The organism is Agrobacterium sp. V1, from assembly GCF_030518355.1.
In the GTDB taxonomy this organism is placed as follows: domain Bacteria; phylum Pseudomonadota; class Alphaproteobacteria; order Rhizobiales; family Rhizobiaceae; genus Agrobacterium; species Agrobacterium cucumeris.
Genome location: NZ_JAULSF010000002.1, coordinates 918,683 through 976,353, shown reverse-complemented (window position 1 = coordinate 976,353; position 57,671 = coordinate 918,683). Strand labels below are relative to the sequence as shown.

Annotated in this window: 49 protein-coding genes (2 of these 49 running past the window's edge); 26 read left to right on the top strand and 23 right to left on the bottom strand. The window is 59.6% G+C overall.

The features are described from left to right. The 9 genes from QSV77_RS18530 to QSV77_RS18490 form a co-directional block, all read left to right on the top strand. Nucleotides 1-345 carry the final stretch of a thioesterase II family protein gene (locus QSV77_RS18530; RefSeq protein ID WP_302734600.1) on the top strand. Its footprint begins 399 nt before the window's first position, so only the last 345 of its 744 coding nucleotides appear in the window; its start codon lies beyond the left edge, outside the window; the stop codon is at nucleotides 343-345. A 39-nt stretch (nucleotides 346-384) separates the two neighbouring features. Further along, nucleotides 385-1,269, top strand: coding sequence for a ferric iron reductase (locus tag QSV77_RS18525; protein ID WP_302734598.1), 885 nt, complete (start codon nucleotides 385-387; stop codon nucleotides 1,267-1,269). A 194-nt stretch (nucleotides 1,270-1,463) separates the two neighbouring features. Further along, nucleotides 1,464-3,836, top strand: a complete 2,373-nt coding sequence (locus tag QSV77_RS18520; RefSeq protein ID WP_302734597.1) for a TonB-dependent receptor — start codon at nucleotides 1,464-1,466, stop codon at nucleotides 3,834-3,836. 54 nt (nucleotides 3,837-3,890) lie between these two features. Continuing rightward, nucleotides 3,891-4,811 carry an iron-siderophore ABC transporter substrate-binding protein gene (locus tag QSV77_RS18515; RefSeq protein ID WP_302734596.1) on the top strand — a complete coding sequence of 307 codons (921 nt, stop codon included), beginning with the start codon at nucleotides 3,891-3,893 and terminating at the stop codon, nucleotides 4,809-4,811. Continuing rightward, nucleotides 4,808-5,860 carry an iron ABC transporter permease gene (locus QSV77_RS18510; protein ID WP_302734595.1) on the top strand — a complete coding sequence of 351 codons (1,053 nt, stop codon included), beginning with the start codon at nucleotides 4,808-4,810 and terminating at the stop codon, nucleotides 5,858-5,860. The genes QSV77_RS18515 and QSV77_RS18510 overlap by 4 nt, the downstream gene beginning before the upstream one ends. Beyond that, nucleotides 5,857-6,831 (top strand): iron ABC transporter permease, encoded by a 975-nt coding sequence (locus QSV77_RS18505; protein ID WP_302734594.1) that lies wholly within the window; start codon nucleotides 5,857-5,859, stop codon nucleotides 6,829-6,831. Before QSV77_RS18510 ends, QSV77_RS18505 begins: the two co-directional genes overlap by 4 nt. Continuing rightward, nucleotides 6,824-7,618 (top strand): ABC transporter ATP-binding protein, encoded by a 795-nt coding sequence (locus QSV77_RS18500; protein WP_302734593.1) that lies wholly within the window; start codon nucleotides 6,824-6,826, stop codon nucleotides 7,616-7,618. Before QSV77_RS18505 ends, QSV77_RS18500 begins: the two co-directional genes overlap by 8 nt. Nucleotides 7,619-7,983: 365 nt before the next feature. After that, complete coding sequence (locus QSV77_RS18495; RefSeq protein WP_110760087.1) at nucleotides 7,984-8,526, top strand: RNA polymerase sigma factor; 543 nt, start codon at nucleotides 7,984-7,986, stop codon at nucleotides 8,524-8,526. A gap of 59 nt (nucleotides 8,527-8,585) precedes the next feature. Beyond that, complete coding sequence (locus QSV77_RS18490; RefSeq protein ID WP_302734592.1) at nucleotides 8,586-9,545, top strand: FecR family protein; 960 nt, start codon at nucleotides 8,586-8,588, stop codon at nucleotides 9,543-9,545. Between the two features lie 135 nt (nucleotides 9,546-9,680). Here the strand turns inward: QSV77_RS18490 and QSV77_RS18485 are convergent, their stop codons facing one another. Beyond that, nucleotides 9,681-11,015 carry an aspartate aminotransferase family protein gene (locus tag QSV77_RS18485; RefSeq protein WP_302734591.1) on the bottom strand — a complete coding sequence of 445 codons (1,335 nt, stop codon included), beginning with the start codon at nucleotides 11,013-11,015 and terminating at the stop codon, nucleotides 9,681-9,683. 104 nt (nucleotides 11,016-11,119) lie between these two features. On the opposite strand from QSV77_RS18485, the gene QSV77_RS18480 reads away from it, so the two are divergent. Further along, the gene (locus QSV77_RS18480) at nucleotides 11,120-11,968 is read left to right on the top strand and encodes a LysR family transcriptional regulator (protein WP_302734590.1); all 849 of its coding nucleotides are present in this window, start codon (nucleotides 11,120-11,122) and stop codon (nucleotides 11,966-11,968) included. Here the strand turns inward: QSV77_RS18480 and QSV77_RS18475 are convergent. From QSV77_RS18475 to ampC, 4 genes are all read right to left on the bottom strand, one after another. Then, a complete protein-coding gene (locus QSV77_RS18475) occupies nucleotides 11,965-13,293 on the bottom strand; it encodes a solute carrier family 23 protein (protein WP_302734589.1) in 1,329 nt (442 codons plus the stop codon). The two genes, QSV77_RS18480 and QSV77_RS18475, sit on opposite strands and share 4 nt — an antisense overlap. Before the next feature lie 196 nt (nucleotides 13,294-13,489). Continuing rightward, the gene (locus QSV77_RS18470; protein WP_302734588.1) at nucleotides 13,490-14,899 is read right to left on the bottom strand and encodes a diguanylate cyclase; all 1,410 of its coding nucleotides are present in this window, start codon (nucleotides 14,897-14,899) and stop codon (nucleotides 13,490-13,492) included. A 185-nt stretch (nucleotides 14,900-15,084) separates the two neighbouring features. Then, entirely contained in the window at nucleotides 15,085-16,248 is a 1,164-nt protein-coding gene (locus QSV77_RS18465) for an MFS transporter (protein WP_302734586.1), read from the bottom strand. 120 nt (nucleotides 16,249-16,368) lie between these two features. Beyond that, on the bottom strand, nucleotides 16,369-17,526 hold the full coding sequence (gene ampC / locus QSV77_RS18460) for a class C beta-lactamase (protein ID WP_302734585.1): 1,158 nt from the start codon (nucleotides 17,524-17,526) through the stop codon (nucleotides 16,369-16,371). A gap of 133 nt (nucleotides 17,527-17,659) precedes the next feature. On the opposite strand from ampC, the gene QSV77_RS18455 reads away from it, so the two are divergent. Next, a complete protein-coding gene (locus QSV77_RS18455) occupies nucleotides 17,660-18,538 on the top strand; it encodes a LysR substrate-binding domain-containing protein (protein ID WP_302734584.1) in 879 nt (292 codons plus the stop codon). Nucleotides 18,539-18,544: 6 nt separating this feature from the next. Here the strand turns inward: QSV77_RS18455 and chrA are convergent, their stop codons facing one another. The 5 genes from chrA to QSV77_RS18430 all read right to left on the bottom strand — a co-directional run bounded on the left by chrA (nucleotide 18,545) and on the right by QSV77_RS18430 (nucleotide 24,157). Further along, nucleotides 18,545-19,753: a chromate efflux transporter gene (gene chrA, locus QSV77_RS18450; RefSeq protein ID WP_302735268.1), complete on the bottom strand. Its 1,209-nt coding sequence runs from the start codon at nucleotides 19,751-19,753 to the stop codon at nucleotides 18,545-18,547. A gap of 185 nt (nucleotides 19,754-19,938) precedes the next feature. Continuing rightward, nucleotides 19,939-20,409 carry a hypothetical protein gene (locus QSV77_RS18445; RefSeq protein ID WP_269702799.1) on the bottom strand — a complete coding sequence of 157 codons (471 nt, stop codon included), beginning with the start codon at nucleotides 20,407-20,409 and terminating at the stop codon, nucleotides 19,939-19,941. Between the two features lie 159 nt (nucleotides 20,410-20,568). Further along, entirely contained in the window at nucleotides 20,569-21,111 is a 543-nt protein-coding gene (locus tag QSV77_RS18440) for a hypothetical protein (RefSeq protein WP_142843171.1), read from the bottom strand. A 227-nt stretch (nucleotides 21,112-21,338) separates the two neighbouring features. Next, nucleotides 21,339-23,207: a tyrosyl-tRNA deacylase gene (locus tag QSV77_RS18435; protein ID WP_302734583.1), complete on the bottom strand. Its 1,869-nt coding sequence runs from the start codon at nucleotides 23,205-23,207 to the stop codon at nucleotides 21,339-21,341. A 50-nt stretch (nucleotides 23,208-23,257) separates the two neighbouring features. Beyond that, nucleotides 23,258-24,157, bottom strand: a complete 900-nt coding sequence (locus tag QSV77_RS18430; RefSeq protein WP_302734582.1) for a hypothetical protein — start codon at nucleotides 24,155-24,157, stop codon at nucleotides 23,258-23,260. 566 nt (nucleotides 24,158-24,723) lie between these two features. On the opposite strand from QSV77_RS18430, the gene QSV77_RS18425 reads away from it, so the two are divergent. Next, nucleotides 24,724-25,554: a hypothetical protein gene (locus tag QSV77_RS18425; protein ID WP_302734580.1), complete on the top strand. Its 831-nt coding sequence runs from the start codon at nucleotides 24,724-24,726 to the stop codon at nucleotides 25,552-25,554. 84 nt (nucleotides 25,555-25,638) lie between these two features. Then, complete coding sequence (locus tag QSV77_RS18420) at nucleotides 25,639-26,358, top strand: GntR family transcriptional regulator (protein ID WP_302734579.1); 720 nt, start codon at nucleotides 25,639-25,641, stop codon at nucleotides 26,356-26,358. Between the two features lie 52 nt (nucleotides 26,359-26,410). On the opposite strand, the gene QSV77_RS18415 is transcribed toward QSV77_RS18420, so the two are convergent. Then, the gene (locus QSV77_RS18415; RefSeq protein ID WP_302734578.1) at nucleotides 26,411-27,391 is read right to left on the bottom strand and encodes a 3'-5' exonuclease; all 981 of its coding nucleotides are present in this window, start codon (nucleotides 27,389-27,391) and stop codon (nucleotides 26,411-26,413) included. A gap of 218 nt (nucleotides 27,392-27,609) precedes the next feature. Between QSV77_RS18415 and QSV77_RS18410 the strand changes: the two genes are divergently transcribed. The 3 genes from QSV77_RS18410 to QSV77_RS18400 all read left to right on the top strand — a co-directional run bounded on the left by QSV77_RS18410 (nucleotide 27,610) and on the right by QSV77_RS18400 (nucleotide 32,867). Continuing rightward, nucleotides 27,610-28,119, top strand: a complete 510-nt coding sequence (locus QSV77_RS18410; RefSeq protein WP_065116490.1) for an RNA polymerase sigma factor — start codon at nucleotides 27,610-27,612, stop codon at nucleotides 28,117-28,119. 86 nt (nucleotides 28,120-28,205) lie between these two features. Then, the gene (locus QSV77_RS18405) at nucleotides 28,206-29,132 is read left to right on the top strand and encodes a FecR domain-containing protein (protein ID WP_302734577.1); all 927 of its coding nucleotides are present in this window, start codon (nucleotides 28,206-28,208) and stop codon (nucleotides 29,130-29,132) included. Between the two features lie 156 nt (nucleotides 29,133-29,288). Continuing rightward, nucleotides 29,289-32,867, top strand: a complete 3,579-nt coding sequence (locus QSV77_RS18400) for a TonB-dependent receptor (RefSeq protein WP_302734576.1) — start codon at nucleotides 29,289-29,291, stop codon at nucleotides 32,865-32,867. 68 nt (nucleotides 32,868-32,935) lie between these two features. On the opposite strand, the gene QSV77_RS18395 is transcribed toward QSV77_RS18400, so the two are convergent. From QSV77_RS18395 to QSV77_RS18385, 3 genes are all read right to left on the bottom strand, one after another. After that, entirely contained in the window at nucleotides 32,936-33,349 is a 414-nt protein-coding gene (locus QSV77_RS18395) for a hypothetical protein (RefSeq protein WP_368045860.1), read from the bottom strand. A 147-nt stretch (nucleotides 33,350-33,496) separates the two neighbouring features. Then, nucleotides 33,497-34,426 (bottom strand): lytic transglycosylase domain-containing protein, encoded by a 930-nt coding sequence (locus QSV77_RS18390; protein ID WP_302734574.1) that lies wholly within the window; start codon nucleotides 34,424-34,426, stop codon nucleotides 33,497-33,499. A 211-nt stretch (nucleotides 34,427-34,637) separates the two neighbouring features. After that, nucleotides 34,638-36,422, bottom strand: coding sequence for a PAS domain-containing methyl-accepting chemotaxis protein (locus tag QSV77_RS18385; RefSeq protein ID WP_302734573.1), 1,785 nt, complete (start codon nucleotides 36,420-36,422; stop codon nucleotides 34,638-34,640). Nucleotides 36,423-36,721: 299 nt separating this feature from the next. Between QSV77_RS18385 and QSV77_RS18380 the strand changes: the two genes are divergently transcribed. The 6 genes from QSV77_RS18380 (at nucleotide 36,722) to QSV77_RS18355 (ending at nucleotide 42,579) form a co-directional block, all read left to right on the top strand. Beyond that, nucleotides 36,722-37,312 (top strand): isoprenylcysteine carboxylmethyltransferase family protein, encoded by a 591-nt coding sequence (locus tag QSV77_RS18380; RefSeq protein WP_302734572.1) that lies wholly within the window; start codon nucleotides 36,722-36,724, stop codon nucleotides 37,310-37,312. Nucleotides 37,313-37,471: 159 nt separating this feature from the next. After that, a complete protein-coding gene (locus QSV77_RS18375) occupies nucleotides 37,472-37,945 on the top strand; it encodes a VOC family protein (protein ID WP_302734571.1) in 474 nt (157 codons plus the stop codon). Nucleotides 37,946-38,205: 260 nt separating this feature from the next. Beyond that, nucleotides 38,206-39,549: an extracellular solute-binding protein gene (locus tag QSV77_RS18370; protein WP_142843191.1), complete on the top strand. Its 1,344-nt coding sequence runs from the start codon at nucleotides 38,206-38,208 to the stop codon at nucleotides 39,547-39,549. Nucleotides 39,550-39,637: 88 nt separating this feature from the next. Further along, nucleotides 39,638-40,528, top strand: a complete 891-nt coding sequence (locus QSV77_RS18365; protein WP_302734570.1) for a carbohydrate ABC transporter permease — start codon at nucleotides 39,638-39,640, stop codon at nucleotides 40,526-40,528. 7 nt (nucleotides 40,529-40,535) lie between these two features. Then, on the top strand, nucleotides 40,536-41,420 hold the full coding sequence (locus QSV77_RS18360) for an ABC transporter permease subunit (protein WP_142843193.1): 885 nt from the start codon (nucleotides 40,536-40,538) through the stop codon (nucleotides 41,418-41,420). 34 nt (nucleotides 41,421-41,454) lie between these two features. After that, nucleotides 41,455-42,579: a sn-glycerol-3-phosphate import ATP-binding protein UgpC gene (locus QSV77_RS18355; protein ID WP_302734568.1), complete on the top strand. Its 1,125-nt coding sequence runs from the start codon at nucleotides 41,455-41,457 to the stop codon at nucleotides 42,577-42,579. A gap of 18 nt (nucleotides 42,580-42,597) precedes the next feature. On the opposite strand, the gene QSV77_RS18350 is transcribed toward QSV77_RS18355, so the two are convergent. From QSV77_RS18350 to QSV77_RS18320, 7 genes are all read right to left on the bottom strand, one after another. Beyond that, complete coding sequence (locus QSV77_RS18350) at nucleotides 42,598-43,425, bottom strand: carbohydrate ABC transporter permease (protein WP_302734567.1); 828 nt, start codon at nucleotides 43,423-43,425, stop codon at nucleotides 42,598-42,600. Continuing rightward, nucleotides 43,422-44,306, bottom strand: coding sequence for a carbohydrate ABC transporter permease (locus QSV77_RS18345; protein WP_302734566.1), 885 nt, complete (start codon nucleotides 44,304-44,306; stop codon nucleotides 43,422-43,424). Before QSV77_RS18345 ends, QSV77_RS18350 begins: the two co-directional genes overlap by 4 nt. Nucleotides 44,307-44,375: 69 nt before the next feature. Continuing rightward, a complete protein-coding gene (locus QSV77_RS18340; RefSeq protein ID WP_302734565.1) occupies nucleotides 44,376-45,650 on the bottom strand; it encodes an extracellular solute-binding protein in 1,275 nt (424 codons plus the stop codon). A gap of 72 nt (nucleotides 45,651-45,722) precedes the next feature. Next, nucleotides 45,723-46,796 carry an ABC transporter ATP-binding protein gene (locus tag QSV77_RS18335; RefSeq protein WP_302734564.1) on the bottom strand — a complete coding sequence of 358 codons (1,074 nt, stop codon included), beginning with the start codon at nucleotides 46,794-46,796 and terminating at the stop codon, nucleotides 45,723-45,725. A 7-nt stretch (nucleotides 46,797-46,803) separates the two neighbouring features. After that, entirely contained in the window at nucleotides 46,804-48,315 is a 1,512-nt protein-coding gene (locus QSV77_RS18330; RefSeq protein WP_302734563.1) for an alpha-N-arabinofuranosidase, read from the bottom strand. Between the two features lie 120 nt (nucleotides 48,316-48,435). Next, nucleotides 48,436-49,365 carry a transcriptional regulator gene (locus QSV77_RS18325; RefSeq protein WP_142859464.1) on the bottom strand — a complete coding sequence of 310 codons (930 nt, stop codon included), beginning with the start codon at nucleotides 49,363-49,365 and terminating at the stop codon, nucleotides 48,436-48,438. Nucleotides 49,366-49,522: 157 nt separating this feature from the next. Beyond that, nucleotides 49,523-50,815: an ABC transporter substrate-binding protein gene (locus QSV77_RS18320; RefSeq protein WP_142843205.1), complete on the bottom strand. Its 1,293-nt coding sequence runs from the start codon at nucleotides 50,813-50,815 to the stop codon at nucleotides 49,523-49,525. 111 nt (nucleotides 50,816-50,926) lie between these two features. Here QSV77_RS18320 and QSV77_RS18315 point away from each other — a divergent pair, with 111 nt between their 5' ends. Genes QSV77_RS18315 through QSV77_RS18300 form a run of 4 tightly spaced genes read left to right on the top strand, consistent with a single transcriptional unit; the run spans nucleotide 50,927 to nucleotide 55,653 of the window. Continuing rightward, nucleotides 50,927-51,991: a LacI family DNA-binding transcriptional regulator gene (locus QSV77_RS18315; protein ID WP_302734562.1), complete on the top strand. Its 1,065-nt coding sequence runs from the start codon at nucleotides 50,927-50,929 to the stop codon at nucleotides 51,989-51,991. Continuing rightward, complete coding sequence (locus QSV77_RS18310) at nucleotides 51,984-53,861, top strand: DUF2264 domain-containing protein (RefSeq protein ID WP_302734561.1); 1,878 nt, start codon at nucleotides 51,984-51,986, stop codon at nucleotides 53,859-53,861. The genes QSV77_RS18315 and QSV77_RS18310 overlap by 8 nt, the downstream gene beginning before the upstream one ends. Then, nucleotides 53,858-54,874, top strand: a complete 1,017-nt coding sequence (locus QSV77_RS18305; protein WP_302734559.1) for a hydroxyacid dehydrogenase — start codon at nucleotides 53,858-53,860, stop codon at nucleotides 54,872-54,874. Before QSV77_RS18310 ends, QSV77_RS18305 begins: the two co-directional genes overlap by 4 nt. Then, complete coding sequence (locus QSV77_RS18300) at nucleotides 54,871-55,653, top strand: sugar phosphate isomerase/epimerase (protein WP_302734558.1); 783 nt, start codon at nucleotides 54,871-54,873, stop codon at nucleotides 55,651-55,653. Before QSV77_RS18305 ends, QSV77_RS18300 begins: the two co-directional genes overlap by 4 nt. 172 nt (nucleotides 55,654-55,825) lie before the next feature. Here the strand turns inward: QSV77_RS18300 and QSV77_RS18295 are convergent, their stop codons facing one another. Continuing rightward, a complete protein-coding gene (locus QSV77_RS18295; RefSeq protein WP_302734557.1) occupies nucleotides 55,826-56,899 on the bottom strand; it encodes an ABC transporter ATP-binding protein in 1,074 nt (357 codons plus the stop codon). A 77-nt stretch (nucleotides 56,900-56,976) separates the two neighbouring features. After that, nucleotides 56,977-57,671 carry the 3' portion of a carbohydrate ABC transporter permease gene (locus tag QSV77_RS18290; RefSeq protein ID WP_065116512.1) on the bottom strand. 181 nt of this gene lie beyond the right edge of the window, so the window shows 695 of its 876 coding nt (coding positions 182-876); its start codon lies off the right edge, out of view — the gene reads right to left on this strand; the stop codon is at nucleotides 56,977-56,979.

Genomic DNA, 57,671 nt, shown 5'->3' with positions numbered 1-57,671 from the left:
ATCGGCGGTACGCCGGACGAGATATTACGCGACACCGAGGCGATGGCTCTGTTCGAACCCGTTCTGCGCAACGATTTTCGTATTTGCGAGACTTATGAATTTACGCCCCCGCATGTCCCTGTTACGCTTCCGGTACATGTATTCGTGGCCGATGCCGACCATCTGGTCAGCTGGAATGCGGCGCGTGCGTGGGAAAGCTGTATCGGTCAGGATGTCACCATGCATCGGATCGAAGGGTCGCATATGCTTGCTCCGCAAGCGTTTGCGCACTTAATCGGCAGACTGGGCCAGCTGTGGCAAACCGATGCGATGCAGGCAGGGGCTGTTTCAGCGAGAGAGGCATGAACCTGATTTGAGATGCGAATCTGACGGATGCGGCAGACAATGAGACATCATGAAACTGCCGGCATCCCCGAAGCCAGCGATATTCTGACGGAAGCGACCGTTCTCCAGCAGTCCATGTGGCCCGAAGTGCCGTGCAGCACCGGCGCAATGCTTCCCGGCTGGACAACCGCTGCCGAATTGTTTTCCAGCCCTTCGGCATTGCAGGAATTCCTGGATTATGAGGGGTCGTTCGATCCCGGCGTTGACCTCAAAAGCCGCGCCGCATTTCTGATGAGCGACTATTGCTACATCTTCTTCATGGCCACAGTTCCGTTGCTGGTTGGCCGCGGCATCGTGCCTGATATGTCGCCTGATGCCTTTTCGCTGCAGTTCTATACCCATCATGGCGAGCATGATGGAGAGCCGATGACGGTGCGGCGGGCCCGCGTGAGGCTGTTGTCACCGCAGATCTTTGCGGATCGGGATGACGGGCCGCATTCGACAGTCACGGACCACGCAGGCCTCTGCGAGCATTTCAGAATGGGCGTCGAGCAACATTTCCATCCGCTGGTGGAAGCATTGGCAAAAAGAACCGGCTTTTCGAAGAATGCGCAGTGGCGGCTGGTGGGAGACGCCATCGCCGGCAGATTTCTTGACGTCGGAAGACGGTTCGGCTGTCTCGCCGATGCTCTGTCGACGGCAATGGCGATCGTCAAGGTACAGGGATCGCCGCTGAACAACCGTCAGCTGGGGTATTTTGACCTTACCCTGCATGACAGCGCATTGAAGGAACCATTCACCTACACGTTTCGCGCGCGGGGCGGATGCTGCCGGTACTATACCGTTGAGGGTGCGGAAAAGTGCCCGACCTGCGTATTGAAGTCCAGCGATGAACGGGACGCCTGTCTGCTACAGGAAATGCGCGCCCATTTCTGCCTGAAGTAGAATTATTATTTTCATAAATTTATTTCGACTTGAGAGTCCCATAGCCCCTTCCCTGTTCGTCTTCAGCATGAGTGGGCGGATTTTACCGCCTTTTGTCTGAATAGCTTATCGAGCGCGCGGGAGCGGGGGCTTCAATGGAATGCAAGGGAATTAACGCCAGAACGGCTCGAACCGGTCTGGCTGGATGGGTGGCAATGCTGCTCGCAACTTCGGTTTCTGCTCTGGCCATGCATGCGCCGGCCGCAGCGCAGGGCACCGGCCAGACAAGCGCGTCACCGCGACAGATTTCGATTGCCGCCGGGCCGCTCACCTCCGCCCTCAATCAGCTCGCCACACAAACCGGCCTGCAGATCATGTTTGACGGATCGGTTGCCAATGGCAAAAGGTCCCGTGGCGCCTCCGGCAATCTGACGCCGTCCCAGGCGCTTGACGCAGTGCTTGCCGGCACCGGCGTCCAGTCGCGTTTCGCGGGTCAAAATCAGATCGTCCTCAGCGTTGCCGCAAATAATACCGATGCTGTCGGCAGCGACGGCACGACGGTGCTGCAGGCGATCACGATTTACGGCGCCCGCAATGCCACGACGCTGGCCAGCACGTCTTCGAGCATCGGTATCGTCACCGCGCAGGAAATTGCCGATGGACAAATACACAGTTTTCGCGACAGCTTCCGGCGCATGGCGAACGTGATGGATGCCGACTGGGTGGATGGCGGCTTCATCATTCGTGGTGTCAATTCGGAAGGCCTGGTTCCCGGCGGAGCGCCGCTGGCATCGCTTTACGTCGATGGCGTTCAGCAGACGGTGCGCGGCGCACGGCGTGGCGCGCGCGGATTGTTCGACGTCGAGCAGGTCGAGATCTATCGTGGCCCGCAGTCGACCCTTTCGGGACGCGCCGCCATGGCCGGTGCAGTCTACATCAAGACCAAGGATCCGACCTTCGAGAAGGAAGCAGAGGTTTCGGCCACGATCGGCACCGGCAATCTCTACGGCACCGCATTCATGGTCAATACGCCGCTGATGGACGACCAGCTTGCCGTTCGCATCTCCGGCGAAATCCAGAGAAGCGAAAACGACATCAACTATCCGACCTTCGTGGGTTACGATCGATATAACGATTTCACGCACGATCTCTATTACCAGATCCGCGGCAAGGTGCTGTTCGAACCGGCGGAAATGCCGGAAACACGCGCCCTCTTCAGTTACTCATTCTCCCATGACGACCCCTATGTCCGCGACATTGGCGGCCCGGCAGGCGCCTCGCGCTTCCGTTTCGATGAGAAACGCGGCGATTATCAAATCCCTGCCTACATAGAATATCGCCCGACCGAAGTGCATAATGTCGGACTGGAAATCACGCATGATTTTTCAGACGAGTTGAAGCTGACCTCCCTCTCAACCTTCAGCTATTCCGACACCGACCGCTTCTCGCCCAACTATGGGACCGCGGGCGAAATCAACACCTATCATGGATACTACAAGGAATTTATCGCCTCACAGGAGCTGCGCCTCAACTATGAAGGCGACAGATGGGACTGGGTCGGCGGCGTCTATTTCTCCTATGAAGACGAGAAGAATTTCTACGACCGTACCATTCCGCTAAGCGCCACCGTCAACCGCAACCAGTTCCAGCGCAACACGCAGAAATCGTTCAATGCCGCCCTGTTCGGAGAGGCGACATATGAATTCGTTCCGACGTGGAAAATCACCCTTGGCGGACGCCTCGACTATACGGATCAGGACATAACGCAGTATCTTCTGCGGACGCAGCCGCTTGGCGGCACCCGGACGGTTCTGACGGACTATGCGGCATCCTTCCACGAAACCAACTTCGTGCCGAAAATCGGTCTGTCGAAGGAACTGACCGACACCCAGACTGTCGGGGTTACCTATTCCCAGGGGTTCCGGACAGGTGGCGCGAGCTACGATTCCTTCCGGCGCACCTCCTATACCTACGAACCCGAAACGGCCTCCACCTATGAACTCTTCTACAAGGGAACATTCCTGGACGACCGGCTGACCCTGAACTCCAACATCTTCTACACCAAATATTCGGACCAGCAGGTCCAGATGCAGCTCGATCCCACGGATGCAACGACCCGCCGCATCATCAATGCGGCATCGTCGGAAGCATGGGGCTTCGAGTTCGAGCCATCGTTCAAGGTAACCGACAATCTCGAGACCTTCGCCTCGCTCGGTTATGTCCATACCGAGTTCAAGGACTTCAACGACCTTGCCTACGGCAATCTGTCCGGCCTGCCTTTCCCGGAAGCGCCTGAGTGGTCACTCGGCCTTGGCGCCCGCTACACCTTCGATAATGGCGTCTATATCGGCGCGGACGCGAAATATACGTCGAGCTATCTGGCACGGCTGGGCAGCCTGCCGCACGACTATCTCGACAGCCGCTGGATCGTGAACCTGCAGGCCGGCTACAAGACCGAGCGGTGGGAACTCAACGCCTTCGCACAAAACCTTCTGGACGAGGAATATTTTGTCTACAACGACAATGATGTCGCCGCCACGCTCGGCGAGCGCCGCAGCGTCGGTCTGAACCTGAAGGTCAAATTCTGATCCATTTCCTGCGCGGCTTCCACGCCGCGCAGGTTTCCATTTCTGGAGTAAAGAATGATCCTGCGATCGTTTGTCATCTTGCTGATCGGGCTTTTTGCCTCCGGTGCCTCGGCGCAATGTCCGGGCAAGTCGGTTACATCAGGGGTTTATGACGCCCCCCTCTGTGTGCCGGATGCACCACGCAGGATCGTCGCGCTTGATCCGTTCTACAATCTGGGAATGGCGCTAGAGCTGGGCCTGCCGCTGGTCGGCGCGCCGCTTTTGACCGTTCAGGACCGCGATCTGAAGAAAAAGGCCGAGGAAGCCTCCGTTTCCGATATAGGCGACGCGCGTCAGCCGAGCCTGGAACGCATCGTCGCCCTGAAACCCGATCTCATCATCGGCGACGCAACGCTGCATGGCCAATCCTACCAGAACTTCGCCAAGATCGCGCCGACCGCCCTCATCGACGCAAAGGACTGGAAGGAACATTTCAGCATCCTGGCGATGATTACCGGAAAAAGCGCCGATGCGACCCGAATGCTGGCGGGCTACGAACAACGGGTCGCCGCCATCAGAACTAAGACAGGCTCCCGCACGATGTCGGTTCTGCGGGTAACGCCGAGCGGCTTTCATCTCTATCTCGACGGCCCGGCCGCCTATGCGCCCTATGCGGTTCTGCGTGATGCCGGCGTCAAGCGAAGCGCCTACGAAACGACGCAGGATAATACCGTCTTCAAGCGGCCCGAATGGGAAGACCTTGCCCTTCTCGACGGCGACATCCTCCTTTACGTCGTTGCCGCCGGATATGACGCGAACCAGGACGATGCGCTTGCCGCACGCACGACCAGCAACCCGTTCTGGCAAATGTTGCCGGCGGTCGCCTCTGGAAACGCTCACCGGGTCACACGCGAAACATGGATGGGCTTCAACGGCATCGGCTCCGCAAACCGGGTTCTCGATGACATCGAGCAATATCTGCCGGGCAAACCGTGATACCGTTTCGCAGACCGTCAGGAGCAGACACACCGATTCATTTCCGCCGTGCAGAGTTTTCCTGTGCGGCACTGCTCATTCTTGCAATCGCATGCCTACTGGTTTCTGCGGTCGTGGCCATAACGGCCGGGCCAAACCCCATGTCGCCGTCAACGGTGCTGTCTGCAATCTTCCGCTTTGACGGCTCGCGCGATCATCTCGTCGTGACATTGCTGCGCCTGCCCCGCGTTGCAGCGGCGATGATCGCCGGAGCCGGCCTTGCGGTATCAGGCGCAATCATGCAGGCGGTAACAAGAAACCCTCTCGCGTCGCCGGGTCTTCTTGGCATCAATGCCGGTGCAGCCTTCGCGGTCGTCGCCAGCCTGACGATCCTTGGCGCTTCGGGTGGCAATGCGCAGGTCTGGTATGCTTTTGCCGGTGCGGCACTCGCAGCACTGTGTGTTTTCTTCATCGGTTCCGTCGGCCGCATCGGCGCGACCCCGCTGGCGATGGTGCTGGCCGGGGCGGTGGTCGCAACATTCCTCACCTCGCTTACCACGGCAATTCTGATCTTCGACCAGACGACACTCGATGCGGTACGCCTGTGGACCGTCGGTTCCTTGAGCGGCCGGACGATGGATCAGGTCTTCACCGTCATGCCTTATTCGCTTGCCGGACTGTTCGGATCACTTGTCCTTGCCCGACATCTGACGACCTTGAGCCTTGGAACCGATGTCGCCACTGCGCTTGGCCAGAACCCGGCCCTCTGGCGCAGCCTGTCGGTCGTCATCGTCATTCTCCTGTCCGGCAGCGCCGTCGCACTTGCCGGACCGGTCGGCTTCGTCGGTCTCGTTGTGCCGCACATCGTGCGCCTGGCAATCAGCGTCGATTACCGCTGGGTCGTTCCCTTCAGCGCCGTCATCGGAGCGACCATGGTGGTCGTCGCCGATCTCGCCGGACGGATCATCCTCGCCAACCAGAGTTTTCCTGTTGGCGTCACGATGGCGCTGATTGGAGCGCCGTTTTTCCTCTGGCTGGCACGTTATCGCACGGGGGCAGATAAGCCGTGACACGCGCGATAACTGTTCTGATCATTCTCAACCTGCTGGCCGTGGTTGCTGCAATGATGTGGGGTGACCAATCGATTGCCTGGCGTGACGTTGCCAATGCGGTCATCGGCGGGGCTTCACCCGACCTGCAGATGATCGTCATCGAATTCCGGCTATCGAGGGCGATCCTGGCCCTGCTCGCGGGCGCAGGCCTTGCCGTTGCGGGGACGATTTCGCAAACCGTCATGCGCAATCCCCTGGCGGAACCCGGCGTTCTCGGCATCAATGCCGGCGCAGCGCTTTTCGCAAGCGTGGTGATCATCGTTTTTGCCGATGTTTCACCAGCCGTTCTGCCGTGGGCGGGTTTTGCGGGGGCCGTCACCATGGCGGCAGCGGTTTACGCCCTGTCCTGGAAACGCGGAACTTCCTCTCTGCGGATCATCCTTGTCGGGATCGGCCTAAGCGCGCTTGCCGGCGCGGGAACCAGCTTTCTGACCGCATTCGGCAATGTCGTTGATGTTCAGCGCGCGATGATCTGGCTTTCGGGCAGTGTCTACGGCGCCGACTGGAGCAAGGTCCAAAGTCTCCTGATCTGGCTCGCCGCTCCGCTCGCCCTGAGCTGGTTCTCCTGCCGGCAACTGGATCTAATCCGTTTCGGCGACGATGTGGCGACAGGCTTGGGACAGAGGGTCAATCTCATGCGGGCATTCCTGATATTGCTCTGCACGTTGATATCGGGAGCGACCGTCGCCATGGTCGGGCTGGTGGGTTTTGTCGGACTGATCGCCCCGCATATTGCAAGGCGGATCGCCGGCCATTCCCATCGAACCCTCATTCCCGTTGCCGCGCTGACAGGCGGTCTTCTGCTGTTGATTGCCGATATTGTCGGCCGCACCATCATCGCACCGGCGCAGCTGCCGGCCGGTATCGTCACGGCCCTGCTGGGTGCTCCATTTTTTGCCTATCTTCTGAAGGGTCGCAGGCATGTCTGAACACTATCACCTCGCGACACGAGCGCTTTCCCTTGGATATAACGGCTCCGTCATCGTTGACGACCTGAACCTCGAAATCCCGTCCGGGCGCTTCACCGTTCTCGTCGGCCAAAACGGCTGCGGCAAATCCACGATATTGCGCGCGCTTGCCGGGCTTCTCGCCCCGATGAAGGGAGAGATATTTCTCGACGAGAGGCCGACACGGAAAATGCCGTCACGGGAACGGGCAAAACAGATCGGCGTCCTCACGCAAGGGCCCCAGGCCCCGGAAGGGTTGACGGTCGCCGAGCTGGTCCGTCAGGGGCGTTATCCGCATCGCAGGCTTTTCGAACGATGGTCCAGCCGTGATGAGGATGCCTGCGCCCATGCCCTTGATCTGACCAACATGACGTCGCTCTCCGGCCGACAGGTGGAATCCCTGTCAGGCGGCCAGCGACAACGCGCATGGATCGCCATGGCGCTCGCCCAGGAAACGGACATTCTTCTTCTCGATGAACCGACGACGTTCCTCGATCTCGCCCACCAGATCGAGATACTGGATCTGATCCGGCAGCTTGTTCATGATCGGGGTCGCACCATCGTCGCGGTGCTCCATGATCTCAATCAGGCTGCCCGTTACGCCGATGAGATTGTTCTCATCAGGGATGGCAGGATATTTGACGCCGGAACGCCAAGCGCCGTCATTACCGACAGGAATGTTCTCGATGTCTTCGGCGTCAACGCCGTCATCATGCCGGATCCGCTTTCGGGAACGCCGATGTGTGTCCCCGTCCCGTCCCGCAGCTGAGGCGAGCTGCGACCTGTGGCGGCCTCGCAACATTGGTTAGCTTTTTCGTAAATTACAATCCTGCCTCACGCATCCCCACGCCTTCCTCCGCAAGGCCAAAAGATGTAATGAATCCAGACATAAACATGATAAAAAATATCCTCTTTTGTGCGGCGAAGGATTTTTTCTCGGCACAAACCGTAAATCATTGCACTTGCATCGCTTTTTACCCACCAGTAGAAATTCCTCCACGGCGATGATGGGTCAAAACTCTGCTGCCGGATGATGACTTGGGTCGGACGAAGGCCTTGGAGAGCTGCGGTTTGCGCTCCTTGTTCGCCCCTTCAGTTGTCGCAGATTGCAGCTTGCGGAGGATCAGGAAAGCGATGCGGACGTCGACGGCCAGCCTCAATGAAAGTGACGGAACCGACCTGCTGAACAGGGCGATCGTCGAGCATTACGGCGATATCATCAAGGCAGTGGGCGGACGAAGCCGGTCAGACGGGGCCGCGCGGGAAATCGTCCACGATCTCTATGTAAAACTGGCATTGCAGCCGGACGCGCTCTCCGGCAAACGGTCGATAAAAGCATTTCTGTGCCGCGCCGCATCCAATATGCGGATTGACAGGATCAGACGCGAGCAGTTCGAGTCCCGGCTTTTCTCCGGCTCCGATGAAGATGCAAGGGCAGTCGTCGCGATGGACAGCGCTCCCGATCAGGGACTGGCGGTCGAGGCGCGGCTGGCGATCCTGAAACAGGCCATTGCCGACCTGCCCGAAAAACGGCGGACGGCATTCGTGCTGCACAGGCTGCATCATCTTTCACCGGACCAGATTGCCGCAAAGTTGAAAATTTCGCGCAATATGGTCGACCGGCACCTCAGGCGCGCGCTCAGCCATTGCCTCGACCGCCTTTTCGAAATGGAGTAAACATCCCAATCCACGCAGTTCATTCGTCTACACATTGGAGAGCATAATTGGAGCGTTCCGTGCAACGTAGACGTCTGACGCGCGATCAGCGCAAGCGAAACAGAGATGCGGCCGACTGGGTCTTTCGCAACCGCGACCCCGAACAGCCCGAAACGGAGCGATCTGAGTTCCGTCGCTGGATGGAGCAGGATCCGGAAAACTGTCGGGCCTACACGGCTGCGAAGCGCATTCTCGGCGAAGCGAGAACTGCGATCCGCTCCGATGCCGGGCTTCGTGACATGCCGGTTGAGACCTCACCACGCGGGCGCAACGCGATCATCTCTTCAATCGTGGCAATCATTTCGGCCGGCGCACTCTTCATTGCCCTGGATGGCCCAATGCGTCTGAGCGCGGATGTCATGTCCGGCGCCGGCGAAATGCCGGAAGTCACGCTGGAAGATGGTTCGCGGGTCCAGTTGAACGCATCGTCGGCAATCGCACTCGATTTCACCAGCGGTCGAAGGACGGTTCGGCTCCTGCGCGGGCAGGCCTTCTTCCAGGTGGCTCCGGATGAAAAACGTCCCTTCTCCGTCAGCACCGAGGATACGCTGGTCACAGCCCTCGGCACGGCTTTCGATGTTCGCCAAAGCGCGACGGACACGCGTGTTGCCGTAACGGAACATTCCGTAAGGGTAGAGTTCAAGACTGAGGGAAGTACCCCGGTGAAAATCGCGGAAGGTGAAGAAATGCTTCACCTGAACGAGACAGGCGAAAGCACGATCCGGAAAACCGATGCCGCGACCGCTCTCGCCTGGCGTCGCGGCCAGCTCACCGTGGACAACGTGCCGCTTTCCTATGTTATCGAGGAAATACAGCGGCATTTCCGCGGGCGCATCGTCATAGGAGACGAAGCGACCGCTCGACGGGTCGTCAGCGGCACGCTCTTCGTTACCGATACGGAGGGGGCGCTGAACTTCCTGCGCACCGCACTCAAGGTTCAGACATACAAGATTGGCCCCATCATCGTCGTAACGTCCTGAGCCGATTGGCCGGGCTGCGGACTATCCGCAGCCCCGATTTTTCCGTGGGGATATCGGATGGCGTTCACTTCTGAAAGGAGTGGATCCCGCCCCGCCCGCTCGCCTGAAATCTGACGGTCAGGCGCGCATCACGGCCTATCGCACGGCCTGCGCGGATTTGATGGAATCCGCCAGAATATCCAGCCCAAGATCGATTTCGGCATCCGACACGGTCAGCGCCGGAGCGATGCGGAAAACGCCGCCCATGCCGGGCAGCTTGACGATATTCATGCTCATGCCGCGCAGCATCGCTTCCTGCATGATGCGCGCACCGAGTTCGAAACCCGGGGCCTTCGTATGCCTGTCGGCCACGACTTCCAGCCCCAGCAGCAGCCCGCGACCGCGCACGTCGCCGACGCATTCGAACCGCTGCTGCAAGGATAAAAGCCCGTCCTTCAGGCGCTTTCCGCGGGCAATCGCCTGTTCCACAAGACCGTCACGCGCAACCACGTCAAGGACCGTCACACCCACAGCCGCCGGCAGCGGATCGGACACATGCGTCGTATAGAACAGGAAGCCCCTCTCGAAGGCCTTTTGCTCCACTTCGGCGTTTGTCATCACGGCTGCGAGCGGAAGGCCGGCGCCGAGCGTCTTGGAGAGCGTCATGATGTCGGGCGTCACGCCATCGCGCTGGAAGGCGAACATGTGCCCCGTCCGGCCGACGCCGGTCTGGGCTTCGTCGAGGATGAGCAGCATGCCGCGCTCCTCGCATTTCTTCTTCAGGGCGGCGAGATAACCGAGCGGCAATTCAAGAATACCGCCGCTTGAAAGGATAGGCTCGGCAATGAAGGCGGCGAGATTGCCGGTCGACTGGCGATCGATCAGCTCGAAGGCATCGTCAAGCTCGGCCTGCCAGTCATTCGATCCATCCGGGTTGCGGAAACGTGGGCGGTAGGCATTCGGGGCCGGAATGACCAGCGAACCGGCTGTCGCCGGGCCATAGCCCCTGCGACCGGCACTATAGGTGGCAGATGCCGCAGCGCCGGTCATGCCATGCCAGCTCTGGGCAAACGCCACGACCTCATGGCCTCCGGTGACAAGCTTTGCCATGCGGATCGCCGCTTCATTGGATTCCGCCCCTGTCGTCAGCAATTGCACACGGTCGAGACCAGGCGCCAGCGCCGCTAGCCGTGCCGCAAGTTCGACGACGGGGCGCGACAACATGCCGGAGAAGAGATGCGCAACCGAGGCCATCTGCCGGTTGACGGTGGCGACAATATCCGGGTGGGTGTGGCCGATCAGGGCACTCATCTGGCCGGAGGTGAAATCGAGAATGGCGCGGTCATCCGCATCATAAACGAAACTTCCCGCGGCGCGTTCGACGATGATTTCTTCGAAGGCCGGCCCATAGCGGGTCAGGTGTTTGTTGGCGGCGGCCCAGAAGGCCGGTTCATCGTTCAGCGAAATGGCGTTTTTCGAAATGTTGTCCATGGCACGTTCCCCAAAGAGGTGATCCTGAAGAACGGTAACAGGCCCTTGCGCAGGCAGTCCAATTGATAGTATCTGAAGCAGATATTGATAATTTTGATATCTCCATGCTCGACCTTACGCTTCTCAAGAACTTCGTCATCGTCGCCCGCGCCGGCTCCATCAGCGTTGCCGCCATGCAGGTTGGGCGCACGCAATCGGCCCTCAGTACGCAGATGCAGCGGCTTGAGGAGCAGGTGGGCCACAACCTGCTGCAACGAACGGGTTCCGGGGTGCGGGTGACTGCCGCGGGAGAAAAGCTGCTTGCGCATGCCAATGCGCTGCTTGCCCGGCACGATGAAATCCTTGCGGATATGAGCGAGGCTATCCTTCAGGGGACCGTCAGCCTTGGATGTCCGGAGGATTATTCCATCGCCTTCCTGCCGGAACTGCTGCGGGGCTTCTGCGCAACCTATCCGAAAGTCGACCTGCGGATGGTCTGCGCGCCAACCATAGAGCTGCATCCGCTGCTGCGCCGCCGCCAGATCGACATGGCGCTGGTCTCACAGGCCGATCCCGATCATCCCGAGGTTCTGCGCCGGGAGAGTTTCGTCTGGGTGGCGGACAGGCCGGAACCCGACCTGCTGACCAAGGACGTGTTGCCGCTGGCGCTCTCGGCACCAGCGACATTGGATCATCGCGCGGCCTGCGATGCCATGGAAAGCGCCAATCGCCGCTACCGGGTCGCCTTTGCCAGCACCAGCCTTTCAGGCCTCATCGCCATCGCCCGCTCCGGCCACGCCATCAGCGTGCTGACGAAAACAGCCGTTCCGCCCGACCTTCATATCGTCAGCGATGGCCTGCCGCCGCTGCCGACGATCGGAATAGCCATCGCATTTTCCGATCCCCAGACATCATCGGCGGCCAAGGCGCTTGGCGATCACATTCGAGCGGTTCTTCCGGGCCTCAGTCTTTAGCGTGATTTCCCCTGGGCCGGAGCGCCAAGGCTGAGGAGATGATAAAAGACGATGGCGCCGATCGTCGCCGTGCCGATGCCATCCAGCGTGAAACCGCCGACATTGAGCTTGAAGTTGCCGGCACCCAGCACCAGCGCGATACCCACGGTGATGAGATTGCGCGGCTCGGAAAAATCGACCTTGTTCTCGACCCAGATGCGCCCGGCGGTCGCCGCGATCAGGCCGAACACCACGACGGACAGGCCGCCGATGACGGGCCCCGGTATCGTCTGGATCAGCGCGCCGAATTTTGGCGAGAAACCGAGAATGATGGCAACCAGCGCTGCGACGATGAAAACCAGCGTCGAGAAAATGCGGGTAATCGCCATGACGCCCATGTTTTCGGCATACGTCGTCATTCCGGTTCCGCCAAACGCGCCGGAAAAGATGGTGGCGATGCCATCACCGATGAAGGCGCGGCCGAGATAAGGATCGAGGTTACGGCCGGTCATCGCGCCGATCGCCTTGATATGTCCGAGATTTTCCGCCACCAGAATGACGACGACAGGCGCGATCAGTGCGATTGCCGAGGCGGAAAATACCGGCGTGGTAAATGTCGGCAGCCCAAACCAGGACGCGGCCGCAACGCCTGAAAAATCCACGGACTTGCCGAGACCGAAGCCGTTGGCCAGCACCAGATAGGCGATATAGGCGATGGCGCCACCGAGAAGGATGGGCAGGCGTCGCGCCATGCCGGGCGCATAGACCGCGATTGCACCGACGGATGTGACGGTCAAAATCGCAATCCAGCGCGACAGCTGGTCGCCATCGGGATTGCCGGGGCCGGTGCCGGAGGCGCTGGCTATGGCAATCGGCGCAAGCACCAGACCGATCGCCGCAACGATGGCACCGGTCAGGACCGGCGGCATCAGCCGTTCGATCCAGTTGTGGCCGGCAATCATGACGATAACGCCGATCAGGGCATAAAGCACGCCCGCGGCAATGATGCCGCCAAGCGCAAGCGCGATATTCGGGCTCGCCGCACCGGCTGCGGCACCGGTTGCCACCAGCACGGGACCGATGAAAGCGAAAGACGAACCGAGATAGCTCGGCACGCGGCCACCGACGGCGATGAAGAAGATCAGCGTCGAGATGCCGGAAAACAGGATGGAGACGTTCGGATCGAACCCCATGATCAGCGGCGCAAGCACCGTGGAGCCGAACATGGCGACAACATGCTGCAAACCGAGAACCGCGGTCTGCCCGGCGGGCAACCGCTCATCCGGCATGATGCGCCCTTCGGTTTTCAGTCGCCAGCGCGGAAAATAGCCACCTGTATCGCTCATCGTCGTCTGTCCCCCAGAAAGCGGCCGGCGCGATTTGGCGAACGTCCCCGTTGCAGATCGCAGCCGCATAAAAGATTTGTCTTTATGTGATATGCGACCGTCGTTCCGGGCCGAATCGGTGGCGGCGCATCCTGTCTTCGGTAGCGCGATTGCCGGCTGCTGTCATCGGGCATCAAGGGGTTACCCACCCCTCAGTTCAGCCAAACCGGCGAACGGGTTCAATCTCACAGATCGATGTCATCACCTTGCCGCGCCCTTCACCCTTGGCGCGGTAAAGCGCTTCGTCAGCGCAGCGGAAGGCCTCGTCGCAGGACGTTTCCGCCCCGATGACGCTGCTCAACCCGAAGGACGCACCGATAATCATCATGCTGTCATCGACAACATAGGGCTCGGAGAGAAGCAGGCACAGCTGCCGGCAGCGCATCTCGGCTTCGGCAAGGGAAATGGCGGGCATCAGCACGGCAAACTCGTCCCCGCCCAAGCGGAACACCACGTCGCGGTCCTGACAGGCAGCGCGAAGGCGGGTGGCAACCGCCTTGAGCAAGGCATCCCCGGCAGCGTGTCCGTGGCTGTCATTGATCGCCTTGAAACCGTCGAGATCAAGACAGGCGACAGTCAGGTCTCCCTGCTGCGACAACCTTGAGAATTCGGATGCGACGAGCGACCTGTTGGCCAGCCCGGTGAGAAAATCATGGGTGGCAGCGTGCCGCATCTGTTTTTCGGTCTCGACAAGCGAATGAACCGCACGGCGGGAAATCCGCACCGCGAAGATGCCACCGGCTATGAGCACGACAAGAACCGTGACGGCAAGCGGCATGGACTGACGGAGCAGATCCCGCGCCGGGGTCAGCGGCTGCCAGGACAGCGCCTGTGCCTGCCCATTCGGCCCCATGGCGATTTCCACCCTTGCGCGGTCTGCCGGAACGCTGCTGGCCGGCCCGACGGAAGCATCGTCCAGAAGGAAGCGGTTTCCGAGAAATTCCTGCAGGCTGCCGCCGATGGGGATTGCGGAGATGAGCACCGGCGCCTTTTCACCCCGGGGTGTCGCCGTCCTGAAGTCCGACTGGAAGAGGCTGGCTGTCAAAAGGACGGCATCATCACCGATCACTTCGATCTTGCTGAAGGCGATCGGCTGCGGAATGCCCTCCGGCCTTTCGCCACGTTCCTTTTCGCGCACGGCATCCACAAGCGAATGCGCGTCCTGCGTAACCACATCCGCGCCGCGGGCAAAAAACGGGCGATACAACACCTCGTCATCCGTCTTCGAATAGATCAGATCGCCGTCGCCGTTGAGAATGCTGACGAAACGCGTACGCGACGTGCCGATGAGCGACCGTCCGATATTGCGATCGGTCCACTCAAGGTCGAACAGATTGTCTATCTTGGCGATGGATTCATCCCAGATCGTCCATGCGGTCAGCGCAAACTCCACTTCGGAAATCCATATGGAGATATTGCGTCCCACCAGGGTTTCCTGCCGCGCGCGAAGCTCCGCATCGAGACGCGCAACACCATAATAGGGAATGGCCGCCAGCCCTGCCAGCAATATGGCGATAAGCACTGCAGCCGGTCCGGCAAGCCTGAGTTGGGTGAAACGCATCGTCATCTATGGTCCGATTATTTGTCGGATGTCATTTTCGACACGGCACGTTTCACCGCGGTTACCACAATGGGAATTTCAAGCGGGTCGGTTAACACTTGGTTCCCGACACTGGCGGGCGCTTTCGGCGGGAACGAGGCTTGTCGCCTCCACGGCGATGCGTAGCCGGTCGTGATCGACGTCCCACGCCATTACTCAGCCACAGCTTGCCGCACCCTCATATTGTTCAGCTGCAACAAAACCGCGAATGCTGCCGTGCTCATGATCCCGAGCACCGCAAACACCGCCTGCGGGCCGATACCGCCCATCAACGCCGCCAGAACCGGGGGAGCTAGGGCATTGATAAGGTTCATCGGCAGTGCGATGGTAGCCATCGCGGCCGCGTAGTCGGATTTTTCAAAAAACACCAGCGGCATGGTTGCCCGCGCCACCGCGAAAGCCCCGCTACCGACGCCGAACAACATGAGATAACCACCCACGGCGAGAAACCCCGCTCCTCCGAGCCATATCGCAACAAGGCCCACGGGGATCATCGCACCCGATACGACCGCAGTGGACAATCCGTCCCATCTTCGCCCGCCCACGAGATCGATGACGCGACCGCCAACCTTGAAAACACCAAGCAGCGAGGCGACAGCGACAGCGCTTGCAAGTTCCATTCCCATCGCCTGCAAAAGCTGTATGCCAATGGCATCAATGCCAAAGGTGACAAAGCTGTTCAGTGCGATGGCAGCGACCAGGAACATGAAGACCCGTCCCTTTTTCCGGTTGCCATGACCCGCTGCCGCAGGAGCCGCTTGATGTGTAGCCGGCAAACCGAACAATACCAGCGGGCAGACAACCATGGTCATGGTGCCGGCATAAACGAAGACAACACCGCGCCACCCCAACCCATGGTCGAGGAACGTGGTGACTGGCCAGAAGATGCTGCCGGCGAGGCCGGTCACCAGCATAAGTGTCCCAATCAGGCTGCGTGCCTGATCCTCGGCATATTCGGCAATATAGGCATAAGCGGAGGTTGTGAGGAACATCGCCCCCGCAAGCCCTGTCAGAGCCCAGCTCATCCAGAACATCGTGAGGTTCACAGACAAGCCAAGCAGGGAGAGGCCTAATCCCATGAGGCCGGCGCCGGCCGCCATGACCCGACGTGCCCCAAACCGGCGGAACGCCCGACCGACCCACGGCGCGGCAAGTCCCATAGCCCCGAACATGACGGAGGTTCCAACAAAAACCGATGGAAGGGAGGTCGCAAACTCCGCCGCGACCGGACCGGCAAGCACCGGCAGGATTCCCACCGAACCCCAGCCGGTAATCTGGGTAAGGGCAATGAGGAGAAGAACATATTGGCGGCGCATCAATGACGCTTAAGGCCGAAGCGTGATGTCCTGATGACAGGCAATCAAGGCTCCTGTTCCCAAAGATGATCGGTCAGCGCAGACGACGCGGGAGCGATGAACTCCCGCGCCGAAGTTTTCTCACTCCGCCCTGTCGAGCGCCGTCAAAATCTCATAGGCCAGGGCGACACGATCCTCATTGGGATAGTTTTTATTGGCCAGAAGAACGACGCCGTGCTTCTGCTTTGGTATGAAAGCCACATAGGCCCCAAAACCATTGGTGGAGCCCGTCTTGTTGATGAGGACGTCCTGACGCGGCTTCATCGGCGGGGTGATTTCGGAGACCGGAACCGTCTTCAAAAGGGCGCCGGAATTCGCGTCCACCAGCGTCTTCAGGGCAACGGGATAAGCATATTGTTCCCAGACCATGTCCTGCACCATCGCGCCGACACTGAAATAGCCCGTGTGGGTGTTGAGAAGCGCCTGCTGCATTTTTCCGTCCAGTGTCTCAAGGCCCATATTGGCGTTGACGAAACGGATCATGTCGCTTGCCGATGATTTGACGCCGTAAGCCTCCGAAGAAAGGATGGCCGGTGTCACGCGGGCCGGGTCGCCATTTCTCTTATAGCCTTGGGCATAATCCGCCATCTTTGCCTTGGGCACCACGGTGAAGGTGTTCTTCAGCCCCAGCCCGGGCAGCAGCGTGCCTTGCATCGCGTCATCAAAGCTCTGGCCCATGGCCTTTGCGGTGATATAACCGAGCATTCCGATGCTGGGATTGGCATAGGTGCGGTGGGTTCCGGCCTTGTATGAGGGTTTCCAGGCCTTGAGATAGGTGAGCAGCTGCTGTTCTGTCTTGACGTTGTCCGGCACCTGCAGCGGGAATCCGCCTGCGGTGTGGGTGCCGAGATGCATCAGCGCGACATCGCCGAACGGCTTGCCTTTCATCGACGGAAGATAATCCGCGACCTTGCCGGACAGCGACAGCTGGCCGTTCATCTCGGCATAGGTGCTGAGCGCAACCGTGAATGTCTTGCTGATCGAGCCGAGCTCGAACAAGGTCTGTGGCGTGACGGGCTGGCCGGTGCTTTTGGACATGACGCCATAGGTGAAGACGTGGTTTTCACCATTAATACTGATGGCGACGGCCAGACCCGGAATGCCGTTTTTCTGCATGACCGGCTTTATCGCGGCATCCGTTATCGCCTTCAGCTTCGCTTCATCGGCGGCAGAAGCCTGTGTGAACAGGCCGGCCGAGAGCAGTGCCGCAAGGGCGATATGTCCGTGATTGAGTTTCATCTTTCGCATTCTCCAAAACCTCAGGTAGATGACCGGCGTTTGCGCCGCCCCCAGCGAAAGAGCTTTAGCTGCCCTACATTGCACGAACAAACCATGATATCTCGGAAGAGATACAAGAAAATCTAGGTCTCAAATGGTTCGGCAATTTCTTCCCCTCAACGGTCTTCGGGCCTTCGAGGCATCGGCAAGACACCTCAGCTTCACGCGTGCAGCCATCGAACTCTGCGTCACGCAGGCGGCGGTGAGCCAGCAGGTGAAGGTGCTGGAAAAGCGGCTGGGTGTCTCGCTGTTTCAACGGCTTCCACGCGGGCTGAAAATCACCGCCGAGGGTGAAGCGCTTCTGCCCACCGTCACCAGTTCCTTCGACCAGATGGCGACTACGCTCGACAGGATCGAGGCCGGACAGGTGCGCGAATTGCTGTTTTTGGGGGTCGTCGGCACCTTTGCCGTCGGCTGGCTTCTGCCGCGATTGCAGGAGTTTCAAAAGCAGCATCCCTTCATCGATATCAGGGTTTCCACCAACAATAACCGGGTGGACATGGCGGCCGAGGGGCTGGATTTTGCCATTCGTTTCGGTCAGGGCTCATGGCACGGCACCGATGCCTTCCGGCTTTTCGATGCGCCGCTTTCACCCCTCTGCACACCCAAACTGGCGGAGACTTTAAAAACGCCCGCCGATCTTGTCGAGGCGACGCTTTTGCGCAGCTACCGGTCCGACGAATGGAGCACATGGTTTGCGGCCGCCGGCGTGACCCCGGCAGCGCAGGTGAATGCCGGGATCGTTTTCGACACCTCGCTCGGAATGATGGAGGCCGCGCTGCAGGGGCTGGGCGTGGCGCTGGCACCGCCATCGATGTTTTCGCGGCATCTGACGTCCGGGGCAATCATTCAGCCCTTCCCCGTCACCATATCGCTTGGAAGCTACTGGCTGACCCGGCTGCAATCAAAACCGCAGACATCCGCCATGCAGGCCTTCTCGGACTGGATGTCGACCCATGCCGACTTTGCCTGAAAAGGCTTACAGCAGCGCCAACAGAACGCCGCCGGCAGCACAGATCACCACCACGACCCATGGCGGGGTCTTCCACACCGTCAACAGGATGAAACCCGCAAGCGCCAGCGTGAAATCCTTCGACGTGAAGATGGCGCTGGTCCACACAGGATCATAAAGTGCGGCGCCAAGAATGCCGACGACGGCGGCATTTGCACCCCGCATGGCCGCCTGCGCCAGAAGATGCCGGCGAAACCCTTCCCAGAAGGGCAGCGCGCCGATGAGAAGCAGCATGCCCGGCAGGAAGATCGCGACAAGGGCGATGGCCGCACCGAAAACGCCGTTCGGCTGCGGCCCCACCACCGCGCCGAGATAGGCGGCGAAAGTGAATAGCGGGCCGGGAACGGCCTGTGTCGCGCCATATCCGGCGATAAATGCATCTTCCGTTACCCAGCCAGTGGCGACGATTTCGGATTGCAGCAGCGGCAGAACCACGTGCCCGCCGCCGAAGACCAGTGCACCTGCACGATAAAATGCATCGAACAAGGAGAGGCCCTGCGATCCCGCCACCGCCGCAAGCAGCGGCAGCAGGCCGAGAAGCAGGATGAAGGCCGCGAGCGCGATATATCCGACGCTTTTTGGCACCCGAAACTGAAGATGGGCAGCTTCCCGCACCGCACCGTTACGACAGAAGACAAGCCCGGCAATGGCACCGACGGCAAGCGCCAGGATTTGCCCGAAGGCTCCGGCCAGAAGAACCACGCAAACGATGCCGGAAAGCGCAATGCTGGCCCGCTGCCGATCCGGCGCAAGGCTTTTTGCCATGCCCCAGACCGCCTGCGCCACCACGGCGACGGCGACGATCTTGAGGCCATGCAGCAGGCCGGTACCAACAGGACCTTCGATGGAAGCGGCAATGGTGGCGAATAGCAAAAGCAGGATGGCGGATGGCAGGGTAAAGGCTGTCCATGCCATGAGAGCGCCGAGCGGCCCGGCCCTCAAAAGCCCGAGCGCAAAACCCACCTGGCTGGAGGCCGGGCCGGGAAGAAACTGGCAGAGCGCCACAAGATCGGCATAACCGGCCTCGTCGATCCATTTGCGCCGCACGACCAGCTCATCGCGAAAATAACCGAGATGGGCGATGGGACCACCGAAAGAGGTGACGCCGAGTTTCAGGAAGGCAACGAAAACTTCACCAGGGGTGCCGGTTTTTTGGCTCTCAGTTTCGGCTGGTATTGCTTGCGTTGACGGCTTCACGAAAAGCTCCCTGAGCGTGCAACGGCTATTCGTCAACACAGATGGGCCTCAAAAAATAATGTCGATATCAGACACTATTGCGACAGGGATATGAAGGGGCCCGTCACGTCGACGCCGGAAAGTCGCGTTGACTTTCCGGCGTGTCCTGATGTCATAAGCAACCGCTACAGCAATTCGGAAAAGTGGGATATCCATCCCCGCTCATCGGTGCCGCCGGAGAAACCGGCCGCACCCAGAGTGATTTCATACTGCTTGCTTTTCCTGTGGATGGTTACCGCGACCGCGATCGGCGTCTTGGGTCTCCATGTAAAATTACTGTCCGGCCCCGGCTCGAGATGGCTGAGGGATTCGAGCTGAACGGCGTCGAGAAACATGACCGTGCTTTTTCCGGTTTTGTAGAGAGACTCCCACCGCGCCTGAGCAACGGCATTTGCCGCCTCGGCGAAGACATCGCCATCCTTCCCGGGATCAGCCAGGGCTGCCTTGCGCCATGCCGCGAGGATATTGAGGATGTCGTTCATGTCGAGTCCCAGCTCCGCGAGAAACTCGATGGTCTGGGTGTTGCCAAATGTGTTGTAACCGTCCTCGCTGAAAGGGCGAATATGCTTGATCATGAAGTCGCTGAGAATTGGCATATTGTGTCTCCTTTGGACATGAGCCAGCTGTTCCCGGCCTTTGATGGTAAGGACAGGTTGGCATGGTTTTGAAGGGTTGCTGGGTGCCGGAATGCCTCCGGCAAGACGTTTTGGTGTCGTTATGCGCCTTTGCGCGCAGCCGACACTCCGCTTGCGGGCTTAACCGAAGGTGATGGCGGTGTGGCCGGCCATGCCGAGGAATTCCTGCAGGCCAATGCGCGTTCTGCTGCCGCCATGCCCTGTCGGCCATGGATCGAGGATATGAAGTTCGAGATCCTTGCCTGCATCGGTATAGCCGTAGACGACGTAATAATGGATATGCGTGCCGATGACGAAGACGCGGTTGTTGTCGATCTCGCCTCTGACGATCTCCGGCGTCAGATCGGCGACGAACCCACCCCCGGTCGTTGCATGGTCGAAGGCGTTCCATTGGCTGGAAACCAGCCTGACGATATTGCTGTCAGGATTGGCGCCGCCCATTTCATCGATGGCAGCGGATTGATCCAGAATAAGCGCCAGCTCCCAGCGCTCCTGAACCTCCGGGTCGACGGTCGCAAGCGCTGCGGTGTTGCGTCTTGCGATGGCATATTGCGTGGTGGCGGCAAGTTCACGATAGGCCCGCACCATCTGCTCCACGGCGGCAAAGCACCAGGACGGCGTTTCCTGAGCGACCAGCACCGGAGGGTTGTTGACTGTCGGCATGATATTCTCCTTCCTTAAAGTGACGCGGCACGGGTTGGACTTCGATGGCGTCCGGATGCCGGTCGTTGATCTTGCATCGGGTGATGTGTTGACGTTTCGGTCTTGTTGGCCGTCCTGCCGGCAATTGCGCCGGCAGGACACTGCCCATGATCTCGAGACCAAAGGGGACGACCAGTGGCTGGGATCATGGAGACGCTGCCTGCCGGGCCGGGACAGGAGCGGCAGTTTCAGGCGCTTTTGTTCAGGTCCTGACGATAAGCCTGCAACGACGCGATTTTTGCATCCGCTGCGGCTTCGCGTTCGGCGACGATGGCCGAGAGCTTTTCCGAGGCTTCCGCCATATAGTTCGTCAGGCCGGTGCCGGTGAGATATGTCCCCTGCAGCTTGTTGAGCTTTGACCATCCGTCCGCAAAGCTGCGGTTGAACCTGTCGCTGACGGTCCCGACCGCATACCATTGGGCGGTCTGCCTGACGAAGAACTCGTTGACGGAGCGAATGAGCTGGGCGAGACGGTTCTTGCGAATGACCTCCAGCTCGGCCACATTGTCGATCGCCTTGATCTGGTGCTCGGCATCGTCGGCCACGGCCTGCATGAAATCGGCGAAACTTTTGAAGAAAAATGCGATTTCCTCAATGATTTCCTTCATGCGTTTCAGCGCCGTAATGCTGACGTTGAGGGATTGAACCGCAAGCTTGATCTTATCGTCCTCAGCCTGCTTTCCCTTCAGCAGAGCGTTGATCTTTATGAGTTCGGCGGCCTGGGTACGGCGTTCGTTCTCATAGGATTCCGCCTTGTCGATCATCTTCATCTGCATTTCGCGCAGGCTTGCGGCCTGTTGCTGCTGCTCGTCGGTGAGCTTGCCCAGCCCCTTGTCGAGCGCGTCGAGTGAAGCCTGTAGACTGGAAATCAGAGTCTGCTGACTTGCGATCTTCTCCTCCTGCGTCTTCAGTTCCGCGGCGCGCGCGGTCAGACGCTTATCAAGTTCGGCAAGTTCCACGGCCTTGCTCGATTTCGGATCGGTGCCCTCGGCATCTTTCGCCAGCGCCGACCTGCTGTCTTCCAGCGCCTTGATATCCGTCTTCAAGGTGTCGCGTTTTTCCTCGCTCTTGCGCAGTTCGGCCTTCTGCTCGGAAAGCTTGCTCTGCGTGGCGGCCCCATCCGCCTTTCCGCCGCCGGTTGTCGGTGTGCGGGAGCCGCCACCCTGCCCCTGCCCGTCCACATCCTGGCCGCCCTTGGGCTGTCCCGAAAGCGCGCCGCCGACCGACGAGGCCAGCATGGAGGCAGGACCGCCCGCCACCATGGCGATGGCGGGAATGGCGCTTGAAATCATCTGCGCGCCGACCCGGACGATCGACATGATGAAGGCGCGCTCCTCTGCCGTATTGGCCCGCTTTTCATATTCACGGGCCTTCTTTTCGAACTCCGCAACCTGTGCCTTCAGATCGTTCACAAGCGATTCCAGCTGCTGGCGCCGCGCATCGGCCTCGCGGATTTCCCGCTCCATGGTCGCCTTGTCTTCGAGACGCTTGCTCAAGACCATTTCGCTCGCATCGGTGATCTGCGCCGTTGCCTTGATGATGCCATCATAGGTGGAGGCGACCTCAAGCAGGTCGTCCCGCACTTCCAACGCCTTGTCGCGGATATTTTTCGCGAGTTTTATCAGGTCGTTGGAGACGAAGGCCTTGATCTCGCTCTGGTCATTTCCCTCGCGGACATCCAGCCAGTCCGGGAAGAGGTCGTCGACTGAAATGCGGATGCGATTGGCAACATCCATCGCATGTTTCATGGTGCGTTCACTGCTCTGCTGCGCGGTTATCAAGCTGTCCATGATGGCGCTGATGCGTCCGCGAATTTTGCCCTCCTCTTGCGGCGTGGTGTTGTAAGCGATGTAGAGCAGGTCGATCGCATTGTCGGTGTCGCGCTTGGCGCGCTCGACATCGTAGGTCCCCTGGATCTTATCAACATAATACCGGACGAGCGCCGTATCCGCCTTGGGAAGGCTGAATTCCGGCTTCGACACGATCGCTTCGACATCGGCATCGATCGCGCTGTTGAGTTTGGTTTCTCGGCTTTCGAGATTGACGACATTGTTCATTTTAATGCTCCTGTTGATGTGTGGTTACGGAGAGTCATGGGATTGATCGTTCACGATCCGCATTGTTTCTTCGCGTCATCCGGCAGTCCGGCCTCGGTGGAGGAAATGAACTGCGGCACGTCCTTGGTCAGGCCGTCGATCTCGGCGGACAGCCGGTCGACCTGACGTATTTTCGCGTCGTCAGGATTGACCTCACTCGCTTCCTTCAGAGCATTGGTGAAGTTGCCGACCTGAATGTTGAAGTCCTGAACCTTGACGTTGATGGTGGAAATCGCCGCTTTGAGCCTGGTGATCTGCTCTTCCAGATTTTTCACCGCGCTCTGGTTTTCCGCGTGGCTCTGCTGTGCCGCTATCAGCTGGCGGCGGTTGTTTTCGAGCTGGTTGCGAACGCCCTCAAGCGCCGTCCGGGCGTTGTCCAGCCGTGGCTGTGCGATGCGGTATTCCCGCTCCGCGTCATTCATCCAGCCCAGCGCCTTGACTGCGGCGTCACCGGCCTGGCAAATTCCCGGCAGGAAGAAGAGGACGCCGCTGCATATTGTTACTCTCTTGGCCTGCTCGTCCCTTTCCCTTCGGGCTTTTTCGAACACGGCCTGACGCGCCCTGACGTTCTCGCTCTCAGACTGAACCAGTTCTTCATAACCCTTCACGGCCGTTTCGGACTGCGCCACCTGCCGTTCCAGCTCGATCTGCAGGTACATGGCCTCTCCCAGCGCCCTCTCCCGTTCGGCGCTGAGCTGCTGTTGCGCCGTCAGATGTTCCATCAGGCACACGGATCGGCGGCCGAGCAGCTCCCGGCTGGCTTCCGCCTGTTCAAGTTTTGACTGGAAAGCCGCCACCTGTTCGGTGGTGAGGGCGGCCGCATTTGCAATGGCCGGCTGGCCCATGGACGGAATATCAAACTGCATCGCGATTGCCGCAAGGCCGGCAAAAATAACATGTCGAAGTTGCATCGCTTTATCCTCCTTCTGAGAATTGTGGTGAATGGACGTGCCGCGGCCCAGCCGGCATTGCTGCCGGACGCGCCAGAAAATCGGTAGAAACATGCGGATGCCAGGCGGCTTCGGAATGCAGTTTTCGCCGCTCCGTCAAGGCCGAGAAAACAACCATCAAAGATTGTGTTTTCGATTGCCCAACGAAAGATTTTATGTCCGAAGCCGAATAAAATTATGCAATGAAAACAGACGATAAAATTGTTGTTATCGCCGCTCTCGCAAACCGTTCCAAAAGGACACATATTTCAATGCGCTCTTTAACACTCAATTTATGAGAGTATTTTTTAATACCCTCAAGGAGAGCGGCGCGGGAGTGCAACAAATTGCACGCATCTCCCGAACCCGGAACATTTCAGCTGTCATGCGGGCCTGAACGGCCGCAGCCGGCGAGCAAAACTCATATTTTGAAATTCGCCATAAAGTAGCGAAACTTAAGATTCCGTGGGAGAAAGGCATCTGGAAAAGCAGTTGCGCAGGATTCAAAATCGCTCCCGCAAGGAGACCCCGTTCGGCCGCAGCCGGACATGCTTCAGGAGAGGCTGACACCCCTTGCGAACCGGATCCTGAACGATGCCGCTTTTGACGGGACTGTCATCCGTCTTTGCTCGCAGATATCGATGGTCTTCAAGCAGGAGCCGCGCCTCGTTCGCGCCATCGGTGATTTCGGCGCATTCGCAACGATCCTGTGTGCCATTTGCCTGGCATCGATCCATGGCGGGCAATTTACCCTGGCTGCGGTTCAGGCGATCGTCGTCCCCCGAGGCTGGGCCTCCAGCCGCAGGACACGGGCCTTGATCGACTGGCTGGAACTCGAAGGCGCCGCCCGGCGGCATCAGCCCCGTGGCGACAACCGCGAACGTCCATGGTCGTTGTGTGGCTGGCTGATAACGGCCATTGAGACGCTCGCCGAGGCTTATCTTGCCGCAGCCGCGCCATGGGAGGCGCAGCCGGTTCCGGGCAGGCCGGCGAAAGATGACATCGGCGTCAACACCCTTGTCGATGGCGTCGGCTGGCTTTTGAAGCAACAGCAGGCGCTCACCCCCATATCAGTGGAAACCCTGATGTTCCTGGGCCATGCCCCCGGATTTCCTCTGCTGCTGGATCTGCTGTCTGCGGCGAAAACCAGCAGATCAGATGCGTCAGATTGTGAATTTTCCCGCAAGGCGGCTGCGCGCGCCTATGGGATAAGCCGCGCCCACGTCACCGCCCTCTTGGCCAAGGCGGAACGCCTGAGCATTCTGAAGAGGAACGGATCCCGCATATGTTTGAGCGACAGGACATTGCAGAATGTACAAGGGGATATCGCCCATCAACTGGCATTCGTTGTCGTGTGGCTGGGGATTTTGAGGGACTGACGGCGTCAGCGCCTGCTCACCGCAATGGCACCCCTAGGAAAACCGATGCCACCGAGTTAGAAGAGGCAACATCGGATCCGTGACATGACCTTGCCTGAAACAACCCCTGCCCCCGTGGATGCCACAATCGAGGATCGCTCGCTCCTGATCCGCGAATCCCTGCGCAATGCCATCATCGACCGGCGGCTGGCGCCGGGAACCAAACTGTCGGAAGCCGAGGTTGGTGCACTCTTTGATGTCAGCCGCACGGTGGCGCGCGCCGCGTTGCAGATTTTGGCCTTCGAGGGGCTGGTAAAGACCGAGCGTAACCGCGGAGCCTTCGTTTCCACGCCTTCGCCGGAAGAGGCGCGCCAGATTTTCGCCTCACGCCGCCTGATCGAGCCGGGCATCATCGCGGCGGCGGCGCAGCGCATCACGCCTGCGGATATTGTGCGGTTTGAGCATCACCTCGTCGACGAGGCGCACTATATGAATGAACGGGGTCCGGCCGCGCGCCGGGCGGAAATAAAGGCCTCGGGCGATTTCCATCTCCTGCTGGCGGCCCTGTCCGGTAACGTCATCCTCCAGCGGTTTATGGATGAACTTGTCGCCCGCTCATCGCTGGTCGTCGCCCTTTATGGCCGCTCGGGTGTTTCGAGCTGCGGCCACAATGAACACCTTGCCATTCTCGAGCTTGTCGCAAAGGGCGATGCAAAAGGCGCGTCAGATCTCATGATCCATCACCTCGATCATATCGAGGCCGATCTCGATCTGCAGCCGAAGCAGGGTGTCAGCCTGAGAACCGCGCTCACACCACTTTCCTGATTGCCGGCGGATATCGATGGCGGACAACGTCCGTTGCCCCGACACGAATGCTCTAGTTTGCCTTGAAGCGGTCGAAGGCGGTGAGATGCTTGACCGGGGGATCGGCCTCCCAGCGGTAAATCTCGGTCCGCAGGAAATGCAGCTCCTCATCGAGCTTTTCTTCGGCCACTTCCACCCACCAGGCTTTGGGTCGGCCATCCGAACCGTCCGACCAACGATAGCCGCGCTTTTTCAGATGATCCTTCATGTCGAAGGGGCTGTTTTCCGCATAAATGCGAACCCGGGAGCGCTGGCTTGCCTGATACAGTTCTGCGAAGGGTGCTTCGCCCTGCCCCGCACGGGCGTGACCCAGCACTTCCAGAAGCGCAAAACAATCATCGACGGCGCGATGGCCGTCGTGGAAATAACCGGACTGTCCGATGAGATAGGCAAGTTTGCTGCCCTCAAAACCCCGCGCCCGCCAGTCGATCTCGGAAACCGAACAGGCCCATGCCTTCTCGCGGAAAATCGGCGAGAAGGCCTCGCAGAACGGGCGGTCAAAGCCGGCATTATGGGCGATGATCAGATCCGCCTGGGCAACAAGCGCGCTCAGGCGGTCCATGTCGATCACCTGTCCGGTGACCATCTCGTCAGTAATGCCGGTCAGGCGCGTGATCTCTTCCGGGATAGTGACGCCAGGCTGCCGCAGGCCGCCATAGACGCCGGTAACATCGCCGATCGCGCCATGATCGTCGAATGTGAAGGCGATGACGCCAATCTCGATGATTTCGTCGGTTCGATGATTGAGGCCCGTGGTTTCGGTATCGAGGATAATGCCCTGACGGGGGAACTCCGGCCGCGGTCTGTCGACGACGGTACGCGGCATGAGCCGGCGTGAAACACGGTAATTTCCGGTGGATTCAAGATATCCAGCAAGCGTCTCGTCATCCGCGACGTTCTTCTGCACCGTTTCGCGGCCGGCCGCTTTTCGCCCCCGTTCACCCTGGGGAAGCCGCGCTGCCGCGGAACCGAAAAAATCCAACTGGGAGCTCATTATGCGCCTGTCCGCCATATCCGGAAATCGTGATTTAAGTAATCCAGCATATGTGCAGAGGCTCACGGTAACAACAGCGGTTGCTTTCATCCACAGAAACTGACCCACACAGGTTGCGCGATTATCATCCGTGCCGGCTTTAACATGATTATTTAAGTTAAGTATTGAATTCGCATCTGCCACGGGGTATCGCCTGAAGTCCAATCTCCAGGTCGGTCATGACGCAGCGCGACGACAAATTCCTTTCGGCATTCCTGAAAACCCAGTCGGATATCAAGCGATATCTGACGCGGATGACGGGCTCGCGCGAAGATGCCGAGGATCTTGCCCATGAGGCATGGATCAAGCTGGCGAGAAACAGCTCGAACGCATCCGCAGCACCAGTGCCTTATCTCAAGCGCATCGCCAGGTCGCTGGCCATCGATCACGGGCGGGGCCGCAGGCACCGGGCCACAACCGAACAGATCGAGGATGCCCTTTCCATTCGCGACGAGCGCCCGGGTCCGGACCAGCAGGTAATCGACCGCGACCAGATCCGGCAGCTCATGCGGGTCATCGGTGAGCTGCCGGATCGACAGAGAAAGATGCTGGTCGCGGCGCGGCTGGAATTTCGTCCCTATGCCGAGATCGCGGAAGAGTTCCATGTCTCCACCCGCACGGTGGAAATGGAGATCAATCGCGCCCTCAACTACTGCATCGAGAAAATGGGACATGAGCGGCGCAGATAATTTTCGGATTTACCGTTTGTGATCGTTAGAGCTAATGAGGTTCATGTGAAATTCCGGCATCCAGACGGTTTTTTGATAGGGGTTGCGTGTTGAACGAAGGATCCGATGCGCTCAGAAGAAAGGCCACGACCTTTATCGTCAGGCTGCGCTCCGGCGCGGCCACGGTTGAGGATACGGAGGCGCTCCGCCACTGGCGCAGCCTCAGCGCCGATCACGAACGCGCCTTCGTCGAGGCGTCGGCGCTCTGGCGCGATCTTGGCCCCGCCCTGGAAGCGCAGGCGCAGACCCGCGTCAAAGCCACATCCAGACGATCCTTTCTGGTGGGCGGCAGCCTTGCCGCCGGCCTTGCCGGTATTGCCGTCGCGCTGCCGGAACTCGGTTACCTGCCCTCCATCGGCGCAATGCTTGCGGATTTTTCAACTGATGTCGGCGAGCAGCAGAATGTCAGCCTGCCGGATGGATCGACCGCTTTTCTCGATGGTGGCTCCGCCCTGTCGCTGGAGCGCGGCGAACGGCGGTTCGATCTCACGGCAGGTGCTGCGGTCTTCACCGTCCAGCAGGCGGCGAATATTCCTTTTGTGGTCAAAGCCGGCAATGGCCGCGTGCAGGCCTCCGGCGGCGCCTTCAGCGTCACCCATAATGCCAGCGGCGTAACCGTGGAATGCCTGTCCGGCCCACTCAGCGTCCACTGTCTCGGCGATGCGCAGCTGCTTCCCGGAGAGGCAATCGTCTATTCGGAAGCAGGCCTTGGGGAAAAATCCGCGATCGACCTCGATACGGCATCGGCATGGCGTGAAGGCATGCTGGTCTTCAACAACCGTCCGCTGGAAGACATCGTCGCGAGCCTGAACCGCCACCGGCGCGGCAGGATCATCATCACCCGTCAAAGCCTGCGCTCCCTGCACGTCTCGGGCGTCTTTCAGCTCAACCGGCCGCAGGACATTATCGCCCATCTTGAAGAAACCCTGCATCTTCATGCGGTCGGCGCAGGCGGAATATTGCTGCTCGTCTGAAGCCTTTCAAACCGGAGACAGCACTGGATTCCGGACGATCCGAAAATATTACAAGAAAACTCCACAAATCTTTTCGGGTTCATGCGCCTCGGTCGTCTTCCCTATCAGAGGCCGCAGCAAGGCGGCGAAATGGAAGGGAATACGGGGATGACTTTATTGGCGACGGGACATAAATCCGGTGGTCGCGAACGGCGTTTGAGGCTTGCAGCATTCTGCGCATCACTGGCCTGCTCCGTATCCTTATATGCCCATACCCAGGCAGTTGCGCAGGAGCTGCGCCAGTTTTCCATTCCAGCCGGGTCCCTCGATGTGGCGCTGACGCGCTTTGGCGCCGCAAGCGGCATACAGATTTTCTACGACGCATCCTTGACGAGAGGGCTCAAGACCTCCGGCGCGGCCGGCTCCCTGCCACCGCGGGAAGCACTCGGCAAGCTGCTTGACGGCACCGGCCTCAGCTTCCGCTTCACCGCGCCCGATCGCGTGACGGTTTCCAACGCCTCACAGGCACCGGAAGCAACCTCTGCGGATGGCTCGCTGGTTCTCGAAACAATCACCGTCACCGGCAAGTCAGGACGATATGGCAGCCCGGACGCACCTTATAGCAACGATGCCCCGACCGCCTTCATTTCGGGCGAGGATATCGAGCGCTTCCGCGGCTCAAGCCCGGCCGACATGTTTCGTGGCACGGCCGGCGTCATGTCCGGCGAAGCGCGAAACGGCGCCGGTGCCATCGACGTCAACATTCGCGGCATGCAGGGAATGGGCCGCGTCGCCACGACGGTCGACGGCGCTGAAAATTCCGTGACGGTCTATCAGGGGTACCAGGGCGTCTCGAACCGCACCTATGTCGATCCCGATTTCATCGCCGGTGTCGACATTACCAAGGGAGCCGATGCCGCTTCCTTCGGCAATGCCGGATCGGTGGCGATGCGAACGGTCGGCGCCGACGACATCGTCAAGCCGGGCGAGAAATGGGGGCTTAAGGTCAAGGGCGGCTTCGGCACCAATTCATCAAGCCCGACGGAAGGCGCATTGAGCGGCTACAGCTACCAGTCTGGCGCAGGCACCGCGACCCCGTCTGCCGATGGCATGGACAGACCCGCCTTCCTCAAGCCGACGACCGGTTCCGGCAGCGTCATCGGCGCTTATAAGGGCGAGGACATCAATGTCGTCGCCGGATATGCGCATCGCCGTCAGGGCAATTATCACGCCGGCAGCCATGGTCCTGTCGCATCCCCGAAAAACATCGGCGACACGAAATATTGGGGCGGCACTCTGCCCAACACGATGATCAATGAAGGTCTGGCCAATTATCGCGGCGGCGAGGAAATCCTCAATACCGAGCTGGAAACGCAATCGCTTCTGGCGAAGGTCACGGCGCGTCTGTCAGACGACCAGACATTTCAGATCGGTTACATGGGATACAGAAGCGAGGCCGGCGACAGGCTTGCCTCGCGGCTGACGTCGAATACCGGACAGGCGCAGCAGCAGGAACAGACCGTCAGCACCAGCCTCGACACATTTACCGCCAGATACAACTGGAACCCCGAAGACAATGACCTCATCGACTTCAAGTCGAATTTCTATTTCAACCATCTCGAAGTCCGCAACCCCGTGCGCGGCGGGCGTGGCCTGACGCCGGAGAAGATCGGCCTGCCATCAGGCTTCCGGGTCGGCACCGATACCAATATGTGGGGAGCGGAGATTACCAACCGCTCGCAGTTCAGCCTGGATTACGGCGATTTCGACCTGAATTACGGATTTTCCTACCGCGCCGAAGACACTAAGGGCAGCAACCACACCGCCGTTCTGGAGGGGTGGCTGACCCCGCGCGACGCCATTCGCCATGAAGGTGCAGCCTTTGCCAAGGCAGCTTACAAGCCGGTTGACTGGCTCACTCTTAATGGCGGCCTGCGATATTCCCATTATTGGGTTGAAGACCGATTTGATCCCTATGAGCGTTATCAGGCGCGGGACAAGCCGGTTGACCTGAAAGTGGATGATGGCGGTTTCAGCCCATCTGCCGGAGTGACGCTGGAACCGTTCGACAACACCCAGTTCTACGTCAATTATTCGAATACGCTGCGCTCGCCATCCATCATTGAGTCCGTCTCGGCTTTCAACAGCGTCATCGCGAATGCCGGCGTCCTGCCGGAACGCTCCAGCAACTGGGAAATCGGCACCAACATCATTCGCGACGGCATCTTCTCCGAAGATGACACCGCCATGATCAAGTTCGGTTATTTCAACTGGGATGTGAAGAATTACATCTCGCGCACCGTCGTGACCGAACCGCAGCTGACGCTGAATATCGGCAATATTCCGCGCGCCAAATTTTCCGGTATCGAACTTTCCGGCCGTTACACCAATGGCGGATTTTCGGCCGATCTTTCCGCCAACTACTTCCTGAATGTCGAATATTGCCGCACGACCCAGACCTGCGACAGTAAATCTCTCTATGGCGACTATGCGACGAACCATGTTCAGCCGGAATATACGGTCGACCTGACGCTTTCGCAGAAATTCCTCGAGGACCGGCTGACGGTCGGCGGCCGCGTCTCTTATGTCGGCCCGCGCGCCATCGGCCACGGCGACGTCACCGCGCAGGGTGCGTCGCAATTCATCGCACTTGTCGACTGGGAGCCCTATACGCTGGTCGATCTGTTTACCGAATACAAGATCAACGACAACATGACGGCGAGCCTGCGGGTGGAGAACCTGTTCGACCGTTTTTATGTCGATCCGCTCGGCCTCGTCACGCAGCCCGGTCCCGGCCGCACGATCTATGCGAGCCTTACCGCGACGATCGGCGGCGGCGAGGCCCTGCCCGGCCTTTCCCCCTTCAGCAGCCCGACGGACGCATCCTTCGTGCGTGACTGGACCGGCTTCCATGTGGGTGCCCATGCCGGCGGCGATTTCCTGAATTTTGCCGGAAATACGACCTCGCTGGATGGCACATTCAACGATGCGGCCGCACGGGAATCGGCCGATTTCAACCTGCGGGGCGGCGCGTTTGGACTGCAGGCCGGTTATGACCGGCAGCTGGAAAACGGCTTTGTCGTCGGCGTCGAGGCCGATTACACCAAGACCTATCTCCGTGGCCTCGAAAAATTCGGTTCTACCGATCCGGTGCTGGCAAAGAGCGGCCACGTGGACGCAACGACCAGCTACGATATCGACTGGACGGCCGGTCTGCGGGCAAAGCTCGGTTATGCTGTGAATGACAGGCTGCTCGTTTACTCCACCGCCGGCCTGGCGCTTGCGAAAGAAACCCAGTGGCGCGACCAGTATATTTCAGACGGCGCGAGCGCGACCAATCCTCTCGGCTCTGAAACGACGGCATTCTTCGTGGAGAAGGCTTCCGGAACACGTGCCGGCTTCACCGTCGGTCTCGGTGCGGAATATGCGTTGAACGACAACTGGTCGATCCGTGCGGATTACAGCTACAGCCATTTCCGCGCCAAATCGTTCAAGTTCAAGAACGCCCGCGCCGGCACCGGCAAGGATTATCGCACCAGTGAGCAGACGGGCACGGAGATGGTCGATCCCGGCTTGAAGAATGATCCGAACATGGCCTGGCTCTGCGATTCCATGCCGGAAGTCTGCGAGCCCTATGAATCGCCGATCTACGAATATGTAGACCATGCCGGGACGTCCGGAATTGCAAACGGTCGCAATGCCTCGAACTCGTTGAACCTGCATGCCATCAAGGTCGGGCTGAACTATCGCTTCTGAGGAAACTTTCCGCAAACTTTCGAGCCGTGCGCCTACCTGGCGCGCGGCTCACCGAAACATGAGATTGCTCACGAAACCGGACGATTGAGAATGGTTTCGCAACTCGCCGGATTGCCGATAATCTCGCTGGTCTTGATGATGGAGCCGGCATCTGCCGTGATCTTGATGATGCAATCGCGGCGGTGTTCCTTCATTTTCATGCCCTCGGTCTGCGTCATCTGGGTCTGTCCATCCACGGACTTGTATTCACGCCGGTTGCTCAGCCCGGCATAGGTCTCCACATCAACCTTCAGCCAGTAGGATTCGGTTGCGCCCTTTTCGATAACCACCTTGTTGGGGCGGCCAAGCCTGGCAATGGCCGCATCCCGCGGCTGCCCCACAAAGGCTGCGACCGTGCGGGAAATATCGGTTTCTCCGGTTGAGGCGCAGGCGGTGACAATCATTAGCGCAGCCGCCAGACATCCGGTCCCAAGCCATCTCATCTTCAATCGTCCCCTCGCAAATATCGCCAGCCGCATAGGTTGCCTACTGCCGCTGTGGCGCAAATCTAGGGTCAACCATTTCATGCTGAAAGGAGGGCGGACAGAAATCCCGATCAACTTGTTATGATCGACGGGCGTCAGGCTTCTTTATCTGTTGCGGAACACGGTGCAGGGGACGCCGGCCTGCCGGATCTCTCCGCAGAGCCTGTTGGCCTCGGCGCGGGTCTCGCGGCCGATGCGGGCGGCATAACGCGGGCGCGAACCGAAATTCCCGCCTCTTTGCCTGACGATGAGGGCACGTTCCGCATTGAGCGGTTCCGACAATCCGCCAATCGCGCGGGTAAACAGCCGGTTCGCCACCGCCGGATTGTAATGCGCCGCAAGCTGCACACCCCAGGGCGCCCAGTCGGCCGAGGAGATGAGAACGGGATCGTTCATGGTGCGTGTGTCGGCGAGACGCAGGCAGGCCTCGAGGAAGGACCGGCCGTCATCCAGCGCCGGGGCGGCCTTCTCCGGCGGGTTGTCTTTCCAGTTCTCGACAGGATATCCGGTGATGGCAAACACGTAATCGCGGGTTTCCATTGGCAGGCGGCCGGTGGCGATGAATGTCCGCAACCCCGCCTCGCCGGCATTATAGGCCGCGGCGGCAAGACCGAAATTGCCGAATTGACCATTCAGCTCGGAGAGATAACGCGACGACGCCTCAAGCGCGGCAATGATGTTGAAGCTATCCTCGAGACCACGCAGCCTTGCTGTTCCGGGCATGAACTGGGCGATGCCCTCGGCCCCTTTCGGGCTGACCGCATCGGCGCGGAACAGGCTTTCGCGCCAGATCAGCCGGGCGAAATAATCCGGCGGCACGGCGTAACGTCCGGCCAGCACCTCGATGGCATGACACAGATCGCTATTGTAGCTGCCGACCCGAATGCAGAGTTCCGGCGCAACGGCATGGCTGTAGGCGCAGGCGTTTTTCCCCTCCGCCGGCTCTTCAGCCCGGGCGGCACCGCCCGCTGTCGCCAGCAGGCAGAAGACCAGAGCGACACGGCCTGTCCATATCCCTGCCCATATACCTGCCAATCAAACGACCCCACACTTCCAGACGCAAAGCACCGATTATCGGGCGATCGCGAAAATATGCCCCGACCTTCGGTCCTGTTCAATGGTCGTTTCGGTTTCGCGCTGCCGATGCGCATCCGCGCTATCAAAAGGCTCGGCGTAAAACATCCAGCCGACCCGATTGCCGGGCCGGCTGGACGCTCTGATTTTACCCGCTCTGGCGAGAAGCCGTCTAGAACTCCTGCCATTCATCGTGATTGAGGGCAACCGCAGCAGAACCACGCGCCGCAACGGGCCGGGATACCGGGCGGCGCGATTGAGCCGGCGCCGGTCGCACCTCCGGGCTGCTGCGCAGCGAGGATGCCGAACGCGGCGCCTCATCGAACCTGAATTGCCCCAGAAGTTCGAACAGGGCGGCGGCTTCCCGGGCAAGGCTGTGGCTGGCGGCAGTCTGCTCCTCCACCATCGCAGCGTTCTGCTGTGTGCCCTGATCGACCGTGTTGACCGCCTGATTGATTTCGGCAAGCGCGGTGGACTGTTCACGGGCGGCTTCGACAATCGCCACGACATTGCTGTTGATATCACGAACCTGCGCCGCGATCTCCTGCAGCGCCGATCCCGCCTTGGTAACCAGGCCGACGCCGTTTTCCACCTGCGAACCGGACGCGTTGATCAGGCTCTTGATTTCCTTTGCAGCGGTTGCCGAGCGCTGCGCCAGCTCGCGCACTTCCTGCGCGACGACTGCAAAACCCTTGCCCGCCTCACCCGCACGCGCCGCTTCCACGCCGGCATTCAGCGCAAGCAGATTGGTCTGGAAGGCGATCTCATCGATCACGCCGATAATGTTGGAAATCTCGCGCGATGATTTTTCGATCTGATCCATGGCGCCGATCGCATCGCGCACCACCTGGCCCGAATGTTCGGCATGGTCGCGAGCCCGGGCGACGATCGTGCCGGCCTCTTCGGCCCGGCGGCTGGAATCGTTGACGGCAGTGGTGATCTCCTCCAGCGCCGCGGCAGTCTCCTCGATGGAGGCGGCCTGCTGTTCCGTGCGTTTGGCGAGATCATCGGCAGCGGAGCGTATCTCGTTGGAGCCCGAGGAAATCGCGCCGGCATTTTCAGATACCAGCGTCATCGCTCTCTTCAGCTTTTCCGAGGCTGCGTTGAAATCCGTCCGCAATCTCTCAAGCGAGGGGATGAACGGCTTGTCGATGCTCTGCGACAGGTCGCCATCAGCTAGGTCCGTCAGACATTGGGCGAGCTTTTCGACATTTTCGACACGACCGGTCACGTCGGTCGCAAATTTGACGACCTTGAACACCTTGCCGTTCAGATCGAAGATCGGATTATAAGAGGCCTGAATGAAGACCTTGCGGCCGCCCTTGCCGAGCCGCATGAATTCATCCGCCACGAGATCACCGCCCGCGAGCCTTTCCCAGAATTGCTTGTAATGCGCCGACTGCGTATAGGCCGGTTCGCAGAACATCGAATGATGCCGGCCCTGAACCTCCGACAGTGAGTAACCCAGTGCCGCCAGAAAATTCTCGTTGGCGGTCAGGACATCGCCACCAGGTGAAAACTCGATGATGGCCTGCGCCCGCGACAGTGCGTCGATCTTGCCCGCATCTTCCGCCGCCTTCAGCTTGCGCCCGGTGATGTCGGTGGCGATCTTGATCACCTTCACCGGCTTGCCGCGGCGAAACACCGGATTATAGGAGGCCTCGATCCAGACCTCCCTGCCACCCTTGCCGATGCGCTTATATTGCTGCTGATCGAATTGACCGGCGGAAAGTTTTGCCCAGAAGCTCTTGTAGTCCTGCGAAGCCACGACGGCCGGCTCGACGAACATGCTGTGATGCCTGCCGATGATTTCCGCAAGCTCGTAACCGAGCGCACGACAGAAATTCTCGTTGGCGGTAAGAATTTTCCCGGAAAGGTCAAATTCTATAATTGCCTGGGATTTGGAAAGCGCGGCAAGAACCGCGAAAGCATTGGCACCACGATCAAGAAAACTCACGCGCAATCCTCCGATGGCAGATTAATGATTTCCGCTGAAAATCATTCAATAATATTACTGTTACATTCTTAAATAATATTTAAGGATAAAGATGCTGCCAGTTGAGTTCGATTGAAAAACTCAAACTGAATTTAAACCAGCTTTCGTTTCTTTCCGCAGCCGTTTCCCTCTGCCAAAGGGCCATTGGGCGGGCGTAACAATCGCGTATTATTCCTGTTTATACTCTGGCCATCAGACGAATCGGCTAAGGCTGTCCTTTGCCGATACGTTGCGGCTTGCCGGTATTTTCGGGAGAAATCATGATCGATGTCGTAACCGCACTCGCCGTGTGGGCCTATATTGCCGGATTTCTGTTTTTGACGGCGCGGCTGGCAAGGCAGACGGGCGAGCCGATCTGGCTCTTCGCAAAGGGTCGCGAACGGCAGGCCGTTCCCGCCATGCTCTTTCGCCTCGCTTTTTTCCTTGGCGCTCTGCTGCCGCTCATCACCCTGTGGCTGGAGCCGCAAAATCCGGTCTGGCTTCTGAGCCGCAGCGATCTTGGCACCGCAACCCGGATTGGCGGCATGGCGATGGTGCTGGCAGGCGGCCTGATCGCGCTTTATGCGCAGAACCATATGGGCAGGTCATGGCGCATCGGCGCGGCCGAAGGTCATCTTGGTACAATCGTCGACAGCGGTCCTTTCGGCCGCTCCAGAAATCCCGTCTTTGTCGGCCAGATCGTGCTGTTTGCCGGGCTGGTGCTGGTGTTTCCATCGGTTCTACAGCTTGTTGTCGCCATCGCTCTTGTCATCGCCGTGTCGCTGCAGGTCACTATTGAAGAACGTGTGCTGACGAAAGAGCTTGGTCCGGCATATGAGGCCTATCGGCGCCGGGTGCGGCGCTGGCTGTAACGGCCGCCAAACCGGAGCCGTGGCGCGGCCTTCAGCTTTTTCGGAACATTCGTCTCCGACAAGCATTTTATGCCGAATGGGGGGCCGGCCACGGGCCGGCGAATTTCCTTGCCTGTTCAGGCAAGACGAAAATCAGTTCCAACCTGGAGGAGCAAACTGATGGAAAAGAACACGATCTGTATCTGGTACGACAAGGACGCCGAGGCCGCCGCCAGATTTTACGCCGAGACCTTTCCCGACAGCGCGGTAACCGCCGTTCACCACGCGCCGAGCGATTACCCCTCCGGTAAAAAGGGCGATGTGCTGACGGTGCAGTTTACCGTGGCCGGCGTATCCTGCATCGGTCTGAATGGCGGTTCCGCCTTCAAACAGACAGAGGCTTTCTCGTTCCAGATATCGACCGAAGATCAGGAAGAAACCGATCGCTACTGGAATGCCATCGTCGGCAATGGTGGCGAGGAAAGCGCCTGCGGCTGGTGCAAGGACAAATGGGGTGTCTCCTGGCAGATCACTCCACGCGTGCTGATGGACGCCATGGCTGCCGGCGGTGCTGAGGCCAAACGTGCCTTCGAGGCGATGATGGACATGAAGAAAATCGACGTCGCCGCCATCGAAGCCGCACGCCGCGGTTGACGCGGACGGCTTACTCAGCAGCAAGTAGCGAAGCGATATTTCAAACGTAAGTCGCTAAAATATAAGGGAAAATTCGGATTTTCCGGTTTTATCACACTTTTCCCGCCGCGCAGATCGCCCTGCGCGGCAAGTCATCATAAAACGTTCAACAAAGTGTAAGCGATCCGTCAAAGACGGCTGTTAGCAGAGCCCGTGGCTTCGTGCTGGGAACATGATGTTCTTGCCGATCAGGCCATTATTCCATCAACGGGGCTCAACTCATGAAATCTTCCGCTCTGACCTCTTTCGTGGCCGGCGTCGCCATTGCTGCCGCCTTCGGCGCCACCGCTGCCCACGCAGAAAAGACCAAGTTCGAATTCTGGTACGGCCTTTCCGGCGATCTTGGCGATCGCGTTCAGGAAACCTGCAAGAAGTTCAACGACTCGCAGGCTGAATTCGAAATCGTCTGCACCTCGCAGAATGATTACGACGCCACGCTGCAGAACACCATCGCCGCCTATCGCGCCAAGAAGCAGCCCGCCATCACCCAGATCTATGATGCCGGCACGCTGGACATGATGCTGTCCAAGGCTTTCGTTCCCGCCAAGAAGCTGATGGCCGACAACGGTTACAAGATCGACTGGGACAATTATTTCCCCGGCATCGCCAACTATTATGCCACCGCTGCGGGCGAGCTGAACTCTTTCCCCTATAACTCGTCGACCGCGATGTTCTATTACAACATCGACGCTTTCGAAAAAGCCGGCATCACCTTCAAGCCGGACACCTGGGAACAGGTTCAGGAAGCCGCCACGAAGCTCAAGGCCGCCGGCTTTGAATGCCCGCTGGCCTTCAACTTCGACACCTGGATGCTGATGGAGCAGTTCTCCGCCATCCACAACCAGCCGATCGCCACCAAGGGCAACGGTTACCAAGGCCTCGACGCCGAACTGACGATCAACAAGACGAAGTTCGTCGATCACGTCAAGTTCTTCAAGAAGATGCAGGACGAGAAGCTGTTCGTCGTCAAGACCAAGCAGCTCGGCATGGACATCCTGCCCGCCTTCACCTCGCAGACCTGCCAGATGTTCATGACCTCGATCGCCAATCACGGCACCGTCGCCAAGACCATGCCCGAAGGCGTGAAGTGGGACGTTGCCATGCTGCCGGTCTGGAAGGGCACCGAACGTCATAATTCGCTGGTCGGCGGTGCGTCGCTGTGGGTCATGGCCGGTCGTCCGGACGCCGAATACAAGGGTGCAGCCGCGTTCCTGAACTTCATCGCCCAGCCGGAGATGGTTCAGTGGTGGTCGACGGTCACCGGTTACATCCCGGTCACCAAGACCGGCTTCGACGCCATGAAAGCCAATGGCTTCTATGACAAGGCTCCCTATAAGGGCCGCGAAAAGGCGATTGAAAGCCTGACCTTCACGCCGCCTTCGGAATATACCCGCGGTATCCGCCTTGGCGGTTTCACGCAGATCCGCAAGGAAGTCGCCACCTCGCTCGAAGCGATCTTCATGCAGAATGCCGATATCCAGGCTGAACTCGACAAGGCTGTCGAGCGCTCCAACGCCGGCCTGCGCCGCTTCGAAAAGACCTATGCCGGCGCCAAGCTGAACTAATTTTCTGTAAATTTTCTAAAGACTTGCCCGCAAAGCTTCAAGCTTTGCGGGCAAGTCCGCCCATTTCTCCAGCATTGCCGGTTTTTTCATGGAAAAGCGCGCCGTCTTCAAAAGCACGTGGTTGCCCGTGCTGTTCGCCCTGCCGCAGCTTCTGCTGATCTTCCTGTTCTTCTATTGGCCCGTGGCAGCGGTCATCAACTGGGCCTTCACGCTCGAACCGCCCTTCGGCGGCGCTGCGGAATTTGTCGGCCTTGCCAATTTCGAGGAAACCTTCCTCGATCCGCTTTACTGGCAATCCGTGCTCGTCAGCATGGTTTTCGCCATTGCCGGCCCGTTCTTCACCATCCTCATCGGCCTCGTTCTGGCGCTGTGCGTTGATCGCGCCCTGCCCGGCTCCGGTTTCTTCCGGGTGCTTTATATTCTGCCCTATGCCATCGCGGGTCCTGCCGCCGGCATGGCCTTCCGCTTCATCCTGTCACCGGAGCGTGGTCTCGCCGCCTCCCTCAACGCCTGGTGGCCGGATATCTGGAACCCGGCCAAATACGGCGAACATGCGCTGATCCTCGTCATCGTCATTTTCATCTGGAAATGGGCGGGATACACCTTCATCTTCCTGTTCGCCGGCCTGCAATCCGTGCCGCGCTCGCTGACGGAAGCCGCCGCCATGGACGGTTCCGGCCCCATCCGCCGCGCCATCGATATCCAGGTGCCGCTGCTCGCGCCGACCCTGTTCTTCCTGACCGTGATCATGATGACCGAAGGCTTTGTCGGCGCCGACACGTTCGGCATCGTCGCCATCACCACCGAGGGCGGCCCCAACCGCGCGACGGAAGTGATGGTCTACCGCATCGTCAGCGAAGCCTTCGAGGGGCTGAACTATTCCGGCGCCTCGGCGCAGAGCCTCGTCCTCATCGGCCTCATCATGGTTTTCACCTTCATCCAGTTCCGCTTCGTCGAGCGGCAGGTCCATTACAAGTGAGGCGGCGATGATCCAGCGCACCCCCTATGCCGACGCCCTGACCTATATTCTGATGGTCGCCGGTTTCCTTCTGCTCATCGGCCCCTTCGTCGTCATCATCGCCGGAGCGAGCCAGACGATAACCCAGGTCAACAGCGTACCGTTCCACTTCATGCCGCAGGGCGAGTTTCTCGCCAATGCCGAGACAGCCTGGAAACGCGCCAATCTCGGCAATGCGCTGTGGAACAGCATGATCATGGCGACGCTCGTCACGATCGGCAAGGTGGCGCTTTCGGCGTTTACCGCCTTCGCCATCGTCTTCTTCCGCTCGCCGCTCAAACATCTGTTCTTCTGGACGGTGTTCATCACCCTCATGCTGCCGCTCGAAGTGCGCGTCGTGCCGACCTATTCGGTGGCGGCCGATCTTTTTCAGCCGTTCCGTTCCATTCTCGGCCTGTTCGGCATCGAGGTGACGGTGGAGTGGAACCTTCTCAACTCCTATGCTGGCCTCACCCTGCCGCTGGTCGCCACCGCCACCGGCACCTTCCTCTACCGGCAGTTCTTCATGACCATCCCGGACGAGCTGGCGGAGGCCGCGCGCATGGACGGCTCGGGCGCGATACGTTTCTTCGTGGAAATGCTCCTGCCATTGTCACGCACCAACATGGCGGCGCTCACCACCATCATGTTCGTTTATGCCTGGAACCAGTATCTCTGGCCGCTCCTGATGGTCACCGACCCTTCCTACAAGACGGTGATGATGTCGCTGCGGGCGCTGTTGCCCGCCGAAGACGGCACGCCGGACTGGAACGTCACGCTCGCCGGCTCGCTCATCATCATCACACCGCCGCTTCTCGTCGTGGCCTTCCTGCAACGCTGGTTCGTCCGCGGTCTCGTTTCGTCCGAGAAGTGACGGCGCGCGGTTTTCAACAACAAGGTTTCCCATCATGGCTCAGATCGATATCCGCCAGGTCCGCAAATCCTACGGCAAGACACCCACCCTGCATGGCGTGGATCTCTCTTTCGAATCCGGCGAATTCGTCGTTATCCTCGGCCCCTCGGGCTGCGGCAAATCCACGCTTCTGCGCATGATCGCCGGGCTGGAAGACATTACATCAGGTGAAATCGCCATTGGCGGGCGCGTCGTCAACAGGCTCGAGCCGCGTGAACGCGGCTGCGCCATGGTGTTCCAGAATTATGCGCTTTATCCGCATATGTCGGTCGCCAGCAATATCGGTTATGCGCTGAAAGTCGCCGGTGTCGCCAAGGCCGAGCGCCTGCGCCGCATCGAAGAAACCGCAAAGATCGTCGGCCTTACCGATTTTCTGGAACGCAAGCCGGCCGCCCTTTCCGGTGGCCAGCGCCAGCGCGTCGCCATGGCCCGCGCGATCATCCGCGAACCGCAGGTGTTCCTGTTCGACGAGCCGCTCTCCAACCTCGATGCCAAGCTGCGCGTCACCATGCGCGCCGAAATCCGCAAGCTGCACCAGCGCCTGTCCGCCACCTCCGTTTTCGTCACCCATGACCAGGTGGAGGCGATGACGCTGGCCGACCGGCTGGTGGTGATGAACAAGGGCAATGTCGAGCAAGTCGGCCATCCGCTCGATATCTATCATCGCCCGGCCACCACCTTCGTCGCATCCTTCATCGGCTCCCCGGCGATGAACCTGTTCACGACAAGGGTCGAAGTCGAATCGCCTTCAGTGATGCTGGGCGGCGCGGCGGTCAGGCTCTTCCCGGAGACGGGTCTCGAACTGCGCGGCCGCGACGTGACGGTGGGCATTCGCCCGGAACAGTGCCTTGTCAGCAAGGAAGAAGGCGCGGGCGTACCGGCGATCGTCGATTTCGTCGAAGAGCTCGGCTCCGGCCGCATCGTGCATGCCGAGATCGCCGGCGAAACCTTCTCCGCCGCAATCGGCGAAGACCTTTCGGTCAAACCCGGCCAGCGCATCCACCTCACCATGCCGCCTGCGCAGCTGCATTTCTTCGACCCGGCCACCGGCAAGCGGATCGAAACGGAAGGAGCAGCCGAGGCCAATAACGTCGGCAAGGAGGCATTGCTGGCGGTCTAAAAGACAAGGCCTTTCGGCTTACCCCTTCACGCCTGACGAAATCATGATGGCCTCCGTCACGCGGCGCTGGAAGATGACGTAAGCGATGATGACCGGTAGTGCTGCCAGCATCGCAACGGCCATCAGGCGGGCATAAGCGACACCGAAGGCGTCGTTGACCTGGGTGATGCCAACGGGGATCGTCATCATGTTTTCCGAGGTGACGACGAGGAATGGCCAGAAGAAGGCGTTCCACACCGAAATGAAGGTCACGATCGCCATGGCGGTCGTGATCCCCCAGTTGAGCGGCAGATAGACCCGGAACAGGATCGTGTATTCGCCGCCGCCATCCAGCACCACGGCTTCGCGCATCTCCTTCGGCACGCTGTCGAAGAACTGCTTGTAGACGATGATGACGATGGGGGTGATGAGCTGCGGCAGGATGATGCCGGCCCAGGTGTTGATGAGGTTGAGGTTCTTCATCAGGATGAATTGCGTGACGACAAGCGTCTGCGCCGGCACCATGAAACTTGCCAGCACGATGCCATAGAGCAGCCGCCGTCCCGGAAAGCGGATCTGCGACAGCGCATAGGCGCACAGCATCGAAATGAACAGGACGGAGACCGTGACGATGACGGCGGTGCCTATGGAATTGACATACCAGGTCAGCAGCCGCGTGTTGAAGATGGCGTTCACATAGGCGCCCAGCTGGAACTCATCCGGCAGCAGCGATGTGTTGCCGGCAACATTTTCATCAGAGCGAAGCGACGTGACGAAACTCCAGTAGAGCGGAAAAATCCACACCAGCGCCGCCGAAAAGGTCAAAAAGGTGAGAACGATATTCTCAAGTTTTCGGGTCGGGCTCATGAGTTCCTCCGGATGCGCAGCAGCTGGAACTGAAGAACGGAAACGATGACGATCAGCAGGAAAAGCACGGTCGCAACGGCCGAGGCGTAACCGCCATTGTTCATCTGGAAGGCCTCCCGGTAAACCTTGAGGAGAAGCACGAAGCTGGAATTGAACGGGCCGCCGCCGCTCAGAAGATAGATCTGGTCGAATATCTTCAGCTGCAGGATCAGTTGCAGCGTCAGGACAAGGGCTGTCACGGGCCACAGAAGCGGCCAGGTGACGCGGCGGAAACGTTGCCAGGTCGTCGCGCCATCCAGCGCCGCCGCTTCATAAAGCTCGGCCGGAATATTGCGCAGGCCGGCAATGAACAGCAGCACGTTAAAACCGTTCGTCCACCAGATGGTGACAACAGCGACCATCGGCATCACCCAATAGGGGTTCTTGAAGACGGCAACCGGCTTGCCCGCCAGCAGCGAAATGACCGGCTGGAGAACACCGAATTGCAGATCGAGCATCCACGCCCAGATTTCCGTGACGACCGAAACCGGCAGCACGTAAGGCAGGAAAAACAGGCTCATGGCGATCGTCTGCCCGACGCCCTTCAGCCGGCTGACGGCGAGTGAAATCATCAGCGCGATGATGGTGGTCGGCACCACGGTCAAGAGGACGAAATAACCGTTGTTCTTCAGCGAGGTGACAAACAGCCGGTCGCCCAGCAGTTTCGCGTAGTTTTCAAACCCGATCCAGTTTCCCTCCCCGATCAGCGGCGCATCGGTAAAGCTGATGCGCACCATCTCGATCAGCGGATAAAGGAAGAAGGTGGCGAAGACGACGATGAATGGCGTCACCATCGACAGCGCGATCAGCGACTTCTTCCGCCGGTTTTCAATCATTGCCATGGAATGCCTCCGGGCCTCTGCGCATTGCGCGATGCCCTCCAGCCATTGGGACCGGAGGGCAGGCGTGGATTATTTGAGTTTGCCCTGAAGTTCGGACTGGATCTGCTCGACTGCTTCCGCGCTGCCGACAAAACCCTGGATGGCCGGTGCGATGACGTTGAGTGCCGCGTCATAGGCCGGAGAGGCAACCCCGGTAATCGTGGTCTTGGGGTCAAACACCGCCGCCTCCGCCAGCGTGGCATAGGTGGCGTTGGGCTGCATGGCCTTATATTCGGGGCTTTCGGTGATCGATTTATAGGCTGGAATATGTCCGGCATCGGCCCAGCTGATGGCGTGTTTTTCCATCCAGCCGATCACCGTCATGACGGCGGCGCGTTTTTCGCCGGAAACGGTCTTGTCGCCTTCATTGGGGATGGCAAAAGCGTGGGAATCCGCCCAGGTGGCGCGTTTGCCCATCAAAGGCGGCACTTCCACCGCACTCCATTTGAAACCGAGCTTGCCGTTCTTTTCCAGATCCTTGTAAGTCGGCACTTCCCAGACGCCATTCAGCTGGAAAGCGGATTTACCGGCGGAAAACAGCGCCACCGAGGCCTCATATTCCGCCTGTTCCGGCGCCCAGCCGTTTTCCCGCCATCTGGACATTGTGTCGATGGCTTTGGCGGCCTTTTCGGCATTGTCGCCGGCCAGAACCTCCTTGCCGGTGACGAGTTCGCCACCCTGCTGCGACAGCAGCGTGTAGAACACCCGCCACACCCCGCCTTCACCGCCCGACTGATAGGTGATCGGCGTCTCAACGCCATTTTCCTTCGCCCAGACGAGCGCCTTTTCGAAATCCTCGATCGTCTTTATGCCGGTCAGCTTGCCTTCGGCATCGAGATAGGGAGAGCCCTTCAGAAGATCGGCGTTGTAATAAAGGACAAGCGCGTGAATATCGAACGGCACGGCATAAAGCTTGCCATCCTGGGTGGCCGCCTCCACCGGCGCGCTGAAGAAGTCTTCCGTCTTCAGCCCGGCATCCTCAAGATCCTTCGCGGTGATTTCGCTCAGCACTTTTTCTTCAAGGCCAAGCGGCGCGCGCGACAGGTGATAGGTCATGATATCCGGCCCAGAACCCACCGCAGAGGCCGTTCTGACCTTGGTGTAAAAGGGAACGCCCCATTCCAGCGTCGTGCCCTTGATCTGGATATCGGGATGTTCCTTGTTGAAGGCCTCGATCAGCGCTTTCATGCGCACGCCGTCACCACCGGCCAGAAAGTCCCACCAGATGATATCCTGCTTGGCAAGCGCCGGCATGGCGGTCAAACCCAGAACCGTGCCGATAAGCAATGTCTTGATCAATCGCATCGTCATTCCTCCCGTTTCTTGAAACACCCCGTCAGGGGATGGTTTGCTGCATCGAAAGGCGCCTCCTCGCGCCTATCGCAACCTTTTGCCGTCGCTGTCGAAAACCAGAACCCTGTCGGGCGAGGCGCTGAGCGAGACGGACCGGCCATCCAGCTGTTCGCGGGAGCCCTGCCGCTGCACGATAAGCTCCTTTCCCGCCCCGGTGCGGGTGTAGAGGTAAGACAGATCGCCAAGCTCCTCGGCTACCTCGACGATGACGGGCAAGACGCCCTCATCCGTGATCGCCAGATGTTCGGGCCTGATGCCGATCTCCAGCCGCTGGCCGGGCGACACCGGCTGCGCCAACCGCGCTTCGAGAGGCCGCTCGCCGCCTTCGAGCGCCAGCGTCACGCGGCCATCACGCTGTTCCACCACATCGGCCTGCAGGAAATTCATCGCCGGCGATCCGATAAAACCCGCCACGAAACGATTGTCGGGATCGTCATAAAGCGTCAGCGGCGCCCCCGCCTGCTGCACGATGCCGCCCTTCAGCACGAAAATCCTGTCGGCAAGCGTCATCGCCTCCACCTGATCATGCGTGACATAGATCATGGTCGCACCGAGCTTGCGGTGAAGCCGCGTCAGTTCCAGCCGCATCTGCACGCGCAACTCGGCGTCCAGATTGGACAGGGGTTCATCGAACAGGAACACCTTCGGCTGCCGCACGATGGCGCGGCCGATGGCCACACGCTGCCTCTGGCCGCCCGAAAGCTGGGAGGGCCTTTTGTGCAGATGCTCGTCAAGCTGCAGGATACGGGAGGCCTCACCCACCCTCTCATTCACCTCCGCCTTCGGCCGGCGGGCAAGCCGCAGGCTGAAAGCCATGTTCTCGAACACCGTCAGATGCGGATAGAGCGCATAATTCTGGAAGACCATCGCCACGCCGCGATCCGCCGGTTCGACCGCGGTGACATCGCGGTCGTCAATGGCGATGCGGCCGCCACTGGTCTCCTCAAGCCCGGCGATCATGCGCAACAGGGTGGATTTTCCGCAACCGGAAGGCCCCACGAACACCGCGAAGCTGCCGGTCGGGATTTCCATCGAGACGTCCCGGATCGCTGCGAACGATCCGAAGGACTTGGCGATATTGTTGAGACGGACACCCATCACCGCCTCACTGAACCTTCAGGCGCAGCACATGGTAGGACAGGGCCGGCACGGAGCCTTTGAGCGCCCCATCCTCGACAGCGACGCCACTGCCCGGCACCGGCACGACGCGGTCGGGCTGGTCGGGGCCGTTTCCAACCCGCAGGTCATATCCCGCCATCGCAAGATGCAGGCTAAGGGTGGCGGATGAGAATCCGGTGAGGCTGACATTGATCTCCGCCGCCTCGGTGAGATGGCGGTTGAGGACAAACAGCGTCACCACGCCCTCTTCCTCGCTGAAGACCCCGGCAACATCGAGATATTTGACGTCATCAGCCGCGTTGCAATCGTAGGTCGGGCAATCCACCGCGACATTCAGCGCAACGCCACGACCATAAAGCGAGGCGAACTGATAGGGGTAATAGATCGTCTGGCGCCAGGCCGGCCCGTTCTTTTCCGCCCGGATGGGGGCGATGACGTTGACGAGCTGTGCGATGCAGGCGATGCGCACCCGGTCCGAGCGGCGAATGAACTCATTCAGCAGACCGGCAACGAAAAGCGCATCCTCGAAATTATAGGTCTCTTCCAGCAGGGCCGGCGCTTCCGGCCAGTCCCAGCTCTTGATGCGTTTGCTGTCGTCTTCGCGGATGTGATACCAGACGTTCCATTCGTCAAAGCAGATGGAAACATCATTCTTGGCGCGCTTCTTGGCCTTCACATAATCGATGACGCCGGCAATCGTCTGGATATAACGGCCGGTCTCTTCGATCTTGCCGAAATAATTCAGCGTGTCGCGGCTGTTATTGCCGAAATATTTGTGCAGCGAGATATGATCGACATTCTCGTAGCATTCCTCCAGCACCTCGCGTTCCCATTCGGGATAGGTCGGCATGCCGTCATTCGAACTGCCGCAGACGATCGCTTCAATTGTCGGGTCGAAGCCCTTGAAAGCCTTGGCGGTTTCATTGGCGAGCCGGCCATATTCCACCGCCGTCTTGTGGCCGATCTGCCAGGGGCCGTCCATCTCGTTGCCGAGGCACCACATCTTCACGCCATGCGGTTGCTCGGTGCCGTGGCTGCGGCGCAGATCGCTAAGCTCGGTGCCACCTGGGAAATTCACATATTCAAGGAAGTTGCGGGCATCATCCAGACCACGGGAGCCAAGATTGACCGCAAGCATCATCTCGATGCCGGCCATAGAGGCCCAGTCTGCAAATTCATTGATGCCGATCTGGTTGGTTTCCTTCGACCGCCAGGCGAGGTCCAGACGAATAGGCCGCTTGTCGCGCGGGCCGATACCGTCTTCCCAGCGATAGGCCGAAACGAAATTGCCGCCGGGATAACGGATGGCGGGAATTTTCAGGTCCTGCACGAATTTCAGGACATCCTTGCGAAAGCCGTTCTCATCCGCCTGCGGATGGCCGGGCTCGTAAATCCCGCCATAGATCGCACGCCCCATATGTTCGATGAAGGCGGAATATAGGCGATCGTCGATACGCCCAATCCGGAAGTCCCGGTGGACTGAAACCCGCGCTTTCATAGGTTCTCCTCCCTGCGCATTTATATCATTAAATATGGTATAAACCATATTTGATAATATAGTTGCCGAGGGAATCCGCGCCTGTCAACCGCGAAAATCATACTTTTAAAATTTGAAGGCTCAGTCTGCCGTGCGCAGGCGCAGGACGATGTCCTGATCGTAATTTCCGAAACCCCGGCCGAAGATATTCAACCCGCCTGGATGTTTCGCATCAGCCTTGACCTCGATGCGCAGGCGGATGGAACGATGGCTCACCAGATCGATATCCGCCAGCGTCACATCCGAAATGCGGGTGCCATCGACATAGGTTCCCTGCGCCGTGATGCGCCAGGTTTTGAGCATGCCATATTGGGAACCCGAGAGTTTCCACCAATCGGGCGTAAACACACCCCGCTTGTCCCCGAAGTCGCCCGGCGAGGTCCACACGCCGATCTCCCTGCCGTTGACGGATAGGGTTATGTCCGACGGCCAGTTGCTGTGCGTTCCCGGCACCTCGGAACTGACCTCCATCGAAAACTCGATTTCCTCGACGTTTCGGCCCTGAATCTTGGCATTATTGGGGAATTGATATTCCACGAAGCCCGACGTCAACCACAAGAGCGCCGTCTTCATGCGATCAGGATCCATGAAGGTATCGGGCACATCCAGAAGCCCGATAATACCGTCAGGCGAACAGATGCCGCAGGGTGCCGTTACCGAACTCTGGGTGTAAAGACCAAGCGGCATGGCCACCGCAATGTAATTGGAGGCCGCCGGTGTCTCGGGTTTTCGGAAGGAAACGATGAGTTCGTCGCAGGTGGCAAAGCAGATTTTCTGGCTGCCTTTGCGCGCCTTGCGCGTCTCGGTTCGCAGCAGCCCCGCCTCTTCAAGAACGGCCACGCCGGCGGATACCGTGGACTGAGGCAGGTCCAGCCGCTGCGCGATCTCGTTGACATTCAGACCGCTCGTCTCGTGCAGCAGCTTCAATATCTGCACGCGGATCAAAGATGCGGCCGCTTTCAGGACATCGAACTCTTTTTCAGCATCAACCAGGAGGAAATTGGGGGCCATTCTCTAATCTTCAGATTTATCGATCCAGATCAGGATTTCTGGCTTAAATACCCTGTACTTGTCCAGTGTTGTTTATCGTTCGGGCATATCCGAAGGTTAAAGACATGAAAAAGGCATCGTCACGCAGCTTTGGCCACGTGGCGATGCCCCTTTGTCGTCAACCGCGCTTGCGCAGGGTCCGCGTGCCGGTGTCGACAAGATTCTGCGCCGCTTCATCCACGCTGGCGCGACCGAAGGCGAGCGAATCGGCAATCGGACGCATCACGCCGCGGTCGAACTCATTGGCGCCGATGGGGGCGGGCTCCGGATAGGGATCGAGTTTGCCGGACAGGCTCTCGATATAATCCACCGTCTTGCGTTCGGTCTCGTTGAGGCTTGGCAACACCGCCTCACGCACCTTCTTTGCCGGCGGCACGCCGCGCTCGACACCCAGCACCTTGCCGGCATCGAGATCATTGACGAAGAAGTTGATAAACTTCGCCGCCGCTTCCGGATTGGTGGAGGTGGACGAAATGCACCAGATGAGCCCCGGCCGGTAATAATGCCCGGTCGGCTTGCCAGCCCCCTCACCCGGCAGCATGCCGATGGACAGCGTCTTCTTGTTCAGCGCCTGATAACCCACTAGCTGGTTGGAATAGGCAAAACCGATGGCAGAATTGCCAAGCGTCAAGGCGTTGGATTCGATGGTGTTGTCATCACGCGTCTGGATATCGGCGGAAACGCAGAGCTTGTCCTCGCGCAGCTTCTCCCAATAGGCGAACCATTCCTTGGCGTCTTCCTTGTTGAAGCCGATGGTGCCATCCTGAAACAAAAGCTTGCCGCGCTGGCGAAGCCAGACATCGAAGACATAGTGGTAACGCGCACCATAGGGCACCGCCCAGTAATTGCGCCGCGCCGGGCCGTTCTTCTTGAAATCGCGCGCCAGTTCCGCAAGCGCCGTCCAGGTGATCTGCCCTTCCGGCATGGAAACGCCGGCTTCCTTCATCGCTTCGGCATCATACATCATGCAGAAGGAGTTAAGACCGAGACCGACGCCGTAAAGCTTGCCGTCAATGCGGCAAAGATCGATCTCGCTCTTGCCGAAGCTGGAAAGATCAAGCGCCGAGCCGACGAACTTGTCCAGTTCCATGCAGGCGCCACGACCGGAATAATCGGCGATGGTGGATGGTTCCAGCTGGAAGATATCGGCGACATTGCGTCCGGCCATCGAGGTCGCAAGCTTGGTCCAGTAGTCGGAGCCGGCGATCATTTCGCCGCTGACCACCGTTTGCGGATCGGCCTTCTGGTAAAGGGCGATAACGTCATTGGTGCGTTTGTTGCGATCGGCTGATCCCCACCACACGCAACGAAGCCGGGTCTCGGCCGCCAGCGCGCGGAAACCGCCCGCCGCAACCCCAAGACCGGCCAGCGCCGCCGTCACCAAAAATCCACGTCTGTCGATAGTTTGCATCTGCTCCTCCCGCGTTTTGCAAATTTTTCACTGACTACTTAATTCTTGCAAATTTTCTGTATTTGCAATATTTGCATCATAATAGATTTTTTTGCAAGCGCAGGAGACGACATGAACGATACGCCCGACATCAGCCGCCCGCGCCAGTCGGATATCGCCCAGCGCGCCGGTGTTTCCATCAGCACCGTCTCTCGTGTTCTCGCCGGGGAAAAAGGCATCAGCGCTTCGATCCAGACAAAGGTTCTGGGGGTTGCGGCGGAACTTGGCTATCCGCTGCGGCCGGTCACCAGCCAGACCGGCGGCGTGCCGCTGGAAGGCAAAAAGGTTCTCGCCTTGATGTCCGCCGAAAGGGCAACCGGCGATATCGGCGCTTTTTATCACGATATTTTCGACATGCTGCGCAGCCTCGCCCAGACGGACGGGTTTGAACTCGATATCCGGCTGCTGCACCAGAAACAGGTGGATGACGCGCTGACACAGCGGGTCTGCGAGGCGGACGGTCTTCTTGCCATCGGCCTCGACCCTGAAGAGGAGATCATCCACCGCATCACGCAGGGTGTGCTGCAGCCGGTTCTGGTCAACAGCGCCGACCCCTCGATGACGCTGGATTGTGTTTCGCCCTCCAATTTTTACGGCGGTGCGATGGCGGCGCGGCGGCTTCTGGAACTCGGCCACCGCAAGGTCGCCTATATCGGCCCGCACCACCGCCACACCATACGCGAGCGCATGCGCGGCTTCCGCCACACCATCCTCGAACAGGAGGGAGCCATTTATGAGGAGTTCCTGCTGACGACGGTGGATAGCGGCTTTGGGCAGGCGGGCGACGCGGTTCGCCAGTTGTTGGCCAAGAACCCCGATCTGACTGGCATTTTCTGCATGAATGATGCGATTGCGCTCGGCGCGCTGGGGGCCGCGCAGGAGCTTGGCCTTGGCGTACCGGATGATCTTTCCATCATCGGCTTCGATGATCTGCCTTTTGCCGAACTCTCCACCCCTCGCCTCAGCACCATCCGCGTCGACCGCCGCGAAATTGCCCGCGAGGCCGTGGAACTGATGCGCCGCCGGCTGACGGAACCTTCCGCCAATGCCCGGCAGGTGCAGCTGGGCGTGCAGCTGGTGGAAGGACAGACCGCCGGACAGGCGAAAAAGACGGGAAAGGCGATACGTAATGCATGATGCGGCAAACAATGATCCGATGGCCCGTTTTAATCCGCTCTATGGTAATCCGCTCAGAACCCGCGCCGATGTCAGGAAGGCGCTGGATGATAGTTTCGCACCGCTTCTGCCCTATTTTTCGCAAAGCGGCGCAAGGGTGACACTCAGCGGCACTGCCGCGCATTTTGACCGGGCAGCGGCCGATCTGGAAGGGTTTGCCCGGCCGCTCTGGGGCATCGCCCCGCTGGCGCTCAGCGGCGACAGCTTCGAGCATTGGCCGCTTCTGGCAAAAGGCATCGCCAACGGCACCGATCCCGCCCATCCCGATTATTGGGGCGACGTGCGCCAGAAGGATCAGCGGCTGGTCGAACTTGCGGCTCTGGGCTTCGCGCTGCGGCTTGCGCCACAACATCTTTGGGAACCCCTCTCCGACGCGCAGAAAGACAATGTCCGCCGCTATCTGCTGACGGCGCGCGAGCGCAATTATGCCGATAATAACTGGAAGTTCTTCCGGGTGATGGTCGACATGGCGCTCGATCATCTCGGCATAGATTTCGACCGCAGCCTGACGGAAACTTTCAAGGCGGAGCTGGACGGCTTCTACATTGCCGACGGCTGGTATCGGGACGGCGATTATCGCCGCATCGACCACTATATCGCCTTCGCCATGCATTTTTACGGCCTGATCTACGCGAAACTCAGCAAGCCTGACGATGCTTACGCCGAACGTTACCGTGAACGCGCCCGCCTGTTTGCCGGCGATTTTGCCAGCTGGTTCGATGAGGATGGCGGGGCGCTCGCCTTCGGCCGGTCCATGACCTATCGTTTCGCCTGCGGCGGCTTCTGGGCCGGCCTTGCCTTTGCCGATGAAGAGGCCCTGCCCTGGGGCGAGATCAAGGGGCTTTATCTGCAGCATCTGCGCTGGTGGGCGCAAAAGCCGATCGCCGACCGCGACGGCGTTCTCTCCATCGGTTACGCCTATCCGCAGCTGACCATGTCGGAAAGTTACAATTCGGCCGGTTCGCCCTATTGGGCCTTCAAGGCCTTCCTGCCGCTCGCGCTGCCGGAAAGCCACCCCTTCTGGCAGGCGGAAGAAAAGCTGCCCGAAACCTCCACCAAACCACGGCCGCTCATTCATCCCGGCATGGTGATGATGCGGACCAAAGGCAACGTCACGGCACTTTCCAGCGGGCAGGAAACCCTCTCCATGCGCGGCGGATCGGAGAAATATGCCAAATTCGCCTATTCCTCCCGTTATGGTTTTGGTGTGGAGGTGGATGAGCGCGGCTTCAAGACCAATGGTTTTGACAATATGCTGGCCTTCTCTGACGACGGCCTGCATTACCGCGTGCGCGAAACCAACGAAAAGGTTCTGCTGGCCGGGGACAATCTGCGGGCCACATGGAAACCCTTCCCCGATGTCGCGGTTGAAACGACGCTGGTTGCCGCCGGCGACTGGCACATCCGGCTGCATCGGATCACCAGCGCCAGGCCACTTTCCGTCACCGAGGGCGGCTTCGCCATCAATCGCAACGACGGCGACAGCGATGCCGTAACCGAGACAGCCGGCCATGCATCGGCGGATTGCGGCACCGACATTTCCGCGATCATCGATCTCGGCTCCGTCATACCCCGTCAGGGCATCGCACTGAAGGCGCTGCCCAATACCAATCTCATCAATGCCAAAACCACGGTGCCGCAATTGCGCGGGGACATTCCAGCTGGCGAAACTCTGCTTGCCTGCGCCGTCTTTGTGGGGCTGACCGGGCCAGAAAGCAAAAAAGCCCTGGCAGCTGTTCCAGCGCTCCCGGATATCAAGGCGCTCGACCGCCTGTTTGCAGAGCACGGCGTCCCGGTCAGCAGCATGGCGGCGACGGGAGAGCCACGATGACGAGCCCGCTTCCGCGTCTCAGCCTTGCCATGGACCCGGAGCGGACGCAGCATGTGCTGACACCACAGGCGCTCGACAGGCTGTCGCAGAGCGTCGATATCATCGATATCAGCCGGATCCGCGACTTTCACGATCCATCGGTAAAAGACCAGCTGGAACGGACGGATATTCTCCTGACCGGCTGGGGCTGTCCCGATATCGGCGCGCGGGAACTGGCGTTGATGCCAAAGCTCAAACTGATTTCCCATGCCGCCGGCACGGTGAAATATTTCCTCTCGCAGGCGGTCTTTGAACGCGGCATCACCGTGTGCAGCGCGGCGGAAGCCAATGCGCAGCCGGTCGCCGAATTTACGCAGGCGATGATCCTGCTTGCCGGCAAGCGCGTATTCAGCTTCCGACGGCTTTATGGAAACGATCGCGGGCGGGAAAACGTCGATCACCTGCAATCGCAGGCCATCGGCAATCTCGGCCTGACGGTCGGGGTGGTCGGCGCGTCGCGCATCGGGCGTCGGGTCATCAATCTGCTGAAACCCTTCGATCTCGACATCATCCTTTTCGACCCGTTTTTAAGCGCAGCAGAGGCGGAGCGCCTTGGCGTGCGGCTGGTATCGCTTGATGCGCTGATGGCAATCAGCGACGTCATTTCGCTGCATGCGCCGTCGCTGCCGCAGACCCGGCATATGATAGGCGCGGAAGCGCTTGCCCGGATGAAGGACGGCGCAACCCTGATCAACACGGCGCGCGGTGCGCTCGTCGATGAAGAGGCGCTGCTGGCGGAACTGAAAAACGGGCGTATCGAAGCCGTCATCGATGTGACCGATCCGGAAGTGCCTCCGCCGGACTCTGCCTTCTACAGCCTCCCCAACGTCTTCCTGACACCGCACATCGCCGGCGCCGTAGGCCTCGAACGCGCCAGGCTAGGGGACATGGCAATCGCGGAAATCGAACGCTTTTGCCAGGGCGCGGCACTTGAACAACAGGTGCGGCCGGAACATCTGGAACTGATCGCATGAGAATTTTCGAGCCGGGCCTCTGCTCCGTTACCTTCCGCTCCCTGACGCCGCTGGCTGTCATCGACCTTGCCGTCGCAAACGGCATCAAGGCAATCGAGTGGGGCGCGGATATCCATGTGCCGCCGGGCGATCTCGAAAACGCAAGGGATGTGGCCGAGCGGACCGCCAAAGCGGGCCTGACCGTCTCTTCCTACGGCTCTTACATCTTCGCGCCGGATTTTACGCGGGAAGATTTAACCGCTGTCCTCGAAACCGCCAGAGCGCTCGACACCGGCCATATCCGCATCTGGCCGGGCCAACGCAAACGGCCCTCCACCGACTACTCTCCCGCCGAGCGCCGCAGGGCCACCGAGGCGCTGGCAGAAATCGCCCGCCATGCGCAAGATTACGGCATGACGATCGGGCTGGAATATCACCCGAATTCACTGACGGACACCCTGCCCTCGGCCCTGCAACTGGCGCAGGATTTGGCCATGCCCAACCTCTTTTTCTACTGGCAGCCGGCACCCGGCCTGCCGCTCGAAAAGGCTCTCGCTGAAATATCGGAAATCGGCTCACGCATCTGCCATCTGCACGTCTTTGCATGGCTTGCCGACACCAGCCGTCTGCCGCTTGCCGACCGCGCCGATTATTGGCGGTCGTGTGTCGAGGCGTTACCGCAGAGCGAATGGACGAAACCGGCTTATGCGATGCTGGAATTCGTCAGGGGTGACGATGTCGGCCAGTTTGCGGAAGATGCGGTGACGCTAAGCGAGATCCTCGCCGGTCATACCGATTAGTGCACGATTGCAACCTCACACGCGACGTAATCCTCGGCCCTATGCCGGGGATCTAATCACGTTGAACAAATCAACACTTTGAAAATCCTCGGGACAGGCCCGAGGATGATAACGCAAGCTTTGCGAACTTCGTTAGCCGCCCTGTGGTGAGACAGCTCTCACCCACCCACTCTCATATCCGCCGCCCATCCGCCCCGAACAGATGGGTCTTGGCCAGATCGAATGCAAAGGGAATGGTCTCGCCGATGCGGATCTGGCGCTGGCCGTCCAGCAGCACGGTGGCCGGTTGGCCGTCCGGGGTGTTGGTGTAAACCACCGTCGAGCCGCCCAGATGTTCCACGAGCTGGATGGAAGCTTCGCCGAGCGAGGATTGCGCCTGCGGGTTGACGTGTTCGGGGCGCACGCCGAAGGTCAGCGGTTCGCCATCCTGCGCCGCAACCGGTTTTTCCAGCACGATGCGCTGGCCGGCCACCTCAATGGTGCGGTTGGAACTGTCGCCTGAAACCACTTTGGCGGAGAGGAAGTTCATCTTCGGCGAGCCGATGAAGCCGGCCACGAACTGGTTGGCGGGATTATTGTAAAGATCGAGCGGGCGGCCGACCTGCATGATGCGGCCGTCACGCAGCACGACGATCTTGTCGGCCATCGTCATGGCTTCCACCTGGTCATGCGTCACATAGATCATGGTGCTGCCGAGCGTCTGGTGCAGCTTGGCGATTTCGACGCGCATCTGCACGCGAAGTTCGGCGTCGAGGTTGGACAGAGGCTCATCGAAAAGGAAGATTTTCGGCTCGCGCACGATGGCCCGGCCGATGGCGACGCGTTGGCGCTGGCCGCCCGAAAGCGCCTTCGGCTTGCGCTGCAAAAGCGGGCCGATCTGAAGGATATCGGCGGCCTTCTGCACCCGCGCCTCGACTTCCGGTTTTTTGTAGCCCGCCGTTTCCAGCCCGAATGCGAGGTTCTTGTAGACACTCATATGCGGATAAAGCGCATAGGACTGGAAAACCATGGCGATGCCGCGTTTGGAGGCGGCTGTTTCGTTGACCCTTTCGCCATCAATGCGAAGATCACCCTCGGAGATTTCCTCCAGCCCGGCAATCATGCGCAAAAGCGTGGATTTGCCACAGCCCGAGGGGCCGACAAAAACGGTGAATTCACCCGGCTCGATCTTCAGATCGATGCCGTGAACGACCGGAAAAGCGCCGAACCGCTTGACGATTTTTTCCAGAGTAATGCTGCTTGCCATGCTGTTTCTCCCGACTGTCGCGCCGCGCCAAGGGCGGCCGCGACAGTGTTGATGGTCTTATAAAATATTTTCTCGGTTCAGCGTTTCATTCCCGTCGTGGCGATGCCTTCGATCAGCAGCCGCTGGAAAAACAGGAAGAACAGGAAGACCGGCACCAGTGACAGGTTGGACATGGCGAAAAGCGAGGTCCAGTCCGAGCTGCCGGTGGAATCCACGAAGGATCTGAGGCCGAGCTGCACGGTGTAGGTGTTGATGTCGTTCAGATAGATCAGCGGACCGAAGAAATCGTCCCAGGTCCAGATGAAGGAAAAGATGGCGGCCGTCGCCAGCACCGGCAGCGACAGGGGTAACATGATCTTCCAGTATATGCGGAAGGGCGAGCAGCCATCCATGACAGCCGCCTCGTCCAGTTCACGCGGGATACCGCGGAAGAACTGCACCATCAGGAAGATGAAAAAGGCATCCGTCGCCAGATATTTCGGCACGATCAGCGGCAGCGAGGTGTTCACCCAGCCCATTTCCAGAAACAGGATATATTGCGGGATGAGCACGACATGATAGGGCAACATCAAGGTGCCGAGCATCAGCGCGAACCAGAAATTGCGCCCACCGAACCGCAGCCTTGCAAAAGCGAAGGCGGTAAGCGAGCAGCCGACCACATTGCCGATGGTGGCGAGCACCGAGATGAAGAAGGAGTTCCAGAAGAACTGCCCGAAACTCACCTGCAGCCCGGTCCAGCCGCGGATATAACCGCCGATATCGACTGACGAGG

Bases quoted from the DNA above. Each gene is read 5' to 3' on its own strand.
- QSV77_RS18525 (WP_302734598.1), top strand. From the start codon at position 385: ATGAGACATCATGAAACTGCCGGCATCCCCGAAGCCAGCGATATTCTG.
- QSV77_RS18520 (WP_302734597.1), top strand. From the start codon at position 1,464: ATGCTGCTCGCAACTTCGGTTTCTGCTCTGGCCATGCATGCGCCGGCC.
- QSV77_RS18515 (WP_302734596.1), top strand. From the start codon at position 3,891: ATGATCCTGCGATCGTTTGTCATCTTGCTGATCGGGCTTTTTGCCTCC.
- QSV77_RS18500 (WP_302734593.1), top strand. From the start codon at position 6,824: ATGTCTGAACACTATCACCTCGCGACACGAGCGCTTTCCCTTGGATAT.
- QSV77_RS18495 (WP_110760087.1), top strand. From the start codon at position 7,984: ATGCGGACGTCGACGGCCAGCCTCAATGAAAGTGACGGAACCGACCTG.
- QSV77_RS18485 (WP_302734591.1), bottom strand. From the start codon at position 11,015: ATGGACAACATTTCGAAAAACGCCATTTCGCTGAACGATGAACCGGCC.
- QSV77_RS18480 (WP_302734590.1), top strand. From the start codon at position 11,120: ATGCTCGACCTTACGCTTCTCAAGAACTTCGTCATCGTCGCCCGCGCC.
- QSV77_RS18475 (WP_302734589.1), bottom strand. From the start codon at position 13,293: ATGAGCGATACAGGTGGCTATTTTCCGCGCTGGCGACTGAAAACCGAA.
- QSV77_RS18470 (WP_302734588.1), bottom strand. From the start codon at position 14,899: ATGACGATGCGTTTCACCCAACTCAGGCTTGCCGGACCGGCTGCAGTG.
- QSV77_RS18465 (WP_302734586.1), bottom strand. From the start codon at position 16,248: ATGCGCCGCCAATATGTTCTTCTCCTCATTGCCCTTACCCAGATTACC.
- ampC (WP_302734585.1), bottom strand. From the start codon at position 17,526: ATGAAACTCAATCACGGACATATCGCCCTTGCGGCACTGCTCTCGGCC.
- QSV77_RS18455 (WP_302734584.1), top strand. From the start codon at position 17,660: ATGGTTCGGCAATTTCTTCCCCTCAACGGTCTTCGGGCCTTCGAGGCA.
- QSV77_RS18445 (WP_269702799.1), bottom strand. From the start codon at position 20,409: ATGCCAATTCTCAGCGACTTCATGATCAAGCATATTCGCCCTTTCAGC.
- QSV77_RS18440 (WP_142843171.1), bottom strand. From the start codon at position 21,111: ATGCCGACAGTCAACAACCCTCCGGTGCTGGTCGCTCAGGAAACGCCG.
- QSV77_RS18435 (WP_302734583.1), bottom strand. From the start codon at position 23,207: ATGAACAATGTCGTCAATCTCGAAAGCCGAGAAACCAAACTCAACAGC.
- QSV77_RS18430 (WP_302734582.1), bottom strand. From the start codon at position 24,157: ATGCAACTTCGACATGTTATTTTTGCCGGCCTTGCGGCAATCGCGATG.
- QSV77_RS18425 (WP_302734580.1), top strand. From the start codon at position 24,724: ATGCTTCAGGAGAGGCTGACACCCCTTGCGAACCGGATCCTGAACGAT.
- QSV77_RS18420 (WP_302734579.1), top strand. From the start codon at position 25,639: ATGACCTTGCCTGAAACAACCCCTGCCCCCGTGGATGCCACAATCGAG.
- QSV77_RS18415 (WP_302734578.1), bottom strand. From the start codon at position 27,391: ATGAGCTCCCAGTTGGATTTTTTCGGTTCCGCGGCAGCGCGGCTTCCC.
- QSV77_RS18410 (WP_065116490.1), top strand. From the start codon at position 27,610: ATGACGCAGCGCGACGACAAATTCCTTTCGGCATTCCTGAAAACCCAG.
- QSV77_RS18395 (WP_368045860.1), bottom strand. From the start codon at position 33,349: ATGAGATGGCTTGGGACCGGATGTCTGGCGGCTGCGCTAATGATTGTC.
- QSV77_RS18380 (WP_302734572.1), top strand. From the start codon at position 36,722: ATGATCGATGTCGTAACCGCACTCGCCGTGTGGGCCTATATTGCCGGA.
- QSV77_RS18375 (WP_302734571.1), top strand. From the start codon at position 37,472: ATGGAAAAGAACACGATCTGTATCTGGTACGACAAGGACGCCGAGGCC.
- QSV77_RS18370 (WP_142843191.1), top strand. From the start codon at position 38,206: ATGAAATCTTCCGCTCTGACCTCTTTCGTGGCCGGCGTCGCCATTGCT.
- QSV77_RS18365 (WP_302734570.1), top strand. From the start codon at position 39,638: ATGGAAAAGCGCGCCGTCTTCAAAAGCACGTGGTTGCCCGTGCTGTTC.
- QSV77_RS18360 (WP_142843193.1), top strand. From the start codon at position 40,536: ATGATCCAGCGCACCCCCTATGCCGACGCCCTGACCTATATTCTGATG.
- QSV77_RS18355 (WP_302734568.1), top strand. From the start codon at position 41,455: ATGGCTCAGATCGATATCCGCCAGGTCCGCAAATCCTACGGCAAGACA.
- QSV77_RS18350 (WP_302734567.1), bottom strand. From the start codon at position 43,425: ATGAGCCCGACCCGAAAACTTGAGAATATCGTTCTCACCTTTTTGACC.
- QSV77_RS18345 (WP_302734566.1), bottom strand. From the start codon at position 44,306: ATGGCAATGATTGAAAACCGGCGGAAGAAGTCGCTGATCGCGCTGTCG.
- QSV77_RS18340 (WP_302734565.1), bottom strand. From the start codon at position 45,650: ATGCGATTGATCAAGACATTGCTTATCGGCACGGTTCTGGGTTTGACC.
- QSV77_RS18335 (WP_302734564.1), bottom strand. From the start codon at position 46,796: ATGGGTGTCCGTCTCAACAATATCGCCAAGTCCTTCGGATCGTTCGCA.
- QSV77_RS18330 (WP_302734563.1), bottom strand. From the start codon at position 48,315: ATGAAAGCGCGGGTTTCAGTCCACCGGGACTTCCGGATTGGGCGTATC.
- QSV77_RS18325 (WP_142859464.1), bottom strand. From the start codon at position 49,365: ATGGCCCCCAATTTCCTCCTGGTTGATGCTGAAAAAGAGTTCGATGTC.
- QSV77_RS18320 (WP_142843205.1), bottom strand. From the start codon at position 50,815: ATGCAAACTATCGACAGACGTGGATTTTTGGTGACGGCGGCGCTGGCC.
- QSV77_RS18315 (WP_302734562.1), top strand. From the start codon at position 50,927: ATGAACGATACGCCCGACATCAGCCGCCCGCGCCAGTCGGATATCGCC.
- QSV77_RS18310 (WP_302734561.1), top strand. From the start codon at position 51,984: ATGCATGATGCGGCAAACAATGATCCGATGGCCCGTTTTAATCCGCTC.
- QSV77_RS18305 (WP_302734559.1), top strand. From the start codon at position 53,858: ATGACGAGCCCGCTTCCGCGTCTCAGCCTTGCCATGGACCCGGAGCGG.
- QSV77_RS18300 (WP_302734558.1), top strand. From the start codon at position 54,871: ATGAGAATTTTCGAGCCGGGCCTCTGCTCCGTTACCTTCCGCTCCCTG.
- QSV77_RS18295 (WP_302734557.1), bottom strand. From the start codon at position 56,899: ATGGCAAGCAGCATTACTCTGGAAAAAATCGTCAAGCGGTTCGGCGCT.